This window comes from Tsukamurella sp. TY48, from assembly GCF_019656655.1.
GTDB lineage: Bacteria > Actinomycetota > Actinomycetes > Mycobacteriales > Mycobacteriaceae > Tsukamurella > Tsukamurella strandjordii.
This window is the reverse complement of sequence record NZ_BPMV01000001.1, coordinates 2,043,343-2,099,836: the sequence shown is the minus strand read 5'-3', so window position 1 is coordinate 2,099,836 and position 56,494 is coordinate 2,043,343. Positions and strand designations below refer to the sequence as shown.

At 69.0% G+C, this 56,494-nt stretch carries 53 protein-coding genes, 2 tRNA genes, 1 other RNA gene and 1 pseudogene (2 of these 57 running past the window's edge); 20 read left to right on the top strand and 37 right to left on the bottom strand.

The annotated features are described in order from the left end of the window. A protein-coding gene (locus TTY48_RS10200; protein WP_220657381.1) for a YbaB/EbfC family nucleoid-associated protein crosses the window boundary here: on the bottom strand, positions 1–207 show its 5' portion. The gene continues 102 nt to the left of window position 1, outside the view; 207 of the gene's 309 nt are visible here — the first part of the coding sequence; the start codon lies at positions 205–207; its stop codon lies beyond the left edge, outside the window. Positions 208–300: 93 nt separating this feature from the next. On the opposite strand from TTY48_RS10200, the gene TTY48_RS10195 reads away from it, so the two are divergent. After that, positions 301–1,068: an Rv3717 family N-acetylmuramoyl-L-alanine amidase gene (locus TTY48_RS10195; protein ID WP_220657380.1), complete on the top strand. Its 768-nt coding sequence runs from the start codon at positions 301–303 to the stop codon at positions 1,066–1,068. Here TTY48_RS10195 and TTY48_RS10190 read toward each other — a convergent pair. Continuing rightward, the gene (locus tag TTY48_RS10190; protein WP_220657379.1) at positions 1,065–2,003 is read right to left on the bottom strand and encodes a pseudouridine synthase; all 939 of its coding nucleotides are present in this window, start codon (positions 2,001–2,003) and stop codon (positions 1,065–1,067) included. The two genes, TTY48_RS10195 and TTY48_RS10190, sit on opposite strands and share 4 nt — an antisense overlap. Next, positions 2,003–2,449, bottom strand: coding sequence for an SRPBCC family protein (locus TTY48_RS10185; protein ID WP_220657378.1), 447 nt, complete (start codon positions 2,447–2,449; stop codon positions 2,003–2,005). Before TTY48_RS10185 ends, TTY48_RS10190 begins: the two co-directional genes overlap by 1 nt. A 137-nt stretch (positions 2,450–2,586) precedes the next feature. On the opposite strand from TTY48_RS10185, the gene TTY48_RS10180 reads away from it, so the two are divergent. Continuing rightward, entirely contained in the window at positions 2,587–3,990 is a 1,404-nt protein-coding gene (locus TTY48_RS10180) for an FAD-binding oxidoreductase (protein WP_374758706.1), read from the top strand. A gap of 3 nt (positions 3,991–3,993) precedes the next feature. Beyond that, positions 3,994–5,301, top strand: coding sequence for a class I SAM-dependent methyltransferase (locus TTY48_RS10175; RefSeq protein WP_220657377.1), 1,308 nt, complete (start codon positions 3,994–3,996; stop codon positions 5,299–5,301). Here the strand turns inward: TTY48_RS10175 and TTY48_RS10170 are convergent. The 8 genes from TTY48_RS10170 to ffs all read right to left on the bottom strand — a co-directional run bounded on the left by TTY48_RS10170 (position 5,298) and on the right by ffs (position 14,169). After that, positions 5,298–5,762, bottom strand: a complete 465-nt coding sequence (locus TTY48_RS10170) for a hypothetical protein (RefSeq protein WP_220657376.1) — start codon at positions 5,760–5,762, stop codon at positions 5,298–5,300. The genes TTY48_RS10175 and TTY48_RS10170 overlap by 4 nt on opposite strands. Further along, positions 5,762–8,002: a DNA polymerase III subunit gamma and tau gene (locus TTY48_RS10165; protein ID WP_220657375.1), complete on the bottom strand. Its 2,241-nt coding sequence runs from the start codon at positions 8,000–8,002 to the stop codon at positions 5,762–5,764. Before TTY48_RS10165 ends, TTY48_RS10170 begins: the two co-directional genes overlap by 1 nt. Positions 8,003–8,031: 29 nt before the next feature. Further along, positions 8,032–8,571: a hypothetical protein gene (locus TTY48_RS10160; RefSeq protein WP_220657374.1), complete on the bottom strand. Its 540-nt coding sequence runs from the start codon at positions 8,569–8,571 to the stop codon at positions 8,032–8,034. A 117-nt stretch (positions 8,572–8,688) separates the two neighbouring features. Beyond that, entirely contained in the window at positions 8,689–10,161 is a 1,473-nt protein-coding gene (phoA, locus tag TTY48_RS10155; RefSeq protein ID WP_220657373.1) for an alkaline phosphatase, read from the bottom strand. Positions 10,162–10,230: 69 nt separating this feature from the next. Further along, positions 10,231–11,466 carry a threonine/serine exporter ThrE family protein gene (locus TTY48_RS10150; RefSeq protein WP_220657372.1) on the bottom strand — a complete coding sequence of 412 codons (1,236 nt, stop codon included), beginning with the start codon at positions 11,464–11,466 and terminating at the stop codon, positions 10,231–10,233. Next, on the bottom strand, positions 11,456–12,736 hold the full coding sequence (locus TTY48_RS10145; protein WP_220657371.1) for a glycosyltransferase 87 family protein: 1,281 nt from the start codon (positions 12,734–12,736) through the stop codon (positions 11,456–11,458). Before TTY48_RS10145 ends, TTY48_RS10150 begins: the two co-directional genes overlap by 11 nt. A gap of 26 nt (positions 12,737–12,762) precedes the next feature. Then, on the bottom strand, positions 12,763–14,043 hold the full coding sequence (locus TTY48_RS10140; RefSeq protein WP_374758687.1) for an aminotransferase class I/II-fold pyridoxal phosphate-dependent enzyme: 1,281 nt from the start codon (positions 14,041–14,043) through the stop codon (positions 12,763–12,765). A gap of 31 nt (positions 14,044–14,074) precedes the next feature. Continuing rightward, an RNA gene (ffs, locus tag TTY48_RS10135) (signal recognition particle sRNA small type) lies at positions 14,075–14,169 on the bottom strand. A gap of 61 nt (positions 14,170–14,230) precedes the next feature. Here ffs and TTY48_RS10130 point away from each other — a divergent pair. Further along, positions 14,231–14,316: transfer RNA gene (locus TTY48_RS10130), tRNA-Ser, on the top strand. A gap of 460 nt (positions 14,317–14,776) precedes the next feature. Here the strand turns inward: TTY48_RS10130 and TTY48_RS10125 are convergent. After that, positions 14,777–15,547: a hypothetical protein gene (locus TTY48_RS10125; RefSeq protein WP_220657370.1), complete on the bottom strand. Its 771-nt coding sequence runs from the start codon at positions 15,545–15,547 to the stop codon at positions 14,777–14,779. A 77-nt stretch (positions 15,548–15,624) separates the two neighbouring features. Continuing rightward, positions 15,625–16,284, bottom strand: coding sequence for an SUMF1/EgtB/PvdO family nonheme iron enzyme (locus TTY48_RS10120; protein ID WP_220657369.1), 660 nt, complete (start codon positions 16,282–16,284; stop codon positions 15,625–15,627). A gap of 90 nt (positions 16,285–16,374) precedes the next feature. Here TTY48_RS10120 and TTY48_RS10115 point away from each other — a divergent pair, with 90 nt between their 5' ends. The 4 genes from TTY48_RS10115 (at position 16,375) to TTY48_RS10100 (ending at position 19,959) form a co-directional block, all read left to right on the top strand. Beyond that, positions 16,375–17,220, top strand: coding sequence for an alpha/beta fold hydrolase (locus TTY48_RS10115; RefSeq protein ID WP_220657368.1), 846 nt, complete (start codon positions 16,375–16,377; stop codon positions 17,218–17,220). 132 nt (positions 17,221–17,352) lie between these two features. Further along, positions 17,353–17,814, top strand: a complete 462-nt coding sequence (locus TTY48_RS10110) for an ImmA/IrrE family metallo-endopeptidase (RefSeq protein WP_220657367.1) — start codon at positions 17,353–17,355, stop codon at positions 17,812–17,814. Between the two features lie 7 nt (positions 17,815–17,821). Then, the gene (locus TTY48_RS10105) at positions 17,822–18,982 is read left to right on the top strand and encodes an MAB_1171c family putative transporter (RefSeq protein WP_220657366.1); all 1,161 of its coding nucleotides are present in this window, start codon (positions 17,822–17,824) and stop codon (positions 18,980–18,982) included. A 131-nt stretch (positions 18,983–19,113) separates the two neighbouring features. After that, positions 19,114–19,959, top strand: a complete 846-nt coding sequence (locus TTY48_RS10100) for an alpha/beta fold hydrolase (RefSeq protein ID WP_220657365.1) — start codon at positions 19,114–19,116, stop codon at positions 19,957–19,959. Positions 19,960–19,985: 26 nt separating this feature from the next. Here the strand turns inward: TTY48_RS10100 and TTY48_RS10095 are convergent, their stop codons facing one another. Both TTY48_RS10095 and TTY48_RS10090 read right to left on the bottom strand, forming a co-directional pair. After that, complete coding sequence (locus TTY48_RS10095; protein WP_220657364.1) at positions 19,986–20,444, bottom strand: XRE family transcriptional regulator; 459 nt, start codon at positions 20,442–20,444, stop codon at positions 19,986–19,988. A gap of 127 nt (positions 20,445–20,571) precedes the next feature. After that, the gene (locus TTY48_RS10090) at positions 20,572–21,429 is read right to left on the bottom strand and encodes a sulfite exporter TauE/SafE family protein (protein WP_255585611.1); all 858 of its coding nucleotides are present in this window, start codon (positions 21,427–21,429) and stop codon (positions 20,572–20,574) included. A gap of 92 nt (positions 21,430–21,521) precedes the next feature. On the opposite strand from TTY48_RS10090, the gene TTY48_RS10085 reads away from it, so the two are divergent. Then, positions 21,522–22,439: a LysR substrate-binding domain-containing protein gene (locus TTY48_RS10085; RefSeq protein WP_220657363.1), complete on the top strand. Its 918-nt coding sequence runs from the start codon at positions 21,522–21,524 to the stop codon at positions 22,437–22,439. A gap of 114 nt (positions 22,440–22,553) precedes the next feature. Continuing rightward, the gene (locus TTY48_RS10080) at positions 22,554–24,161 is read left to right on the top strand and encodes a PE-PPE domain-containing protein (RefSeq protein WP_220657362.1); all 1,608 of its coding nucleotides are present in this window, start codon (positions 22,554–22,556) and stop codon (positions 24,159–24,161) included. A gap of 7 nt (positions 24,162–24,168) precedes the next feature. Here TTY48_RS10080 and TTY48_RS10075 read toward each other — a convergent pair whose 3' ends face one another. The 8 genes from TTY48_RS10075 to TTY48_RS10040 form a co-directional block, all read right to left on the bottom strand. Further along, the gene (locus tag TTY48_RS10075; RefSeq protein ID WP_220657361.1) at positions 24,169–24,810 is read right to left on the bottom strand and encodes an SRPBCC family protein; all 642 of its coding nucleotides are present in this window, start codon (positions 24,808–24,810) and stop codon (positions 24,169–24,171) included. After that, positions 24,807–25,145 (bottom strand): helix-turn-helix transcriptional regulator, encoded by a 339-nt coding sequence (locus TTY48_RS10070; RefSeq protein ID WP_220657360.1) that lies wholly within the window; start codon positions 25,143–25,145, stop codon positions 24,807–24,809. The genes TTY48_RS10075 and TTY48_RS10070 overlap by 4 nt, the downstream gene beginning before the upstream one ends. Positions 25,146–25,404: 259 nt before the next feature. After that, positions 25,405–25,980: an SMI1/KNR4 family protein gene (locus tag TTY48_RS10065; RefSeq protein ID WP_220657359.1), complete on the bottom strand. Its 576-nt coding sequence runs from the start codon at positions 25,978–25,980 to the stop codon at positions 25,405–25,407. 14 nt (positions 25,981–25,994) lie between these two features. Continuing rightward, on the bottom strand, positions 25,995–28,499 hold the full coding sequence (locus TTY48_RS21465) for a DNA/RNA non-specific endonuclease (RefSeq protein ID WP_220657358.1): 2,505 nt from the start codon (positions 28,497–28,499) through the stop codon (positions 25,995–25,997). Positions 28,500–29,324: 825 nt separating this feature from the next. Then, a complete protein-coding gene (locus TTY48_RS10055; protein ID WP_220657357.1) occupies positions 29,325–30,863 on the bottom strand; it encodes an esterase-like activity of phytase family protein in 1,539 nt (512 codons plus the stop codon). Between the two features lie 31 nt (positions 30,864–30,894). Then, positions 30,895–31,986 carry a DNA polymerase domain-containing protein gene (locus TTY48_RS10050; RefSeq protein ID WP_220657356.1) on the bottom strand — a complete coding sequence of 364 codons (1,092 nt, stop codon included), beginning with the start codon at positions 31,984–31,986 and terminating at the stop codon, positions 30,895–30,897. Beyond that, on the bottom strand, positions 31,987–33,015 hold the full coding sequence (locus TTY48_RS10045; protein ID WP_220657355.1) for an ATP-dependent DNA ligase: 1,029 nt from the start codon (positions 33,013–33,015) through the stop codon (positions 31,987–31,989). Between the two features lie 56 nt (positions 33,016–33,071). After that, on the bottom strand, positions 33,072–33,608 hold the full coding sequence (locus TTY48_RS10040) for a DinB family protein (protein ID WP_220657354.1): 537 nt from the start codon (positions 33,606–33,608) through the stop codon (positions 33,072–33,074). A gap of 62 nt (positions 33,609–33,670) precedes the next feature. Here TTY48_RS10040 and TTY48_RS10035 point away from each other — a divergent pair, with 62 nt between their 5' ends. Next, positions 33,671–34,621, top strand: a complete 951-nt coding sequence (locus tag TTY48_RS10035; RefSeq protein WP_220657353.1) for a YafY family protein — start codon at positions 33,671–33,673, stop codon at positions 34,619–34,621. Between the two features lie 9 nt (positions 34,622–34,630). After that, positions 34,631–35,488, top strand: a complete 858-nt coding sequence (gene gluQRS, locus TTY48_RS10030) for a tRNA glutamyl-Q(34) synthetase GluQRS (RefSeq protein WP_220657352.1) — start codon at positions 34,631–34,633, stop codon at positions 35,486–35,488. A gap of 192 nt (positions 35,489–35,680) precedes the next feature. Here the strand turns inward: gluQRS and TTY48_RS10025 are convergent, their stop codons facing one another. The 4 genes and pseudogenes from TTY48_RS10025 to TTY48_RS10010 form a co-directional block, all read right to left on the bottom strand. After that, on the bottom strand, positions 35,681–36,646 hold the full coding sequence (locus tag TTY48_RS10025) for a GlxA family transcriptional regulator (RefSeq protein ID WP_220657351.1): 966 nt from the start codon (positions 36,644–36,646) through the stop codon (positions 35,681–35,683). Between the two features lie 47 nt (positions 36,647–36,693). Further along, entirely contained in the window at positions 36,694–37,461 is a 768-nt protein-coding gene (locus TTY48_RS10020; RefSeq protein ID WP_220657350.1) for a hypothetical protein, read from the bottom strand. Positions 37,462–37,550: 89 nt separating this feature from the next. Next, positions 37,551–38,852 (bottom strand): tRNA guanosine(34) transglycosylase Tgt, encoded by a 1,302-nt coding sequence (gene tgt / locus TTY48_RS10015; protein ID WP_220658534.1) that lies wholly within the window; start codon positions 38,850–38,852, stop codon positions 37,551–37,553. A gap of 564 nt (positions 38,853–39,416) precedes the next feature. Beyond that, positions 39,417–41,633 (bottom strand): annotated as a pseudogene (locus TTY48_RS10010) (MMPL family transporter); the annotation flags it as partial. Between the two features lie 304 nt (positions 41,634–41,937). On the opposite strand from TTY48_RS10010, the gene TTY48_RS10005 reads away from it, so the two are divergent. Beyond that, positions 41,938–42,276: a hypothetical protein gene (locus TTY48_RS10005; protein WP_255585610.1), complete on the top strand. Its 339-nt coding sequence runs from the start codon at positions 41,938–41,940 to the stop codon at positions 42,274–42,276. Here TTY48_RS10005 and TTY48_RS10000 read toward each other — a convergent pair. After that, complete coding sequence (locus tag TTY48_RS10000) at positions 42,263–43,114, bottom strand: arylamine N-acetyltransferase (RefSeq protein ID WP_220657348.1); 852 nt, start codon at positions 43,112–43,114, stop codon at positions 42,263–42,265. The two genes, TTY48_RS10005 and TTY48_RS10000, sit on opposite strands and share 14 nt — an antisense overlap. 84 nt (positions 43,115–43,198) lie before the next feature. Here TTY48_RS10000 and TTY48_RS09995 point away from each other — a divergent pair, with 84 nt between their 5' ends. After that, positions 43,199–43,837, top strand: a complete 639-nt coding sequence (locus tag TTY48_RS09995) for a DUF2306 domain-containing protein (protein WP_220657347.1) — start codon at positions 43,199–43,201, stop codon at positions 43,835–43,837. Positions 43,838–43,915: 78 nt separating this feature from the next. On the opposite strand, the gene TTY48_RS09990 is transcribed toward TTY48_RS09995, so the two are convergent. From TTY48_RS09990 to TTY48_RS09980, 3 genes are all read right to left on the bottom strand, one after another. Beyond that, positions 43,916–44,003 (bottom strand) — tRNA-Ser (locus TTY48_RS09990). Between the two features lie 46 nt (positions 44,004–44,049). Then, complete coding sequence (locus TTY48_RS09985; RefSeq protein WP_220658533.1) at positions 44,050–44,484, bottom strand: nucleoside deaminase; 435 nt, start codon at positions 44,482–44,484, stop codon at positions 44,050–44,052. Positions 44,485–44,515: 31 nt separating this feature from the next. Further along, complete coding sequence (locus TTY48_RS09980; protein WP_220657346.1) at positions 44,516–45,034, bottom strand: tRNA adenosine deaminase-associated protein; 519 nt, start codon at positions 45,032–45,034, stop codon at positions 44,516–44,518. 84 nt (positions 45,035–45,118) lie between these two features. Here TTY48_RS09980 and TTY48_RS09975 point away from each other — a divergent pair, with 84 nt between their 5' ends. Further along, a complete protein-coding gene (locus TTY48_RS09975) occupies positions 45,119–46,084 on the top strand; it encodes a prephenate dehydrogenase (RefSeq protein WP_220658532.1) in 966 nt (321 codons plus the stop codon). Here TTY48_RS09975 and TTY48_RS09970 read toward each other — a convergent pair. From TTY48_RS09970 to TTY48_RS09960, 3 genes are all read right to left on the bottom strand, one after another. After that, the gene (locus TTY48_RS09970) at positions 46,081–46,632 is read right to left on the bottom strand and encodes a putative glycolipid-binding domain-containing protein (RefSeq protein WP_220658531.1); all 552 of its coding nucleotides are present in this window, start codon (positions 46,630–46,632) and stop codon (positions 46,081–46,083) included. The genes TTY48_RS09975 and TTY48_RS09970 overlap by 4 nt on opposite strands. A gap of 114 nt (positions 46,633–46,746) precedes the next feature. Further along, positions 46,747–47,139, bottom strand: a complete 393-nt coding sequence (locus tag TTY48_RS09965) for a RidA family protein (RefSeq protein ID WP_220657345.1) — start codon at positions 47,137–47,139, stop codon at positions 46,747–46,749. A gap of 2 nt (positions 47,140–47,141) precedes the next feature. After that, positions 47,142–47,588 (bottom strand): DUF6918 family protein, encoded by a 447-nt coding sequence (locus TTY48_RS09960; RefSeq protein ID WP_220657344.1) that lies wholly within the window; start codon positions 47,586–47,588, stop codon positions 47,142–47,144. Between the two features lie 193 nt (positions 47,589–47,781). Between TTY48_RS09960 and TTY48_RS09955 the strand changes: the two genes are divergently transcribed. From TTY48_RS09955 to TTY48_RS09935, 5 genes are all read left to right on the top strand, one after another. Further along, a complete protein-coding gene (locus tag TTY48_RS09955) occupies positions 47,782–49,818 on the top strand; it encodes a CocE/NonD family hydrolase (protein WP_255585609.1) in 2,037 nt (678 codons plus the stop codon). A 69-nt stretch (positions 49,819–49,887) separates the two neighbouring features. Then, the gene (locus TTY48_RS09950; RefSeq protein ID WP_220657343.1) at positions 49,888–51,117 is read left to right on the top strand and encodes a GAF domain-containing protein; all 1,230 of its coding nucleotides are present in this window, start codon (positions 49,888–49,890) and stop codon (positions 51,115–51,117) included. A gap of 101 nt (positions 51,118–51,218) precedes the next feature. Continuing rightward, positions 51,219–52,742 (top strand): aldehyde dehydrogenase family protein, encoded by a 1,524-nt coding sequence (locus TTY48_RS09945; protein WP_220657342.1) that lies wholly within the window; start codon positions 51,219–51,221, stop codon positions 52,740–52,742. Positions 52,743–52,929: 187 nt separating this feature from the next. Further along, complete coding sequence (locus tag TTY48_RS09940; protein WP_220657341.1) at positions 52,930–53,322, top strand: hypothetical protein; 393 nt, start codon at positions 52,930–52,932, stop codon at positions 53,320–53,322. A gap of 54 nt (positions 53,323–53,376) precedes the next feature. Beyond that, a complete protein-coding gene (locus TTY48_RS09935) occupies positions 53,377–54,087 on the top strand; it encodes a phosphatase PAP2 family protein (protein ID WP_220657340.1) in 711 nt (236 codons plus the stop codon). 11 nt (positions 54,088–54,098) lie between these two features. Here the strand turns inward: TTY48_RS09935 and TTY48_RS09930 are convergent, their stop codons facing one another. The 3 genes in view from TTY48_RS09930 to TTY48_RS09920 are tightly spaced (at most 47 nt apart) and all read right to left on the bottom strand, a layout consistent with a single transcriptional unit that may run on beyond the window. Continuing rightward, the gene (locus TTY48_RS09930) at positions 54,099–55,247 is read right to left on the bottom strand and encodes a YncE family protein (protein ID WP_220657339.1); all 1,149 of its coding nucleotides are present in this window, start codon (positions 55,245–55,247) and stop codon (positions 54,099–54,101) included. Next, positions 55,217–56,338: a YncE family protein gene (locus tag TTY48_RS09925; protein ID WP_220657338.1), complete on the bottom strand. Its 1,122-nt coding sequence runs from the start codon at positions 56,336–56,338 to the stop codon at positions 55,217–55,219. Before TTY48_RS09925 ends, TTY48_RS09930 begins: the two co-directional genes overlap by 31 nt. 47 nt (positions 56,339–56,385) lie before the next feature. Next, on the bottom strand, positions 56,386–56,494 hold the end of the coding sequence (locus TTY48_RS09920; protein ID WP_220657337.1) for a lipoxygenase family protein. It continues 1,946 nt past the right edge of the window; the window shows 109 of its 2,055 coding nt (coding positions 1,947–2,055); the start codon falls outside the window, past its right edge; it ends in the stop codon at positions 56,386–56,388.

Here is a 56,494-nt window from a genome sequence, read left to right as displayed (position 1 = left end):
GGTCTCCACGTCCTCCGGGTCGACGACCTTGGGGTCGATGACCACGGAGGTCACCTGACCGTCGCCGGTGCCGGTGACCTTCACGAGGCCGCCGCCGGCCTGTCCCTCGACCGTGGTGGCCGTGAGTTCCTGCTGCGCGGCCATGAGCTGCTGCTGCATCGCGCCGACCTGGGCCATCAGGTCTTCCATCGAGCCTCCGGGCTGCATTGCCGTCTCCCTCCGCCGGTCCACCGACCCGCTATGTCCGATTCGTGTTACTTGTGTTACCACTGCGCCGCATGAGGCGGTACAGTCCGAGCTGTGAAGACCCGTATCGCCCTGCTGGCAGCGAGCCTCGTTCCGGCCCTGATCCTCACCGGTTGCTCCAGCCTATCGCCCTCCGAGCCCGCCCTGGTGAACAACGCGGCGCCGCTCGACGCGGGCTCGCTCGCGGGCAAGAAGATCTTCATCGATCCCGGCCACAACGGCAGCAACGACGCCTCGATCGGCAAGCAGGTGCCGAACGGCCGCGGAGGCACCAAGGAGTGCCAGACCACCGGCACCACCGGCGTGAACGGGCTGGCCGAGCACACCTTCAACTACGCCGTGGCCTACCAGGTGTACCAACTCCTCAAGGCCGCCGGCGCCCAGGTGCTCATGTCCCGCAACGACGACACCTCGGTGGGACCGTGCGTGGACGCGCGCGCCGCCGCCGCGAACCAGTTCGGCGCCGACGCCGCGGTCTCGATCCACGCCGACGGCTCCGCCGCCGGTAACCGAGGGTTTCACGTGAATCTTTCCTCGCCGCCGCTCAACACCGCCCAGCAGAGTTCCTCGGGGTACGCCCAGGTCATGCGGGACGCGCTGGTCGGCGGAGGCTTCACTCCGGCCACCTACCTCGGCTCCGGTGGGCTGTACCCGCGGTCCGACCTCGCCGGACTGAACCTGGCGACCGTACCGTCGATCATGGTCGAATCGGGCAACCTCAAGGACCCCACGGAGGCGGCGATGCTCGCCTCGGCCGACGGTCAGCAACGCCTCGCCCGCGCCATCGCGGGCGGCGTCGCCACCTACCTCGGCTCGCGCTAGGGCGTCAGCTCCCGCGCGCTCACGAACTCCCGCTCGGTTCCGTCGATCGGATCGACGAAGGCCAGCCGCCGGGCCAGGAGGCGCAGCGGATCGGTGAAATCGCCGTCGACCACCTCGCGCTGCTCCGGGTAGAGCGGATCACCCAGGATCGGCACCCCCAGGCGCGCCATGTGCAGCCGCAGCTGATGCGTCTTGCCGGTCTCCGGCCGCAGCCGGTACCGCCCTACGGAGCCGAGTTCCGCCTCCAGCTCGACGTGCGAGCGCGCGTTGACCGGACCGTCGACCTCGTAGGCCCGCATGATGCCGGGCGTCTTCTCGATCCGGGATTCGACGGTGACCGGCAGGCCGAGATCCGGCCGGACCGGGGCCAGCGCCGCGTACTCCTTACGCGCCAACCCCTGGGCGAAGAGCTGCTGGTAGGGGCCCCGCACCGCGGGGTCGCGGGTGAACAGCAGGACACCCGCGGTGAGCCGGTCCAGACGGTGCGCGGGCGAGAGCCGCGGTTCGTCGAGTTCGCGGCGCAGCCGCACCAGCGCGCTCTGCACCACCCGGGCACCGCGCGGCATGGTCGCCAGGAAATGCGGCTTGTCCACCACCACGATGCGGTCGTCGGCGTAGAGCACCGGCATCGGGAAGGGCACCGGCACCTCGTGGGGCAACTCCCGGTACAGCCACACCGCCTGCCGCGCGGCCACCGGCGATCCGGGACCGAGCGGCGCACCGTCGGAGCTGACGACGGAGCCGGTCGCGTACTCCCCCGCCAGGTAATCGCCCGTGCCGGGGAACCGCGCCTCGAGGACGTCCCCGAGCGCCTGCCCGGCCTCCTCCTCGGCGATCACCAGCCGGGTGGCATCGACGCCGTCGCGCAGTGGGAGCGGCGGCACCGGGGTGCCCCGATGCCGGCGCCGCCCGCTGCTACCGCGGCGTGCGGTCACTAGCCCTTCTCGAGCTGGACCCTGAGGTTGGTGAGCAGCTCGCCGTAGATGCGGGCCAGACCCTTGGGCGCGAAGGTCTTCTCGAAGAAGCCGCCGATGCCGCCGGCGCCCTGCCAGGTGGTGGTGATGGTGACCGTGGTCTGATCGCCCGCGCTGTCGGCGGCGACCACCCGGTAGGTGGTGACCATCGAGGAGTTCGCATCCTTCTCGGTCACGGTGTCGCCATCGACGGTGACGGTGGCGTGCACGTTCCGCGAGCGCTTCTCGGTGGCCTGCAGGACCCACTCGGCGACGGTGCCGGTGCCCTGGCCGCCCTCCAGCACGCGGTAGTCACGGTAGTTCGGCGGCAGGATCTCGCCGCGATGGGTGTAGTCGGTGACGGCCGCGAGGACGCGCTCGGGCGTGGCGGCGATCGTGATGGACTTGGTGGCGGTTACCTGGGCCAACGTAGCTCGTTCCTCTGCTCTCGGGTTCGACGTTGAGCCTAGCGAATGGGTGGCCGGACGCGCGCACAGCGGCCGACGGGTATAGCGTCCAAGAGGTGAGTGCTCGCATCAGAACGCAGGCCCGCACTACAGCGCCGATCGCGATCGGGGGCGAGGCCGCGTACCGCGAGGGCCTCGAACGCCTCCTGGCCAGCTATCGAGCGATCGACGTGAATTCCCGAGTGCGACTGGCGAAGAAGACGTCGAACCTGTTCCGCGCCCGTGCCGCGTCCGATGCGCCAGGCCTCGACGTGAGCGGACTCGGCTCGGTGATTTCCATCGATCCCGAGGCGCGCACCGCGGATGTCGGCGGGGTTTGCACCTACGAAGACTTCGTCGCCGCCACACTGCCTTTCGGCCTCGCTCCCACGGTGGTGCCGCAACTCAAGACGATCACCCTCGGCGGGGCGGTGACCGGCATGGGCATCGAGTCGAGCTCCTTCCACGCCGGCCTGCCGCACGAGGTGGTGCGCTCGATGGACATCCTCACGGGGTCCGGCGAGATCGTGACCGCCACCCCGGACGGCCCGAACTCCGATCTGTACTTCGGCTTCCCCAACTCCTACGGCACGCTCGGCTACGCCACCCGGCTCACCGTGGAGCTGGACGAGGTGGAGCGGTTCGTGGAACTGCGGCACGTGCGCTTCCACGATCTGACGGACCTGCAGACCACGATGAACGCCATCGTGGACGCCGGCGAGCTCGACGGGGAGCGGGTCGATTACCTCGACGGCGTTGTCTTCACCCGCGATGAGGCCTACCTCACGCTGGGCCGCAAGTCCGACGAGGACGGTCCGGTGAGCGACTACACCGGGATGGACGTCTACTACCGCTCGCTGCAGCACGCCGAGGGGATCACCCGCGACCGGCTCACCACGCACGACTACCTGTGGCGCTGGGACACCGATTGGTTCTGGTGCTCGCGGGCCTTCGGGGCGCAGAACCCGAAGGTGCGGCGCTACTGGCCGAAGCACCTGCTGCGCAGCAGCTTCTACTGGAAGCTGGTGGCGCTCGACCGGCGCTACGACATCGGCGACCGGCTCGCCGCCCGCAAGGGCGAGCCGCCCGGCGAGCGGGTGGTGCAGGACGTGGAGGTGCGGATCGAGGAGCTGACCGACTTCCTCGATTGGTTCCTGCGGGAGATCCCGATCGAACCGATCTGGCTGTGCCCGTTGCGCCTACGTGATCCCGCGCCCGTCGGCGCCGACCCGCAGCGGCCGTGGCCGCTGTACCCGCTGGAACCCCACCGCACCTACGTGAACATCGGGTTCTGGTCCGCAGTCCCCAAGCAGCCCGGCCAGATCGACGGTCGCGCGAACCGGCTCATCGAGGAGAAGGTCTCGGAACTGGGCGGCCACAAGTCGCTCTACTCGGAGGCCTTCTACGGGCGTGAGGAGTTCGACGCGCTCTACGGCGGCCCGGTCTTGGAACAATTGAAGACTCGTTACGACCCCGCGGGCAGGCTGCTGGGGCTGTACGACAAGACAGTCAGGAGGCAGTGAAACATGTCGCGCCACACCAATACCGAGCATCTTCCCAAGCTGAGCCTCGCCGAGGTCATCGAGAAGGTGGCCGGTGGGAATCTGGCCATCCGGGTCAAGGCCTACGACGGCTCGTCGGCCGGGCCGGACGATGCGCAGTACGGCCTGGAACTCCTCACGCCCCGCGGCACCACCTATCTCGCCACCGCCCCCGGCGATATGGGCCTCGCCCGCGCCTACATCGCGGGCGATCTGGAGCTGACGGGCGCTCCCGCCGGTGATCCGTACCCCGCGCTGCGCGCCCTCTCGGACGACCTGAAGTTCGCCAAGCCCACGCCGAGGCTGCTCGCGCAGATCGCGCGCTCCGTGGGACCCGAGCGGCTGATCCCCATCGCGCCGCCGCCGCAGGAGGCGCTGCCGCGGTGGCGTCGCATCGCGGAGGGACTGCGGCACAGCAAGACCCGCGATGCAGAGGCGATCCATCACCACTACGACGTGTCCAACCGGTTCTACGAGCTGGTACTCGGACCGTCGATGACCTACACCTGCGCGTGCTACCCCACCGCTGATGCCACCCTCGAGGAGGCACAGGAGAACAAGTACCGCCTGGTCTTCGAGAAGCTGCGGCTGAAGGCCGGCGACCGGCTGCTGGACGTGGGCTGCGGCTGGGGCGGCATGGTGCGCTACGCCGCCCGGCGCGGTGTGCACACCATCGGCGCCACGCTCTCGAAGGAGCAGGCGCAGTGGGCGCAGGCCGCGATCGAGGCGGAGGGCCTGGGCGAGTTCGCCGAGGTGCGCTACAGCGACTACCGCGATGTACCGGAGAGCGACTTCGACGCGATCAGCTCCATCGGCCTCACCGAGCACATCGGCGTGCAGAACTACCCGGCGTACTTCAGCTCGCTGCGGGAGAAGCTCAAGACCGGCGGACTCCTGTTGAACCACACCATCACCCGGCACGACAACAAGCTGTCCGGCAAGGGTGGCCAGTTCATCGACCGGTACGTCTTCCCCGACGGTGAGCTGACCGGCTCGGGGAAGGTGATCGCCGCGATCCAGGACATCGGCGGGATGGAGGTGCGGCACGAGGAGAACCTGCGCGAGCACTACGCCCTCACCCTGGCGGCCTGGTGCCAGAACCTGGTGGACAACTGGGACGAGGCCGTGGCAGAGGTGGGCCTGGGTACCGCCCGCGTCTGGGGCCTCTACATGGCCGGCTCACGGCTCGGGTTCGAACGGAACGTGGTGCAGCTGCACCAGATCCTGGCGGTCAAGCTGGACGCCAAGGGCGGCGCGGGCGATCTTCCCCTGCGCCCGTGGTGGAAGGCCTAGTTCCCGCCGAGGTACTTCACCACGAGCACGCCCCGCTCCGGATAGAGGTAGGCGCGCACGGTGCCGGGTTCGACCGCCACGAAGGCGTTGAGCCCGGCACTGGTGATTCCGGGGTCGCCGCTGCGGTTGATCTCCGCGGGCACGTCCGGGGTCTCGTGCCCCACCGGGTTCCCCGCGGCGGCGCGCAGACCGCTGGCGACCTCGTCGTCGCGCAGGGTGATCGAGGCGTCGAGCCAGTACGAGTTGGGGCCGGGTATCCGCTCGTTGGTGTAACTGCCACTCACCCAGCGGACCACGTAGTTCTCGCCGATGTTCTTGATGCGCTTGCTGATCGGTTCCTTGTCCTTACGCACCACGGTGGGCTCGGCCTGCGGCGCCGGGCTCGGCGAACCGCACGACAGCACCGATCCCGCCATCATCGCTGTCGCGACCACGCCGGCTGCCCGCACCGTGAGCCGCATCAGATGGGCCGCGCTCCGAGTTCGCTGCGGAGCAGTTCGAGCGCGATCTCCTCCGGATCGCGCCGCGGAGCGGAGGAACCGCCGGCCACGGCGTCCTCGCGGGCCGCCTCGGCCATCATCTCCTCCTCGGAGACCTCGGCGACGGGTTCCGGCTCAGGTTCCGGCTCGGGCGGGAGCGGGATGTCGTCGTGGTGCGACGGTGCGCGGTTCTCCCGGCCCGCCGGCCGGGCGTCGGGCTGCTGCGCCTGCTGATCGCCCTGGCGGCTGCGCCGCTCGAAGGTGGGCGCCTTGCGGGCCTGCTCGGCGGGTGGACGCTGACGATTCGCGGTCTGCGGGGCCGCGGCCTGGGGTGCACCCGCACCGTCGCCCACCTCGACGTTCCACTGCGTGCCGAAGACCTCGCGCACGGCCTCCCGCAGGTTGCCCACGTGCTGCTGATCGCTGAACCGCGCGAGCAGCGCGGGGATCGCGAGCGCCAGATGCAAGGTATCGCCGGCGAGGCCGACCACCTGCATGTTCGTCATCAGCGTGGCGGTCACCTTGCTGCGGTCGCCCACGGCGCGGAGCACCTTGGGCCACGCGGTGCGCACCTCGTCGATGCTCGGGCCCGACGGTGCCCCAGCCGGTTCCGGAGCAGCAGGTTCCGGAGCAACGGGTTCGGCGGCAGCGGACTCGGAGGCTGCGGGTTCCGGGGTGGGCTCGGGCGCTGGGGGCTCCGGCGTCGGCTCCGGTTCCGGACGGTGCAGCACGGGTACGGCCTCGGTGGGCGGTTCCGGTGCGGGCTCCGGCCGCGCGGCGGGCTCCGGCTGGACTGCGGGCTCCGGTTGCGCCACGGGCTCGGTGACCCGCTCGGGCTGCGGAGCCGCGGGCGCGGACTGCTGCACGGGCGGTGCCGGCGGATCCTGCGGAGCGGGAGCGGGAGCGGGAGCGGGTGCGGCTGCGGGCTGCGAGGGCGCGGCGGGCTCGGCCGCGCGCTGGCTGGGACGCACGAAGCGCTGTTCACCCGCGGGCGCCGCGGCGGGTGCGGACGCCTCGGCGGGCGCCGGGGCCGCGGACGGGACGGGCGCTCCCGCGGCGGACGGCGCCCCGGCGGGACGGCGTTCCAGGGCCTCGACCCGCTGCAGGAGCGCGGCCTGCGATTCGTCGGCCGCGGGCAGCAGCATCCGCGCGCACATCACCTCGAGCAGCAGGCGCGGCGAGGTGGCGCCGCGCATCTCCGCGAGCGAGGCGTGCGTGACCTCCGCGCACCGGGTGAGCGTGGCCAGGCCCAGCTGCGCGGCCTCGGACCGCATCGTCTCCAGCACGTCGACGGGCACGTCGATCAGACCGCGATCGGCCGCATCGGGCACCGTGTGCAGCAGGATCAGGTCGCGGAAGCGCTCCAGCAGGTCGGTGGCGAACCGTCGGGGATCGTGACCGGCCTCCATCACCCGCTCGACCGCCCCGAACAGGGCCGCACCGTCGCCGGTGCCGAGCGCCTCGACGGCGGCGTCGATGAGCGCCGCATCGGTGACGCCGAGCAGGCCGAGCGCGCGCTGGTAGGTGACGCCCTCGGATCCGGCGCCGGCCAGCAGCTGGTCCATGATCGACAGCGAGTCACGCGGGGAACCGCCACCGGCGCGGATCACCAGCGGATACACGGCGGGCTCGACGGCCACGTTCTCCGCGCCGGTGATCTTCTCCAGCAGCGGCCGCATCACGTTCGGCGCGAGCAGCCGGAACGGGTAGTGGTGCGTACGGGACCGGATGGTGGTGAGCACCTTCTCGGGCTCGGTGGTGGCGAAGATGAAGATGAGGTGCTCCGGCGGCTCCTCCACGATCTTGAGCAGCGCGTTGAAGCCCTGCGGCGTGACCATGTGCGCCTCGTCCACGATGAAGACGCGGTAGCGCGATTCCGCCGGGGCGTAGAAGGCGCGGTCGCGCAGCTCGCGGGCATCGTCGACACCGCCGTGGCTGGCGGCGTCCATCTCGGTGACGTCCAGGTTGCCGGGGCCGCCGGGGGCCAGGGCCACGCACGAATTGCACACCCCGCACGGGGTGGACGTGGGGCCCTGCTCGCAGTTCAGCGACCGGGCCAGGATGCGCGCCGACGAGGTCTTACCGCAGCCGCGCGGACCGGAGAACAGGTAGGCGTGGTTGATGCGTCCCGAATCGAGCGCGGTGCTCAGGGGATCGGTGACGTGCTCCTGCCCCACGACCTCGGCGAACGTCGCGGGACGGTACTTGCGGTAGAGAGCCACGGTGTCAGGCTACCGGTGCCGTCCGACGGTTACTGCGGGCCGTTCGGCTGCTGCGGGAACGACCCCGTGTCCGACGGTGCGGGGGCGGGCTGCTGCACGGGGATCTGCCCGGTCTGGAAAGCCGCCGGGGCCGCCGCGGGCACCGACGCCGGAGCGGACCGGCTCGACGACAGCCGGTCGGCCAGGGCCAGCGCCAGCAGCATGCACAGCGAGACGAACAGCACGAGCACGAAGGCCGGGTGCACCTGCACCGCCACCAGTCCGCCGATCATCAGGATCGCCCAGCCGCAGCAGCTCGCCACCCGGGCGCCGAGGGAGCCCTTGGCGACGAACACGGCGAGCCCGACCAGCGAGACCAACAGCACCACCAGCAGGACGGCGACGACGGCGAAGACCGCGACCGCGTCGTCGTAGTAGTAATCGGCGTAGCGACGGGGCTGCACGGGCTCCTCGGTCGCCGAGGTCATCCAGTAGATCACCAGGCCGAGCAGGGCCAGGATCGCGATCAGCGCCTGGATCAACGCGAGGGCGCGGTACAGGCGCGGCACCGGGGCCGGGTACGGATACATGGTCTTCCCCTCGTTTGCGTGTGCACCGTCCACGCTAGCGCCCCGTCGGTCCCGGTGCCGGGCCGACGACGAAGCCGCACCCGCGGCGTGCACGGGTGCGGCTTCGAGGTGGGTCGGCTACTTCTTGGTGCGGTCCAGGCCGAGGACGTCCGTGATGTAGAAGAACGGGTCGGTCTGGTCGGTCACGCCCACCACGTTGGCGGCGCCGGGGCCGTAGGCGGCGATGCGCACCTGGCCGCCGGTGTGCTGCTCCTCGCCCGGATCGAGCGAGGTGCCGTAGTTCACCGTGAGGGTCGAGCCGTCCTTGGTGTTCAGGGTGCGGGTCAGGCCGGGGGTCACCGAGCCGGTCTCGATGATCTGGCTGGTGTGCGCGTGGTCGCCGGTCACGATGACGAGGGTGTCCTTGTCCTGCTTGGCGAATTCGAGCGCGGTGCTCACGGCATCGGAGAGCTGCACCGTCTCACCGATCTGGCCGCAGGGGTCGGCGTCGTGGTTGGCCTTGTCGACCGAACCGGACTCCACCTGCAGGAAGAAGCCCTTGTCGTTCTTGAGCAGGTCGATGGCCTTCTTGGTCAGCGACTGCAGCTTCGGGGTGGCACCGAAGGCCGGGTTGGGCGAGCAGGTGACGGCCGGCTCCTTGCCGCCCTCCTTGGTGGCGGTGGCCTTGTCCCACAGGCGGGGCAGGTTGCCCTCGGCGAACACGCCGAGCAGGGGCTTGTCCTGGTTCGCGTCCTTGATGCCGTCGAGCTCCTCACCCGACCGGACGATCTGGTAGCCGCGCTCCTTGGCCTGCACCTCGAGCGTCTTGCCGTTGTACTCACCGGCATCCGCGGTCTGCTGGAAGGTCTTCCAGCCGCCGCCGAGGGTCACATCGGCGCGGGCCGCGAGGAGCTGCTCGGTGATCGAGCCGGGGCCGCCGTTGGCCAGGGAGTCCGAGCCGCACTTCTCCTTGGTCTCGACGGGGCCGTAGCACTTGCGCTGGGCGACGTGCGCGACCTGCACGGCAGGGGTGGCGTCCTGCAGCTCGGTGGTGGTCACGTTGCCGGTCTTGCGGCCGTTGGCCTTGGCGATCTCCAGGATCGAGCGCTGGGCCTTGCCGTTGACGTCCACGCCGACGGCGCCGTTGTAGGTCTTGGTGCCGGTGGACCACGCGGTGCCGGAGGCAGCCGAATCCGTGGTGTAGTCGGGCTTCTTGGTGTCCTTGTTCAGCGCGTAGGTGGTGTAGTCACCGGACAGCGGCAGCTCGTCGATGCCGGGGATCTGGCCGCCGGCGCCCCACTGGTAGTCGCGAGCGAGGGTGAGTTCCTGGTTGGCGGTGCCGTCGCCGATCACCAGGATGACGTTCTTGGCCTTCGACTTCTGGATCGAATCCGCGATCGCCTTGGTCTGATCGCCGTCGAGGCGGCGGGCCCCACCGTTGGTGGTGATGTCACCGGCGGCCTCGCGCTTGATGTCGACGCCGGCGGCCGTATCGCCCGACGTGCCGGGACCGTCGCTCTTGTTCCCGCACGCCGCGGCCACGATCGCGACCGCCGCCACCGTGCTCGCGGCCAGCGCCGTGCGCACCTTCTTACCCTCGAATGTCGTCATTCATGCATAGGAACATATGTATTTGAACAGTCGCCGTTGCCGGGATGAACTCTCCGGAACGCGCACCGATCAGCGCTGGCCCCGGCGTTTTCCGGTGAATGCCTGCGCCAGCGCCGAACCGAACAAAAGCCCCAAAGCGAGCGCGCAGATGACGGCGGCCACGTCGACCGCGGTGCGTGCGCCCTGCGCCGGATCGAGACCCACCGAGGTCACCGACAGCAGCCCCAGGCTGCCGGGCACCAGCACCCAGAAGGCGGGCAGGAAGACCACGAGCCGCGGCAGATCGGGGCGGATGGACTCGGCGATGGAGGCGCCGAGGCTCCCGGCGACGGCACCGAGGAAGCCGCCGAGCACCGCACCCGAGAGCTCCTGCCCGGCGAGCTGGGCGCCGAAGGCCGCGGCCACCACGCAGACGATCGGGGGCAGCAGCCGCATCGACGCGCCCTCGTTGAGACACACCCCGATGCAGATGAGCAGCAGGCCCACCGGCGGCCCCCACCAGCCGAGTTCGTTGACGCGCAGGTTGATCATCAGTTCGGGCGCCACGTTCAGCATCGTGGTGGCGCTGAAGACGCCCATGGAGAAGAGCATCAGCTGGACGATGCCGAAGGTGAGCCGCGCCGTGCCCGCGACCATCGCGCCCGCGGCCAGTTCCGACATGCCGGTCACCATCAGCGCACCGGGCAGCAGCACCGCCAGCGGCGCCAGCAGGGTGCGCAGCGGACCGTCGAGCCAGCCGGCCTGGGCCGCGGCGAAGACGCCGGTGGCAACGGTGAAGGCCGCGATCGTGGGCAGCAGGGTGGACGCGAACTGCACCCGCCCGGACAGTTTCACCAGGAGCATCACCACCACGCCGCCGATCGCCGCCGCGGCGATGTTCGCCCACCCGGGCTGCAGCAGCATCGCGATGCCGATGGCGATCACCGACCATGAGGCGTCCTGCACCCAGCGGGAGTAGCGGTGCGGCAGCGAGCGCAGCGAGCCGAGCCGGCCGAAGGCCTCGTCGGGCGCGGTGGTGCCGGCCACCAGGCCCCGTCGCACGTCGTCGACCACGGCGGACTGTTCCAACCGCAGCGGACCGTCGATCGATTCGAAGGTGGCCGGGTCGCCGGGGGCCAGGCCCACGGTGAGTCCGGTGGGTGTGGCCCCCACCTGGGTCATCGGGTGGCCCAGCGCGGTGGCGACGGCGCGCAGTTCGTCCTCCACCTCGTGCACGGGTTGCCCGCCCGCGATCATGGCGGCGCCCAGGTAGGCGAGGAGCCGGCGATGCTCGGCCCCGGGATCGGACGCGTCGTCAGGCCGCACGGCCGGACCGGTCCACCCGGGCGAGGTACCCCGCGCTGCCGATCAGGGTGGCCAGGAACAGCCACACGTAGACACCGCCGGCGAGGGCCTTGAGCACCGGATTATCGAAGGGCCGCAGGAAGATCCCGATGGCGTAGGTGTCGTGCACGGTCTCCACGCCGGTGGGCTGCAGGCCCGGGAAGTAGGTGACCCAGATGAAGGTGGCCGCCACCAGCGCGAGCGGCGCCACCAGGTAGGCCAGACGGTGCGGCCAGTCCGTCGCGAGCAGCGCCGGGGTGAGCAGCACGATGAGCAGCGGCACGAACCACACCCAGTGGTGGCCCCACGAGAACGGCGAGACGGCGCACGCGGTGAGACCGACGAGGGTGATCGCGAGCAGCACGTGACCGCGCCGGTACGCCCACGCGGCCACGGCGAGACCGGCGAGCGCGGCGGGCACGGCCGCGAGCAGCCAGTGCGCGGTCGACGGTTCGTCAGCATGGGAGAGGTAGGCGATCAGGCCGTTGATGGACTGGTTGCCCACCTGGTTGGGCTCGCCCACGCGGTTCGCGTCGAGGAACGTGCCCGACCAGTACTTCAGCGATTCCTGCGGGATCACCGCGAAGCCGATGGCCACGGTGCCGGCGAGGGTGGTCAGCGCATTGCGGGCCTCGCGCCACTGCCGGGTGACCACGAGGTAGGCGAGGAAGAACAGCGGCGTGAGCTTGATGCCCGCGGCGATGCCGATGCTGAATCCCTTGCCGCGCGACCCCTTCGGGCGTCCGAGGTCCCACAGCAGGATCAGCATGAGGAAGACGTTGATCTGCCCGAACCAGATGGTGGTGCGCACCGGTTCGAGCACCGTGGCCACCAGCGTCAGGCAGATCGCGGCGAACCACACGCGGCCGTCGCGGGCGAAGCCGAGCAGCCGGAAGGCGATCAGGATGCAGGCCAGCAGGGCAGCCATGATCGCGATGGTCCACACCCAGCGCAGCACCTCGGTCGACATCCACGACAGCGGCACGAAGATCACGCCCGCGAAGGGCGTGTAGGTGAAGGGCAGGATGTCGTTGAGCAGCGGACCGTCGTACAGGCCGTCGCCGCCGTGCGCCACGATCTCGCCGCCCCTGCGGTACACCTCGGCGTCGATCTGGTTGTGGAACAGGCCGAACATCGGCGTGGAGAACGGGATCCGCACGAACTGCTGCCACACGGCGACGCCCGCCGCGACGGCGAAGAGGGCCATGACCCACCACTGGCGCGGGAACCGCCGGCTGATGTCGTCCGCCACCGGCGCGATCCTCCTGCTCAAGATCCTTATTGCTGCATCAGTTTTTCAGCAGAAGCCAAGAGTACACAGGTGGCGACGCCGTCCATGGCCGTCTCCAGCTCCTCGATGCCGGGGAACGACGGCGCGAGGCGGATGTTGCGGTCGTGCGGGTCCTCCCCCAGCGGGAAGGTCGCACCCGCGGCGGTGAGGGCGATCCCGGCCTCCTTGGCGAGGGCGATCGTGCGCTTGGCGGTGCCGTCGAGCACGTCGAGGCTGATGAAGTAGCCGCCCTTGGGATCGCTCCAGGACGCAACCTTGGCCTCGCTGAGCCGCTCCTCCAGAATCTCCAGGACCCGGCTGAACTTCGGGGCCAGCAGGTCGCGGTGGCGGCGCATGTGGGCGCGCACCCCGTCGGCGTCGCCGAAGAAGCGGGCGTGCCGCAGCTGGTTCACCTTGTCGGGCCCGATCGAGGTGAGGCCCACATGCTTGCCGTACCAGGCGAGGTTCTCGGCGGACGCGCCCAGGAAGCTGACGCCGGCGCCGGCGAAGGTGATCTTCGAGGTGCTGGCCAGCACGTAGGGACGGTTCGCGTGGCCGGCCTGCGCGGCGAAGCCCAGGATGTCGGGGTCCGACGGTGCGTCGCCCTCCAGCGGGTGCACGGCGTAGGCGTTGTCCCAGAAGATGCGGAAGTCGGGTGCCGCGGTGGGCATGGTGGCCAGCTCGCGCGTGACCTCCTCGGAGTACACGGCGCCGGTGGGGTTGGAGAACTTCGGCACGGCCCACAGGCCCTTGATCGCCGGATCGTTGGCCACCAGCTCCTTGACCACCGTCATATCGGGGCCGTCGGGGTTGATCGGGACCACGATCATCTCGATGCCCAGTTCCTGGGTGATCGCGAAGTGCCGGTCGTAGCCCGGGGCGGGGCAGAGGAACTTCACCGTGGGCTCAGCGCTCCAGGGGCGCTCACCGTCCACGGTGCCGTGGATCCAGGCCAGGGTGATCAGGCGGTGCATGATCTCCAGGCTGGAGTTGTTCTGCGCGTACAGCTGGGCGGGGTCGATGCCGAGCAGGTCGCCGAAGATCGCGCGGATCTCCGGGAGGCCGGCGAGGCCGCCGTAGTTGCGGGTGTCGGTGCCGTCGGCGGCGCGGTAGTCGCCCTCGCCGGGCAGCGCGAGCAGCGCGTTCGACAGGTCGAGCTGATCGGGGGCGGGCTTGCCGCGGGTGAGATCGAGCTTCAGGCCGGCAGCCTTGAGCTTGTCGTACATCGCCGTGAGGTCGGTGTGCACGGCGGCGAGTTCCGCCTGGCTCATGGACACATAGGTGGACATTCGCGCCTCCGACGGAATCAGCCCCGAACATGAAAGGGGACTCCGCGCACCCGCCAGAGCCCGTTGACCCTTGCTGCGTTCCCGCCCTGGGGGAGTTCACAGGATGGACGCCGCGCGGAGTCCGTCCACCACTATACGGGTCCGGCCGATTTCGGGTGTACGGGGGCCGTCGTCTAGGATGGTCGACGGAGGATTCGCCTAGTGGCCTATGGCGCTCGCCTGGAACGCGGGTTGGGTTAATAGCCCTCAGGGGTTCAAATCCCCTATCCTCCGCCGCGAGAACGGTCCGCGACCAGCATGGTCGCGGACCGTTCTTCGTTGAGTGGCTCGGTGCGCGTACCGCCAGGACCATCGCCATGGCTCGCGCCGCCTGGTGCGACCTCAGTCTTTGGGTGGCGCGTACGCGGCGCGGAGCACCGAGAGGCCGATCATGTCGCTGTTGTGCCGCCGCAGCGCTTGGCTGTGCCCCCACTCGGCCGTCAGAGTGGCCGCGCCGGGTCAAACACCGAGAAGAGCGCCCTCCCCGTTGACTTCCACCCGTGCACGCCACGTCGCGTCCCGCTGGTCTAGCGTTTGTGGCGTCGGGCTGGCATCCGCGCTGTTGCGTCCCAGCAGCTAACACGGCAAGACAGAACTTCTGAGATCGACCAAGCGAATCGATTCAGCGTTAGGGCCGCCCCAGCAAGATCAACATGAGACGGTTCGCAGTCACCCGAAGGGGGCAGGGTTCGAGCTAAGCGTCGGCATAGCGGGAGAACGACGTGCCTACGGCGTCATCGATGTACTTCGAAGCCGTTCCGAACTCTCGGCTCACTTCTTCAGACGGAATTACGAACCAAACCTGTTGAGAGGTGCGGTCCACACACAGGAACCGAACCCACTCTCTATCTCCGAGACTCCACACAGGACACAAGCTGTGGATGTCGGGAAGCTCCGATCTCGGAACACTGTTGCCGTGCTCGTCTTGAAAATCGAAGGGGAACAGATCGGTGTCCGCGGCGGCAATCTTCCGTTCCATCTTCTCTAGGTGCAATCCACCGAGTGGTTTAAACACGTCGACGGGCGCAGGTCCGCCGAACGTCCAGTCATCGAAAAATCCGGCGTGAACCGTCGCAAGTTGCTTGAGGTCGGCCGGGTAACCATCCGGATAATCAACGATCCATGGAAGGGGACCGATTCTTAATGTCAGGTAGGGCTCTTGTTCATCGTGAGCCAGAAACGCATAGGCGAGGACAGGCTCTGGCTTGGCGTTTTCATGGTCGGGGCGCCTGAATTCTGCGATGAACAGGTCAACTGCGTACTCGTAGATGTAGCTCGTCATCAGCGGGAGTGTTTCGCGCAACGCTGCGTTGTCGGGATCGTCAAGGAAGGAGCGAACACCTTCGGGGCCGCCTAGCCGGGCGGCGTCGATCCAGGTCTGTGGAACGTTCGCAGGAACTTTGTTGAGGTCGTAGATCGGAGCCAGCGTTCGGCTGGTGAGCTGTTCCATGATGTCTGTGCGCACGTCTTCTGTCTTCCGTCCGAAAGATGCTGCGGTTATTAGTGATTCTATCCGCGGACCGGGCCTTTGCCTCGCCTTGCTTAGCTGGCGGCGATGGTGCGGAATCCGATGTGGGTGCTGGTGGTCAGTGGAGTTGCGTGGCCACGGGCGCTGGTGCGGTAGCGGGCGCAGTAGCCGGCGCTGCAGAGGTAGCTACCTCCCCGCAGCACGCGATCCGGCGCGGCGGGATCGCGAACGAAGGGGTCGGTGACTAACTGCCCGGATTCGGCGCGCTCGCGGTAGGTACCGGTAGCGAAAGTATCTGCGCACCATTCCCACACGTTGCCGACAGTGTTGTAGAGCCCAAAGTCATTGGGCGCGAATGAGCGCACCGGAACCGTCCCTATGGGGTACTCCGGCGGAATACCGGGGAAGGTACCGCGGAATATATTCAGCTTTCGCGGCTCGTCCGCATCGGTGGGTGGCTGGCCGCCCCATGGATAGGGCTGTCCGGTGAGAGTTCCTCGGGCTGCAGCTTCCCACTGCGCCTCACTGGGCAGCGCCCGTCCGGACCAGCGACAGTATGCGAGCGCATCAGCGTGCGAGATATGTACCACCGGGTGGTCATCGAGTTCGACGACACTGGAGCCGGGGCCGAACGGCTGATACCAGTTGGCATCTTCGGTGATGAGCCACCACCACAATTCCGGTGATGCGATCTTCGCGTTGCGGGCAGTCGTCCTGATCTGTAAGTGGAACACCGTCGATGTACCACCGCGGCGGGGTCGCGCTCGATCTCGAAAATCTCCCGAGAGTAGGCGAGACTAGAGCCTCTGGAGAGGAGTCCTACGGTGACGGATCCACGGTTCCGCAGCGACGCGGGAGCCCGCGCGGTGCACGACGAATACGCGCGGTTGATCGCGCAGTACCTGCCCGAGGTGGAGCGCACCGTCGTCGATGGGACGCATGTGCTCAGCGCCGGCCCCGCCGACGCTCCGCCCGTGATCCTGCTGCACGGTTCCGGCGGGACCTCGCTGAACTGGACCGCGGAGATCCCACGCCTCGCGGCCTCGCGCCGGGTGCACGCGATCGACCTGCCGGGCGAGCCGGGCGGCACCGTCGTCCCCCGGCTTCCGCTCGACCCCGGAGCGCACGCCGCGTGGCTGGCGGGGGTGACCGAGGCGCTGGCGGCGCAGCGAGCGACGGTGATCGGGGAATCGCTGGGCGGCTGGGTGGCACTCGACTACGCCTCGGCGCATCCGTCGCGGGTGTCCGCGCTGGGCCTGCTCGTACCGGGCGGGCTCGGTCCGCGCCGCATCGCCCCGCTGTTCGTGGCGGGTCTGCTGAGCCTGCTCGGCGAGCCCGGGCGGCGGCGGGCGATGAGCTACTTCACCGGCTGGCACCCATCGGGCGAACCCGGCCTGGAATCCGATCTGGCCGCGTTCAGCGGGCTCACCTTCCGCAATTTCGCACCGCGCACCGACGGCCTGCCCGAATTCGACGATGCGGTGCTCGCTGCCATCTCGGCACCGGTGACGGCGACCTTCGGCGCGCGGGACCGGATGCTCGACGGTCCCCGGGCCGCGGCCCGGGCGCGCACCGTGTTCGGCGACGACGCGGTGACCCTGGAGGCCGACGGCGCGCACCTGCTCCCGGACCGGCTCACCCGGGTGCTCGCCGCGGCGGAGGCCGACTGAGAGCCGTCCCGTTTGGGCGACATGCCCGAATAGTGTGGTCCCTCACAAAACAGTTGCTTCCGCTGCGCGCGGGCCCGGTTGTCACTACCCTCGGGTGGCATCCGCACCCATGCCCCCGCACCGGAGACAGTGATGCAGTGGACCGTGATCGACCTCGCCGACGCGATGCGGCTCGCACGCGGCCTGGGTGTGGGCTGGTCCACGGCACCGGAACTCGTGCAGCTCGTGGCAGAGCGCCGCGGACGGCCGATCGACATCGCCGCCACCGACCTCACCGGCACCGGAATCACCGGGACCGTGCTCGGCGGCCGCGATCGAGACACCATCGTGCACGCCACCGGCCTGCCCCCGTTCTTCACCGAACACGTGATCTTCCACGAGCTCAGCCACCTGCTGTGCGGCCACCTGGACCGTGCCGTCGAGCGTCCGATGCTGCTGCGCAGCGCGCACTCCGATCCTGCGCAGGAGCAGGAGGCCGAGCTGCTGGCGACGGCCTTCGCGCAGGTGCGTCGCGAGCGCGGCCGTACCGCGGACCGCGTGGCCGACGACGGCGGCCTCATCGCCACCCTCGCCCCGCACCTGCTGTCGCGATGAACCCGCCATGCCGCCGCCGCCCACCGTCGTCGCGCTGAACAACGCCCTCTTCACGGGGGCGGCGCTGGCCTGCGCACTCGCAGCCCTGCTGATCGCCGCCACCTGCTTCACCCCGGGGAGGGCCGCACAGGTGCGCCGCTGGCTGGCGCTGTCCTTCGCTCTCAAGGCACTCGGATTCGCCAGTGCCGCACCGTGGATCGTGCGCCGAGTGAACGCCGTCCTCGCCGATTCCGCGTCACTGCTGATCACCTACTCCATCTCGCCGCTGTGGTGCGCGTCGATGATCCTGGTGGCCCGAACGTGGCGGCACGGCTCGGTGTCCCGCGCCTTCGGGTTCACCCTGGGCGGTGCCGCGATCGCCTGCACCGTCACGATGATCGTGCTGTGGTGGCTCACGCCGCGAACGGATCTCGTGGGTTCCGTCAGCGCGAAGCTCGCGGAGCAACCGACCGGGGCGGCACTGGTGTTCACCTACGCGGGGTCGCTCGCGATCGGCCTGATCATCCTGCTCGGGGCCTGCCGGTTCCACACCGATCGACTGGGCGACGGCCTCACCCCCACGCTGCGCACCGCCCTGGCGATCATCTCCGCCGGCGTGGTCCTCGATCTCGTCTTCGCCGCCAACCAGGCGGCGAAGGCCATGTCGAGTGCGCACGGAACCCCGCCCGTGGCACTCGAATACCTCACGGCGCCCACGGCGATCCTCGCGGCGCTCCTACTGGCGGTGGGCTTCGCCTATCCCGAGGCGCGGCACCGATGGCTCGACGCCACGCGGAGTGCCCGAGCGCGCCGCACCTGCCGCGCCCTGACTCCGCTGTGGACGGATCTGAACACCACCCGGGGAGCGATTCCCTCGCCGTGGTTCGCGGCCGCGCACGCGGAGATCCGCGTGTATCGAATGATGGTGGACATCCACGACGGGCTGCTGCACCTGGCGCCGCTGCTGCCCGGCGTCGAGGAGCGATCACACCCACAGTCGAGCGCCGAGTTCGCTCGGGAGATCCGCGGGGCGGTGTTACAGATGCATAAATCAGACACGGGGATCGAGGGTGAGTGCGGGTTCGGCGGCATCACTCGCAGGCCCGATCTATCTCTTGACCAGCAGATTTCGTGGGTGAGCTCGGTGGCCCGGGAATACCGGGCGTTAACGGATCGTAAACAAACCTAAAAAGTGATTCGGGTCACTACCGATTTCTACTGTCAGTAGATACCTTGGTGTGCAGACGCTCCGCCGACGCCGCCGGACGTCGTCCTCCTCCCCCGCAACGGGGATGCCCGTACGACCCCGAGGTACTCGCCATGAACGAGAAATCCGTCGTCGAAACCCGAACTGCAACCTTCCGGCGGCCCACCGGCGTCCGGATTTCCTACCGCTACACCCCGGCCGCCGACCGCGCGGCCGATATGACCCCGGTCTTCCTGCTGCACGGGACCTTCCAGTCCGCAGGCGTTTGGCGTTCCATCGGAGTGACGGACGCCCTGCACGGCGAGCGCCCGCTGATCGAGGTCGACATGCTGGGCCACGGCGCCAGCGACAAGTCGCGCGATCCGAAGGACTACCTGATCGAGACGATGGCCCGCGATCTGCTCGGCATCGCCGATCTGCTCGGCTTCGACCGGTTCCACACGGTCGGCTTCTCGCTCGGCGCACGCACCTCGCTGCGGATTCCGTTCCTCGCACCCGGACGACTGGAATCTATGGTGTGCGTGGGTGGTTCGCACCGCCCGCAGCCCTCGATGGCCGACCGGGTGTTCTTCCCGGGCGCCCGCGCCGCGTTGGACAGTGGCTCGATGGACACCTTCATGGACCACTGGGACACGCAGCGCGAGCGCCCGCTGAGCGCTGCGGCGCGCGATCGTCTGCGCACCAACGAGCCCGGCGCTCTCGCAGCCTTCTTCGACTCCCAGGAGCTGGACGAGGGCCGCGAGATCGACGACTACGCACGGATCTTCACGCCCGCGCTGTTCCTCGCCGGCGAGCACGACACCGAGCGGTTGGCCGATTCCTGGCTGCTGGCCGGCACCATGCCCGGCGCCCGCCTGTCCGTGCTCGAGGACGCGGACCACGGTGCGTCGATCCGTGCCGCGGCACCGGAGATCCTGCGCCACTTCGACACTCTGGAGCAGCTGCCCGCAGCCGCCTGAGTCGATCCCGCCCGCAGCCCGGCCGACTACTCGTCGGCCGGGTTGTGTGCTGCGCCGCCCGCCGCCGGCAGGCCTTCCAGCTTCCTCGCATTGTCGATGATGGCCACGATGCTGGCCAGACTCGCCTCACCCAGGCCCTCGGCCCGCAGCGCGAGTGCGCGGATTCCTGCCTCCCGCATCACCAGTTCGGCTGCGAGTGCGGCCTCGTCGTCGGTGCTCGGCGCGGTCAGGTGATCGATCGGAACCTCGAAGTACGACGCCAGGGCCCGCAGCAGCTCGATCGACGGGTTGGCGCGGCCTCCGTTGCGCAGCGCCGAGAGGTACCCGCCCGACACCCGCAATCCGGGATTGCGGTCCCGGAGCTCCTGGGCGATCGCGTTGTTGGTGCGGGGGCGCCCCGCCTTCGCCTCGCGTTCGTACAGCGCGTTGAGGCGCTGAGCGAGCAGGTGGGCCTCCGCCCCCGCCGCCATCTCCCCGCTTGCCATGACGGGAATTCTACTACCAGTCGTTTTCGTCGACGAATCATTCGCGGGGAACACAGCGCGCTCCTTTCCCGTCACGGTCCGGACAGACCTCCGGCCCGAGCGGACCGAGTGGGGGTGTAGTACCAGGTCAGGCTTGTTCGGCGAGGCGTGCTGCCCGCGCCGACCGCCGCCAGCGGAGCACCTCGCGCACCGCGAGGAAGGCCATGAAGGTACCCAGAACCACGGCGAGCCCTCTCTCCGGAAGGGCGAGCGCGAGGCTCACGCCCACCAGTGCGCCGGGCAGCGCGGCGAGCGCGAGAGGCTTGCCGACGCGCAGGTCGGCGCTGCCGTGCCGGATGTGGGTGACCGCCCCGACGATGGCATTGGGCAGCATCACCAGCAGCGAGGTTCCGGCCGCGGTGTGCAGGTTGGCGCCGAACAGCACGGCCATCACCGGCACCACGAGCAGGCCGCCGCCGAGGCCCATCGCCGCCGAGTACGCACCCACCAGAAGGCCGGTCACCGTTGCCACGGAGACGATCACGGCGGTGCCGTGGAACAGGCCGGACGACGAGCCGACCTGGATGCCGAAGCCCTGCAACAGGAACTTGGTCGCCGACAGCGCGAGCACCAGGACGAACAGCGACCGGAGCACCACCTCCGGGACCTTCGAGACCCAGCGGGCGCCCACATAGGCGCCCACCACTCCGCCGATCATCAGACCGATACCGGGCACGAAGTCGACGTGACCGCCCCGCAGGGCGTAGACGATGGAGCCGACGAGCGCGGCGGAGACGTTGGCGAGGGTCGAGGTGCCGTGGATGACGTGCCGCGGGAGGGTCGAGTGCCGGTCCAGGGCGGGGACGGTGACCACACCGGTACCACCACCGAGGAGGCCTCCCGAGATCCCCCCGAGGAAACCGATCGATGCGGACCGGCGCGGACCGGGGATCTGCGGGCCGGTCACCGAGGAACCCACGGTCGCGGCGGCTGCTGCCTGGGTCATGACGCCCCTTTCATCGCTTGGCTAACTACTCCCAGGCTATTGCTCTGCGTTCGGTATGAAAACAGCATCTTTTGCAGCGCTACGATGCAAATATGCAGCAATCGACGTCCGCGCGGCAGCACGCCCTCGCTCCCGGGCTCACCGAGTTCCATGCCGTCATGCGGACCGGCAGCTTCGCCGGTGCGGCGGCAGACCTCCAGCTGACCCCCACCACCGTGAGTCGCTCGATCCACCGGCTCGAGCGCCGGCTGCGCCTGCGACTGTTCGCGCCCGAGGGTCGCGGCATCGTCGCCACCCCCGCCGCCGTCGAGCTCGCGCTCTACGCGGAGCGGGCCCTCGACGATCTGGCGCTGGGCCTGCAGCGCGCGGACCTGAAGGCCTCCCCCGTCCCGCTGATCCGGCTCGGCTTCATCCGGACACTCGGCGCCTCCTTCGTCCCGCGGATCGTGGCGGCCTATCGGCGCCCGCACCCGGACGTGCGGTTCGTCTTCGAGCAGGGTGTCACCGACGATCTGCTCGACGCCGTCGCCGCGCGGCGCATCGACGCCGCCCTCGTCTCACCACCCCCGCAGCGCGAAGGTCTCACGGTGACACCGCTGTTCGACCAGGCCCTCGTGGTGGTGCCGCCGCCCGACTCCCCGCTCGCCCGGCGGGACGAGGTGACGCTCGCGGAGCTCGCCGACGAGGGCTTCATCCTGGCCCAGGCCGGCCTGGGCACGCGCGCCGCGACCGACGCACTGTTCCTGGGCGCGGGCTTCGAGCCGCGCATCGTGCTGGAGACCGAAGACATGGCGATGGCCCGCGCGATGGCGCAGGAGGGCCTCGGACTGGCGCTGGTGCCCGGCCCGGCCCCCGGCGATCCCCCCTTCCCGCACGGGCACGTGCGGCTGACCGATGCGGCGGCCGTCCGATCGGTCGTGGTGGTGACCGCATCGGGGGACGAGAGGACGCCCGCCGCCGAGTTCGCGCGGTTCGTGGCGGGCCGCGGGCACCTCGATGATGAAGGCTGAGCAAGCGATCGATGAATATTGTGAGATCCGGTCATCATCGGCCGATGCAATGACGAACACTGTGCCAGGCTGATCGGCGAAGTCCGTCCCTTCCTGCCGAAAGCTGAGCGATCCATGCCGGAGTTCGTATCGACGTACCGCCCCCGCCGCCGCCTGGCCACCGGGCTGATCGCGCTGCTGAGCGCCATCGCGCTCACCGTCGGCTCCGCCCTCGCGGGTGCCGTGGTCTGGGCCGCGACCACCGTGCTCGTGGTCCCCGGCACGGGCACCAAGAATCCGGCACCGGTGCCGAACTACCAGGAGAACGCCGTCGGCTACTACGTGGCGCCGACCGGTGCCTGCGCACAGGGATGCTCCGCCACCCCGGTCCCGTACATCGCGGAGTTCTGGCCGATCCCGCTCAAGGGCTGGGGCGGCCTCAGCGGAGCCAAGTGGGACGATTCGGTGGCCAGCGGCGTCACCAGCCTCAAGGATGCGTACGGCGCCGCCGACAAGACCTCGCCGATCGTGATCTTCGGCTACTCCCAGGGCGGCACCGTGGTCAGCGAGGTCAAGCAGCAGTTCGCGGCGCAGCCGGGAGGCGTGCCCGAGAACGTCTCGTTCGTGCTGATCGGCAACGCCAGCCGCCCCAACGGCGGCCTGTTCTCGCGCCCGTCCTTCCTCGGCCACATCCCGATCCTCGACGTGACCTTCAAGCCGGGCACGCCCACCAACACCTCCACGACGGTGAACACCACCGACGTGGCCTTCCAGTACGACGGCGTGACCGACTTCCCGCGCTACCCCGTGAACCTGCTCGCCACTGCCAACGCGCTCGCCGGTTTCTGGTACGTGCACGGCAAGTACCTCACCCCCAAGGGCGACGATCCGGCCAACGCCACACCGATCGGCTACACCCCCGACCAGGTGCGCAAGGCCGTGACCGCGGCCACCGAGAACTGCACCGCGGCAACCTATTGCCAGGTGAGCGGCGACACCCGCTACGTGACGCTGCCCGCCACGATCCTGCCGATCATGCTGCCGCTGCTGGACCTGGCCGCCGCCACCGGCACCACCGGACTCGTGCGACCGCTCGTCGATCTCGTCTCGCCGGTGGCACGCGTCCTCATCGAGACCGGTTACTCCCGTGACGATTACGGCCGGCAGACGCCCTTCGGCCTGCTACCCCTGGTGAACCCGTTCGCGGTGACCGCCGGCCTCGCCGGCGGCGTGGTCGAGGGCGTCCGCGCCGCCGCCACCGGGACCGGCGATGCATCGCGCTACCTGGCCACCAAGCCCACCGAGCCCACCACCGTCGCACCGGTGACCGCGGCCGGCGAGCCGACGGTGACTGCACCGCAGCGGGTCTCGGCCGAGGTCACCTCGGGATCGGCGTCCACCTCGGCGGTGACCGCCACGACCGGCGCCGCCACCACCGCGGCGACCGCCCCGACGACGACCACGAGCTCCACCGGTACGGCATCGAGCGGGACCGGCACCGCGACCGGCACCGCGTCGGGCACCGCATCGAGCGGCACGAAGGACACCGGAGCCAAGGCCTCTGAGTCCCCGAGCACCGGGACCGCCGAGACCACGGGCACCGGCACGGCGGCTACCGAGCGGAGCACCTCGACGGGGTCGGCGAAGGACTCGGCCTCGTCCGGCTCCGCGAAGAGCGACACCGGCTCCGAGAAGTCCAGCTCCTCGGCCGAGGCTCCGGTCGAGGTGGCCGCCGCGGCCTAGGCCCTCGTCAGCTTCCCGAGAAGAACGCGGCGGTGCGCTCGCCCTGCGCGCGGGCCTGCTCCTGCGGGACTCCCGCGGCGGCCGTGGCCTCAGCCCATTTCTTGGCGGAGGCGGCCACGAAGGACTTCGCCGTCGCAGTAGCGAAGAAGGCCTCGGCGTCCTCGGGGCGGTCCTGGCCCGTGGTGAGGTAAGCGGCCAGGCCCAGCAGGCCCAGGTCCCAGCCGACGCCTGTGGCGCCGGGGCCGAACTGCTCGTAGAAGTCTCGTGCGTTGTCGCCGAAGTGGGTCAGCGTGAGCCGGGCACCGTCACCGTCGGGGGTCACCGTGACCTCGACCTTCGAGGCGCCGCCCATGATCTCCCAGCTCACCAGGTAGCGGTGCGGGGCCTCGCATTCGAGCACGGTGCCACCGGCGTTGCCCTCCACCTGGAACCGGCCGCCCAGCTCCAGATCGCCGTGCACGGGCGCGAACCAGCGGGGCAGGCGCTCGGCGTTGGTGACGGCGTCCCACAGGTCGGCGGGGTCGGTGGGGTAGGTCTGGCTCAGCGAGGCGGAGACGAAGACGTCGCCCTCGCCGGTGTCGCGGACCTCGGCCGTGCGGGAGACGGCGTCCGGCGCCGCCGCGGCGAGTTCGTCGATGTCGTAGGTCATGATTCCTCCTGCTTGCGCGTGCGTTTGCCGCGCGCGATCTCGGTACCCAGGGCCGCGAATTTCGGCTCCCAGAAGCGTCGAAAAGGGACCAGCCAGTCGTCCACCTCGCGCAGCGATTCGGACTGCACCGCGTACAGGCGGCGCGCCCCCTCGGGCCGCACCGTGACGAAGCCCGACTCCCGCAACTGGCGCAGATGCTGGGAGACGGCGGGCTGACTGATTCCGAAGCGCGCCCGCACCTCGTCGCTCAGCTCACCCGCCGACCGCTCGCCGTCGGCGAGGAGTTCGAGCAGGTGACGGCGGACCGGGTCGCCGAGGACGTCGAATGCGTGCACCCGCCGAGTATTTCAGCCTTCACTTATATAAGTCAAGAGTGAAATCATGGATCTTCAGGGTAGGCACGCCCGGAGGACGTTGCCGCGCGATGCACGACGCCTCGCGACTGGACGAGTGCACGACATTGTTGCGGACACATGCCGCGTTACATGCGCCCCCTGGGAGAACGAGTTAGTCGCCAGGCTCTCTCATGAACGATCGGAACCCGACGCCAAGTCCCCTAGGAGGGGGCACATATGAAAGTACGGTTTCCCTAGGTCACGACTCCGGATTGTATTCAACACGCGTAAACGGCGACCGCCCCTCCCCTTGAACTTCATCGAGCCACTCCGCATCGAATGCCGCAGACGGAAAGCGTCCACTCAGAAGCTCCACTAGATAGGCGACAATACCACCAGCCTCATAATCAATGGAAGCGTTGTCGGTGACGACTACGGGCCATGAATTTGGGTCCGGTGCTGTCGTGCGCCAAAACAAATTCTGTCCGGTTCCCGAAAACCCTAGCCACAAATAGGAATCGTCTCTATCTCCGTAAATTTCATCGAAAGAACCTGCTCCGTTGCCTGCGACATCAACGTAGTCTGGACGCTCCTCAGAAATGTCGTGAAGAAAGTTCACTGCTCCAGGCGATTTCCCACGTTCGTTGGCGATCCAGAGAGGCGGCGCAATATTTAGCTCTCCCCAGAATGACCCAGGACCGTATGTACCGATGAAATCCTTGTAGTCATCAGGCAGGGGACTGCCCAACTGCGCCTCCGCGGCCTGCCAGTCCTGAGGACTCGGTGGTTCTGCAGGAGGAGGGACGATCTCCAACAGTCTCGATATAGCTTCCATTGCGCACCTCTCCTTTAGGGAATGTTCGTAATCGTTCGAAGGATGCTTAGCCCGTCTCCCATAGCGCTGATTACTAGCTTGGTCGGCGGAGCTGAGATGCCGTTTCCGTAAACTGGCTTCACGGTGTATTCTATCACCTTGCCCAACTCAACAGCACGTCGCACTTCCGCCTCGATCTTCTGCATAGCATCGTTGGCTGTTTTCGTGACCGTGAATAGGTTGCGGGCATCTCGGCCCGTCCCTCCGAGAATGTTTGCTAGCGCATGACCGCGCTGCAGATTCCCCCCGGGCCAGGCCATCAAAGGGTTCCACCCGGGTGGCGCAATATTCCCTGCGGCTTTACTTCCCTGACCCAGCATGTCCTTGGTTATAGAAGCCTGTATACCGGTGAATGCCTGTCCATTCAATGGATTGAAGTTGAGTCGCCCACCATCAGCCCACGTCGTGATTCTCGCCCCCATAGAATCAATAATGTCGCGTGTGACGCGGGGGCGGCTAGGAGTCCTAATCGAACGTGGAGTCGGGAATCCGTTGACACCTCTACTGGGGACACCTGTTATAGCATTCTGTACGGCTTCCGCTGCTGCTTTCGCCGTGTTTCCGGCTGCTTTGACGGAGTCTTCTGCTGTTTTGGCTGCTGATAGCCCTGCTCTGACTTCTTCTCCGACTTTGCTGCCTGCGCGGGCGAGTTCGGCTGCTTCGCGGGCGCGGGCCACGTTCTTCAGTGACCCGAGGCCCTTAAGTCCGAGGAAGTTGGTGAGCACAAGCCCTATGCCGACGAAGTATTCACCCTTTGCGAACTCGTCGTAGGCGATGAGGCCCTTGCCGACCTGTTTCCAGGCTTCACCCACACTGGGGGCGCCTTCACCGCCGAGACCGACGAGGGTGAGTAGGCCTTTGCCGGTGTCTTTCAGGGCGTTGCCGACGCGCGCGGGCAGGCTCTTTGTTGGTGTCTTCGGGTTCGGCGTGATGACGGAGTTCCACTTATCATCGAGCGATTCATCGCGCGGCTGTGTAGCCAACTCGCTCGGCTCCGGCCGAGGACCGCGGCGGCGGCGGGAGTCCCGATCTGCCTTGTCGGCTGCCGCCTGCCGTGCCCGCTCAGCCAACGCCCGGTTGACTTCCTCGTCCGAGGCCGTCACCGACGACGGCGTACCCGAGCTGTCGGTCTGATTGACCGTGGTGGTGCCGTTGCCGTTATCGGCAGTGCTCACCTGGTTCGCGCCCTGCACTGGATACGGGTCACGCGCCTGCTGCCCAGGCTTCGGAGTACCGATGATGCTGGTCACACCGTTCTCCTGGATCATCTCCTGACCGTTCGGGAGCTGCGTGACGATGATCTCCTTACCGTCCGCGCCCTTCCCACCGTCTTCCTTCATGTATTGCAGCGGGATGTTCCGCAGCTCATCCAGGAAAGCGTTGTCTCTTTCGACGGTGATCGAGTCACTAAACTTCGTCTCCGTCTTGCCACGCTCATCCGCACCGCCGTCATTTGTTGTATCGGCAGCCAACTCCCCCGAATTGAGGTCAGCGTCGATGAACTCAACAGGGCGTGCCGCAGATCCAGCCGACCACTTCGTCGGCGCTTCCGTCACACCACCGCCGCTGGATAGACCGGGCACCTCACCGCCGCCACCAGCCGTGCTGCCGGGCCGTCGCCGACCTGTCAGCAACGCGCTGGCCTCTCCGACGAGGTACGCCCACGACGGGGCGCCATCGTCCTCGCCGCCACCGTCAGGGCCGTCGGCGCCGGGGTTGCCAGCGCCGGGGTTGCCGGGAGCGCCGGGAGTTCCGGCTGCGCCGGGTGTGGGGCACTGGGACTGGGTTTGGGTGACGGTTACCGTCGGCCGCGACGCCGAAGCCTGCCCGGACGATGTCTGCTGCTGCCTGGTCTGCTGCGGCTGCCCGGGCGCAGTAGTCCGAACTGGATTCAGCTGCTGTCCCTGCTGCCCTTGGGCGGGTTGTTCGTTGCCGGGGATGTTCGGTCTCGGCTGACCCGGGCTGCCGAAGTCAGGGGTTTGAGCTTGAATATTGTCCCCGTTACTACCGCCACTGCCGGCGGGGGAAGTAGCGATACCGTTGTTGTCCTGCTGCGGGCCTTGCTGCCCGGGCTGCTGACCGGGGGCGGCGGTCTGCTGCGCCGGCGGGGTGAACGTCAACTCTGGCCCCGGAGTAGGGCCACAGGTCGCCGGCCCTCCGCCGGGGCACGGCGCCGCCACCGCGCTACCCACTCCTGTGGTGGTGGCGAGGCCGTTCATCCCGACCGCGACCACAATCGCCGCCACTCCGGCGGCAGCGCGCACCTGCCCCGGAGCCGGAGCACCCACACCCGCAGCACAGAGCTTGCGTAGCCCGGCAATCAGGACCTGCCCGACGATCACCATCACCAACCAGAACGTCAAGAACACGGCCGGGACGGGAGTGAACCGGGGGGCCTCGATCGAGAACAGCACACCACCGAACGCACCAGCCAACCCGATGACGGTCAAGAACGCACCCTGGAGGCGCTGCTGGGCCACCGAACCCGAGCCTGGGCTGCTCGCGCCCAGTGGCTGACTACCGCGCGGCGTACTGCCGGGTCGGGAGGTGGGATTGCCTCGCGCATGCGCTGCGGCCATCAGAACATCAACTCGCTTCCACACACAGAAACCAGCCCGCAGAACCAGGCTGAAAGAGAGGGAGAGTGCCCCGCACTGGGACGAACCCGGCCAACCTCGCCCAGCACCACGGTCTTGTCAAGCACCCAAACTGTGACAACCGCGTCTGCGCAGGTAAACCGGCGTAAATTCGGGGGATATAGGGGCGGGGCTATATCCGAACGGCCCGATATGCCGGGATATAGCCCTCCGCTATATCCCTGCAAAACCACCCAAACCCGGCACGTTGGCAGGCGGTGTCCATGCCGCCGCTCATGTGGCCGACCATAAGAATGCGGCGAGGGTGAAACCGAGCCCGAGGGCGACCATCACCGCGAGAATGATCAATAAAGCCATGATGGCCTGATCGACCCGCAACCGATACAGCGCCCAGGTCTGCGAGGCCGCCCAGAACGAGCGGGCTGCGGTCGGGATGCGCCCTCTCCCGCCGGGGCTCCGAACCGGAACCGGCCACCACCAGACGCCGCAGCCACAGACGTATCCACCAGCTCAGTCTCAGCCGGGCTCGCGCTGGGCAGTTGAGCGCAACCAGGGCGCCGGAGGCCAGTTCGATCCGCTGATGGGTCATACAGCGACTCCCGCGGCTGCCCCGCAGCGTGCCAACGCCACGCATTCTGCTCCAACCCCGCCCGGGTCGCCAGATCCGCCCACGCCTGCCCGACCCACCGGGCGACGAACCGGGAGACGCTAGCTGACGTTGACGGTGATCGTCCTGGTCACGGTGGGCTCATCGACACGCGTGGTGTCCACCCGGAGTACCTCCAGGCTGTCCTGCAGACCGTTCGCCAGGGTCTTCTGCTTGAGCTGGAAGGGCGTCTTCGGACCGGCGATCCCGGCGAGGCCGAAATCGCTGTCGTTGGCGATGTACAGCGTCTTGCCGCCGTCCGTGGAGGTGAGGCCCTCCACCTTGTCGTGGCCGAAGAACTTGCCCTCGGGGTTGAGCTTGTCCAGCATCCGGGTCAGCTCCAGCGCGACCGACTTCTTGACCGGGGTGATGCCGGCGCCCTTGAGTGCGCTCTCGGCATCGGCGGTGCTGCTCACGCCCACGATCGTCTCGGGATTCTGATCGCCCAGCGGGGTGGCGCCGTCGAGGTTGATCTTGTAGATCGTCTTGTTGGCCTTGGGCGCCAGCTTGTTATCGCGCTCGTCCACCAGGAACTCGGTGTTGGAGATCGCGGTGATCTCCGAGACCGCCTTCTTCGTGTCCTTCGGATTGTCCAGCAGGTACACGAACTGCTGAGTGGCCTTGGTCTTGAGGTCGATCGTCACGATCCGAGTGGCCGGCACGTCTTTGGCGTTGCCGCTGAGCCCCGGAACGTTGAGGGCCGACTGCATGATCCCGACCAGCCGCGAACCGTCGGGCGTGAGGGTCAGGCCCTCCATGCCCTGGTTCGGCGTGCGGTTCTTGAGCACCTCGGGCAGCCCGCGACCGGGCGCGAGGCGCTCGAGCTCCTGGCCGTTGGAGTCGAAGTGGATGAGGAACGGGCCGTACTCGTCGGACACCCAGAAGGAACCGTCGGGCATGGCGACGAGCCCCTCGGAGTCGATGCCGTGATCGCTGGGCGGAATCTCGCGACCGTCGAGGTCGAGGATCTTCTCGCCGGTGGGCGCCGCGGTATCGGTGCGGCCGTTGAGCGGACGGCCGTCAGGGCCCTTGAGGGTGATCACGCTCTGCAGCTTCGCGACGCCCTCCTCCAGCTTGAACCGGCCGATCTGCGGATTGAACTCGGGCGTCACCGCGATCTTCTGATCCTTGTCCGGGCCGTCCACGTTGGGGCCGCGGTCGGTGAGGCCGAAGAACTCGTTCTGCGCGCCCGGCACGGGCACCCAGGAGGAGCCGTAGCCGCTGGCGTCCACGCTGACTCCGCCCACGGTGGCCAGCGGCGGAATGTTCGAGGAGAACAGCTGCACCGCCGGCGAGACGGTGGCCTTGAGTTCGACCGATCCCTTGAATCCGGCGTTCGGCTTGAACACCAGGGCACCGCCCTTCGCGGCCTCGACGGTGCCGTTCTGCGAGGGGGCGACCCCCACCACGGCGCCGCCCGCCCCCAGCTTCGCCAACTGCTCGGCACTGATGGTGAGCGGGGTGTTCACGGCGGTGCTCAGGTCGAGCTTGGCGGCATCGTCGTCGCCCTTGCCGGACGAGCATCCGGCGCTGACGACGACCAAGGTGGCGCCCATCAGGGCGGCTGCGAGCGGGGTGACGATCAGGCGGCGATCAGGCATGCACTGTGCTTACCAGATCCAAGTGAACCGTTCAGGAATCGATGCGATTGCCCTCGGCGTCCCAGTGCTCGGCCACCTTCTTGCTGGGCTGCACCCGCGGCGGCTCGCCCGGCATCTTGGGGTAGTCGGGCGGGAAGTTCAGCTCGACGGGGTGCTCGTCCCACTTGTCGAGCAGCGGCGTGAGATCGTGTGCCACATCATCCATCTCGGCCCACGGGTTCCCGTCGGCCAGCCGCTCCGGCACCGAGAACAGGGTGAAGACGTGCGGGTCCTTGAGCCCGGCGAGCTCGTCCCAGGTGAGGGGCGTGGAGACGGTGGCGCCCTGGACGGCGCGCAGCGACCAGGCCGAGGCGATCGTGCGGTCCCGGCAGTTCTGGTTGTAGTCGACGAAGATGCGCTCGCCGCGCTCCTCCTTCCACCAGGCCGTCGTGACACCCGCGTCGCGCTTCTCCAGCTCACGACCGAAGGCGATGGCGGCGTGCCGGACATCGGTGAACTCCCAGCGGGGCTCGATCCGCACGAAGACGTGCACCCCGCGGTTGCCCGACGTCTTGCAGAAGGCCCGCATGCCCAGGTCGGCGAACAGCTCCCGCGCGACACCGGCCACCCGGACCACATCGCCGAAGTCGGTACCGGGCTGCGGGTCCAGGTCGATGCGCAGCTCGTCGGGGCGATCGACGTCGCCGCTGCGCACCGGCCAGGGGTGGAAGGTGATGGTGCCCATCTGGGCGCACCAGACCGGGATCGCGACCTCGTGCGGGCACAGCTCGTCTGCGGTGCGCCCGGAGGGGAAGGTGATCGTCACGGTCTGCGCGTACGACGGGGCGCCCTTCATCATTCGCTTCTGATAGAAGCCGTCGGCGTCCTTGTCCATCGGGCCCTGCGCGAGCCGGCCGCCGGGATGCACTCCGCCGGGCCATCTTTCGAGAGCGGTGGGCCGATCGCCGATGGCGGACAGCAGCGGCTCGCCGACCGCGGCGAAGTACTGGGCCACCTGCAGTTTGGAGACCTCGGGGGTGAGATCGGTGGCCGGGTAGATGATGCGGTCCGGGCTGGAGACCCGGACGGCGCGCTCACCGTCCGGCCCCGGGACGATCACCTCGGCGGCGGGCGTCTTGGCCATCTACTCGCCCTCCTGGAGCACGTCGTCGAGGTCGTAGTTCACCGGCACGTCGAGCTGGTCGTACCCGCAGCTCTCGGGCGTGCGATCCGGGCGCCAGCGCTTGAACTTCGCGGTGTGCCGCAGGCGCATGCCCTCCATCTGGTCGTAGTCGAACTCCACTACCAGCTCGGGCCGCACGGGCACCCACTCCCCCGTCTTCTCCGGGGTGGCCCAGCGGTTGGGCTCGCCCTGTACGGAGTCGGCGGTGCGCATGGGCTCCAGAAGTTGCAGGTACTCCTCGCGTTTGGCGGCCGTGAACGCGCCGATGCCGCCGATCGGGAGCAGTTGATCGTCCTTGTACAGGCCGAGCAGCACGGAGCCGACCGCGTTCGGCTGCGACTTGTGCGGGCGGTAGCCGATCACCACGGCCTCGGCCGTGCGGGCGTGTTTGACCTTGATCATCTCGCGTTTGCCCGGCAGGTAGTGCCCGTCGATCCGCTTGGAGATCACGCCGTCGAGCCCGGCGCCCTCGAACTTCTCGAACCAGTCGGCAGCGGCGCCGGCATCGGTGGTGACGCGGCTGATCTTGCAGGTTCCGGTGCCGGCGTAGGAGGAGACGAGAACCTCGCGGCGGGCGCTGAAGGGTTTGCCCGTGAGGTCCACATCGGCCATGGCGATGGCATCGAAGCCGATGAAGATGGCCGGGGTCTCCTCGGAGAGTTTCGTGATGCGGGATTCGGCGGGATGGATGCGGGCCGAGAGCGACTCCCAGTCGAGCCGCTTGCGGCCCTCGCGGTGCACGGCGACGGCGATCTCCCCGTCGAGCACGCAGCGCTCGGGGAGTTCGGCCCGCGCGGCGGCGACGACCTCGGGGAAGTAGCGCCCGAGGTCCTTGCCGCTGCGCGAGCCGATGAACACCTCGTGGCCGTCGCGGAAGATCAGGGCCCGGAATCCGTCCCACTTGGGCTCGTGGGAGTACCCCTCGCCGGGCACCGCTTTCGCGGCCTTGGCGAGCATCGGATCGAGCGGCGGGTTCACGGGCAGGTCCACGCGTCCGATCGTAGGCCGCGGGACCGACAGTGGGACCGATCCGGGATGGAAGCCCGTTATCCCATGCTCTTCTGGCCGTCGATGCTCTCGCGGATGATGTCGGCATGACCGGAGTGGTGCGCGGTCTCGCCCGCGATGTGCAGGAACACCCGGCGCACCGTCCAGAAGACGCCGGCCGGCTGCCACGGCGCCTCGGGGAGTTCGTACGCGGTGTCCAGGTCGAGGGTGCGCACCAGCTCGTCGGTCGCGGCGGCCGCCTTCTCGTACTCGGCGAGGGCGGACTCGATGGTCTGGCCGTCGGTGAGGCGGAAGGTGTCGGCGAAGGCCGCCTCCTGCTCGGGGGTGATGTTCTCGAAGTCGATGTCGTCCATGGCGTGGCCGTTGCCCAGTGCGAACCGCTGCCACCCCTTCTCCACCTCGGTCACGTGCTTGATGAGCCCGCCCACGGTGAGCGCGCTGACGGTGCTGCGGGTGTTGGCCTGCTCATCGGACAGGCCCTGGGCGGTGAAGCGGAGGAAGTGCCGGCGCTCGGCCAGGAAGCTGAGGATGTCGGCGCGTTCTCCGGTGGCTGTGTGCTGCTGTGTCTCGGTCATGAAACGAGCCTAGAATTCCTTGGTGACAGTTTCTGTCCTCAATTGAGAGAATCCTCGAAGACATGGCGAACACGAGCTCCCGAACCCTGCGACTGCTGTCCCTGCTGCAGACGCACCGGTACTGGCCGGGCACGGAACTGGCCGACCGGCTCGACGTCTCCGTGCGCACGCTGCGGCGCGATATCGAGCGGTTGCGCGAGCTGGGCTATCCGGTGAACGCCTCACGCGGCGTGGACGGCGGGTACCAGCTGGCGGCGGGCGCCGCGCTGCCCCCGCTGGTCCTCGACGATGAGGAGGCCGTGGCCATCGCCGTCGGCCTCCAGACGGCGGCCCAGGGCGGGCTGACGGGCATCGCCGAGACCTCGGTGCGCGCGTTGGGCAAGGTGGCGGCGGTGATGCCGCCGCGGCTGCGCAAGCGGGTGGAGGCCTTCGGTGCCGTCACGCAGCCGGCGGGCTGGTCGGGCGGGCCCACGGTGGACCCGCGGATCCTGACGGATCTCGCCGAGGCCTGCCGCGCGGAGGAGCGGATCGAGTTCGGCTACACCGCCGCCGACGGTGCCGCGACCGAGCGCCTGGCCGAACCGCTGCGGCTGGTATCGCTGGGGCGCCGCTGGTACCTGGTGGCCTACGACCTGCACCGGCACGACTGGCGCAGTTTCCGGCTGGACCGGATCACCCGGCCCACGCGCACCGGCGTGCGATTCCGGCCCCGGGAGCTCCCCGCCGAGGACGCCGCGGCGTACGTGCTCGCCTCGGTCGGGCAGCGCACGCCGGGCTACTCCATCGAGTTCCGGGTGCAGGCGCCCCGCGCGGCCGTGCAGGCCGCGATCGGGCGGTACGCGCAGCTGACGCAGGACGGCGCGGAGACGGTGGTGCGGATGCAGGCCGACACGCTGGACTGGGCGGCCATGGCCATCGCAGTGCTGGCGGCGCCGGCCACCGTCGTGCAGCCGCCCGAGCTGGTGGAGCACGTGGCCGGTTGGGCCCGCACCCTCGGCGCGGTGCGCTCGTAAGCTGGGGCGGTGACAGCCGGACGATACGCACCGAGCCCCTCGGGCGCTCTGCACGTGGGCAACCTGCGGACGGCGCTGCTCGCGTGGCTGTTCGCGCGGTCGACCGGGCGTGAATTCCTCCTGCGGGTCGAGGATCTCGACACCGGCCGCACGGCCGCCGGTGCCGAGGCGAGCCAGTTGGCCGATCTCGCTGCGCTGGGGCTGGATTGGGACGGCGCGGTGGTCCGGCAGTCCGATCGGACCGCGTCGTACGCCGCCGCTCTGGAGCAGTTGGACGTGTACGAGTGTTACTGCACCCGGCGCGAGATCCTCTCCGCACCCTCTGCCCCGCACACGCCGGACGGTGCGTACCCCGGCACCTGTCGCGACCTCACCGAGCCCGAACGCGCGGCACGCCGGTCCGAGCGTCCGGCGGCACTGCGCCTGCGCTCGACGGTGCGCTCGTTCACGGTGCACGACGAGCTGCACGGCGAATACACCGGCATGGTCGACGATTTCGTGCTGCGCCGCGGCGACGGCACCTACGCCTACAACCTCGCCGTGGTGGTCGACGATGCGGCGCAGGGCATCGATCAGGTGGTCCGCGGCGATGATCTGCTCTCGTCCGCGCCCCGGCAGGCCTACCTCACCGAGCTCCTGGGCGGCGTCGCGCCGCGGTACGCGCACGTCCCGATGGTCCTGGGCCCCACCGGGGTCCGGCTCGCCAAGCGCGACGGTGCCGTCACCCTCGCCGAACGCGGCGGACCGTCGACGGTGCTGCCGGAGCTGGCGTCCAGCCTGGGACTGGCCGGATCGACCCCGGTGGAGATGCTCGACGGTTTCGATCCGCAGTCACTCCCCCGCGAGCCCTGGACGCTTCCGCTCTGAGACAGCGCCCGATGCCCGGCGCGCACGATGCCGCCGTGGCGCACCGCGTTGCCCGCCGAGATACCGGCCAACGCATCGCCGATCCACGCGAGGAGCCTTCTACCGCTGAGCTTTTCGTTCGCTTCCTTCGTCATGCACCCGACGCTACGGCGGCGGCGGGCGCTCGCACAGTGGCCTAGATGCCATCTATCGTCAAGATATGGCCTGATCGCGATCGGTGCGGAACCGATCCCGGTAGGCGGTGGGATTCAGGCCGGTCTGCCGCTTGAAGTGATAGCGCAGCGTTTCCTCGGCGTCGAACCCGGATCGGGTGGCAACGGCGGTGACCGGCTCGTCGGTGGTCTCGAGCAGGCTCATCGCCCGGTACACCCGCTGCCGGGTGAGCCACTCCAGCGGGGCGGACCCGGTGTGGCTGCGGAACTGCCGGTGCAGGGTCCGCCGGGAGACCCCGGCCCGCGCGGCCATATCGTCGACGCCCGCGACGGAGTCGACCGACCGCGCGAGCGATTCGAGGTAGTCCGCGAACCGCGCATCGACATCGGGGCGGAGCGCATCGATCGTCACGAACTGCGATTGGTCACCGTCGCGGTGCGGCGCGACCACCATGCGGCGCGCGACCTCGTTGGCCACCTCCGAGCCGTGGTCGTCGCGGATCAGCTTCAGGCACAGGTCGAGTCCGGCGGCGGAGCCCGCACCCGTGGTCACGTCACCATCGCGCACGTAGAGGTCGGAGGGTGTGACGTGGATGCGCGGGAATCGGTGCTGCAGCAGGCTGGCGTACCGCCAGTGCGTGGTGGCGCGCCGCCCGTCGAGCAGGCCCGCCTCGGCGAGAGCGAAGGCTCCGCTGCAGATGGAGACCATGCGGGCACCGTTCGCAGCAGCGGCGCGCAGGTGTTCGGTCCACTCGGGATTGGAGTTGCGGCGCGGATCGGTCACGGCGGTCACGATCACGGTGTCGGCGGTCGCGATGTCGGCGAGCCCGTAGCCCGGGTGCAGGATCGCACCACCCACGGTGTGCACCCCACCCGCCGGGCCACAGGCCCGCACGTCGTAGTCGAGGGTCAGGTCGCCCCACGAGAAGCCCAGCGCCTCCACGGCGATGCCGTACTCGAACAGCGTCATGCCGTCGCAGACCGGGAGGGCGACCACATGAGCCATGGCACGATCCTACCCTTGCGGCGTCTATCGGTCATCGTGTTCCGCAGCTAGTCCGGCTCGTACTCGTATTCCTCGCGGACCCGTTCGATGTCTGCGGCGTGAGCATCGAGTCCGGCTTCGATGATCGGATCGCCCTCGAACCGTTGTCGAGCGGACTGCAAGAGATGCTCCAAGTCATCGGACCACTGTTGCCAGCCAAACCCCTGGGCCGCGAAACCCTCCGAGTGCGGACGCCACGCCATCCCGTGCGCCGCCATGAAGCGGTGTACGGCCGCGATCTCGCGAACCCGATCGGCCAGCTCGTTCAACGAGCAGCCGTAAATTCCCGTCGCGATGGGGTCCGGTCCGAAGACGGAGTCGAACTCACCGTCAAGGCTTCCCATTGCCGATTCCGCGGCATCGACGATCGCCTGCCACACCGTCCGAGCCACGAGCACGAAGACGAGTGGGTCGCCGTCAACCGCGATGACCGGAGGGGCTTTCGGGTCGCTTTCCCTGAACCGAAGCCACACCGACGTATTGCGTTCCAGCAGTTCCATGATGCCATCGAGAGATTCGGTGGTTACCCCGAGAGCCGCGTAGTGCCTGTCCACTGTGATCCGCCCGTCGGCGAGGTCCCTGAAGTACGAAAAGAGAAGATCCGTGTTGCGATCGGGCTCGAACGAGATCGCTCCCGCTCGGTCATGTTTGCCGTACATCGGAAGGGCGAACGGTAGGTACGTCGCGTCATGGCGGCGGCGTAGGGGAACGAGGACTGCGTCGCTGTCACGCAATCCGATTCCAGTCAGGCCGCACGTCGCGTCGAATATCCCCATCGTGGTCCCGCCTCCTGCATCACTCGCTAGTGACGACTCCGGTCGCGTACCCACTCGTTTCGTGAGTACGCGACCGGTTCCTCGGCTGACTAGTCGGACTTGGCGAGGTGCTGCTGGGTGCCCTTGTAGTAGCGCCCCAGGAACTCCTCCTTGAACTCCCAGTAGGTGCCGTCGATCATCGACTGCCGGATCTTGGCCACGAGCGAGACGATGAACTGCTCGTTGTGGATGGTGGCCAGCGTGGCCGCCAGCCCCTCCTTGGCCTTGAACAGGTGGTGGATGTAGGCGCGGGAGAACTGCGAGGTGTAGTTCTGCGTCTCCGGGTCCAGCGGCTGGAAGTCGGTCTTGAACCGCGAGTTGGTCACGTTGTAGCGACCGTCCACGGAGTAGATCGCACCGTTGCGCGCCACCCGCGAGGGCGAGACGCAGTCGAAGGTGTCGATGCCCTGCTCCACCGCGGCGAAGATGTCGTCCGGCTCGGAGATGCCCAGCAGGTGCTTCGGCTTGTCCTCCTCCAGCTCCTGGTTCACCCAGCGCACGATGGTCGACAGGTTCGCCTTCTCCAGCGCACCGCCGATGCCGTAGCCGCCGAAGCCCAGGCCGCCGCCCTCACGGTCCTCCTCGCTCAGTGCCCGCAGATCGCGAGCGGCCTTGCGCCGCAGGTCCTCGTACTGCGCGCCCTGCACCACGCCCCACAGCGAGATCGCGTCGTGGCGCTGCGCGGTGAGCCAGTTGTGCTCGGACAGTGAGCGTCGCGCCCACAGCCGGGTCCGCTCCAGCGACTCCACCTGGTACGCCCGGGTGTTGTGCAGGGTGGTCAGCTCGTCGAAGGCGAAGATGATGTCGGCGCCCAGCTGGTGCTGGATCTGCATCGACCGCTCCGGCGTGAACCGGTGCTCCGTGCCGTCGAGGTGGCTGAGGAAGGTGACCCCGTCGTCGTCGACGCGGGAGAGCCGGTCCTTGCCCTCGGCGATGGCGTCGTCGCCCTGCAGCTCCTGGTCGCCGTTCATGTCGATGACCTTCTTGAAGCCCGAGCCCAGCGACATCACCTGGAAGCCACCGGAATCGGTGAAGGTGGGGCCGTCCCAGTTCATGAACTTGCCGAGGCCGCCGGCCTGTTCCACGATCTCCGGACCGGGCTGCAGGTACAGGTGGTACGCGTTCGCGAGCACCGCCTGCGCCCCCAGATCGGCCACCGCGTCCGGCATCACCGTCTTCACGGTCGCCTTGGTGCCCACCGGGATGAACGCCGGCGTCAGGATCTCGCCGTGCGGGGTGAGCAGCCGGCCGGCGCGGCCCAGCGGACCGTCGGGGCCCTCAAGGCGCGCGTCGATGTCGAACCGCGTGGGATCGCTGATGTGCTCGTTCTGCAGCCGGGTGCGGCTGGTCATCGAGCGGTAGTCCGAGCGCAGCGCGCTGAGCTCGGCGGCGATCGCCTTGTTCTGCTCGCGCAGCTGCGCGAGCTCGTCGCGGGTCCGGTCGGAGCGGGTGCGCTCCGCCTGCCGGATCGGGCCGGTCGTGGTCTCCGCGTCGGTCGGCTGGGCGGGACGCGCCACCGGGTACTCGCCGGTGTCGGGCACCGAAGCGACTGCGGCCGCTGCGGTCTCGTCGTCCTTCGGAGTCTCGGCCGCGGCCGGGATCGGCGCGGTGGGCGCCGCGGCGGGCGTCGGCTGCACCGGCACCTTCTGCGTGGGCACCTGCTGGAGGGGCAGGCCCACCGGAGCGGTCGGCGTCGCGCCGTTGACGTAGCCGTTCACACCGCCGGTCACCTTCACCCGCTCGGTGGCGGGAGCGTCCGCACGGGCGGCCACGGGCACCTCGGTGGTGACGTGCTCGCCCAGGGCGTCCGGGAGCGGCGCCGTCTCGGTGGAGCTCTTCGCCAGCACCGCGGACAGGGACTCGCCCTCGATGTCGACGTTCGGCAGGATCCGGTCCAGCCACTTCGGCAGCCACCAGGCCGCATCGCCGAGCAGCATCATCACCGACGGGATGATCACCATGCGCACCACGAAGGCGTCGAACAGGACGGCCGCGGCCAGGCCGAAGCCGATCTCCTTGATGAACACCGCATCGTTGAGGATGAACGAGGCGAACACCGAGATCATGATGATCGCGGCCGCGGTCACCACGCGGGCGCCGTACTGCACGCCGGTGATCACCGAGGCGGTCGCATCGCCCGTGTGCACGTACTCCTCACGCATGCGGGACACCAGGAACACCTGGTAATCCATCGCAAGGCCGAAGACGATGCCGATCAGGAAGATCGGCAGGAACGAGACCAGCGGCTGCGTGTTGTCGATCAGGCCGAGCGCACCGTCGGTGAAGATCGCCGAGGTCACGCCGAACGTGGCCACCACCGACAGCAGGAAGCCGAGAACCGCGGTGAGCGGCACCAGGATCGAGCGGAAGGCCACCAGCAGCAGCAGGAAGGCCAGGCCCACCACGATGGCGAGGTAGATCGGCAGCGCTTCCTTGGACAGCTTGTCCGAGATGTCCATTTCGATCGCGGTGTTACCCGCGACGCCGAGGTCCATCTTGAAGGTCTGCTTCAGGCCGGCATCGCCGTTGGGCAGGTTCCGCAGGTCCTTGACCAGGTCCTTGGTCAGCTGATCCGTCGGCCCGCCCTTGGGGGTCACGATGATCGTGGCGGCCCTGTTATCGGGGGCGAGCTGCGCGATCTGCGCGTTCGCGACCTTCGGCTTCATATCCGGATCGTTGTTCAGCTTGTCCACGATCTGCGCGTACGCGCGCAGCCGCTGATCCGGCTGGGCCTGCGAGCCGTCGACCGCCACCATCAGCTGACCGTTGGAGCCCTTGCCCCAGGCGTCGGAGGTGAGGTCGTAGGCCTTGCGCTCGGAGGTGGTCTTCTCGCTCATCCCCGAACCCGGGAGCGCGGTCTGCATGTCCTTCATCGGGATCGCGAGGATGCCCAGCACCGCGACGCCGGCGAGCAGCGTGACCACGGGAACCTTCTTCACCACATGCGCCCAGCGCAGGCCGTTGGCCGTGCGGCCCTCGCCCTCGTCGGTGTCCTGCGGGTGCAGCCCCTTGACCCGGCCGGCGAAGACCTTGCTGCCGAACAGGCCCAGCAGCGCCGGGAGCAGGGTGAGCGCCACGATCACGGCGATGAACACGCCCCAGGCGGCGGCCACACCCATCTGACCGAGGAAGTCCATGCCGATGAAGGCCAGCGCGGCCAGCGCGATGATCACCGTCAGTCCGGCGAAGATCACCGCCGAGCCGGCGGTGCCCACCGCGACGCCGGCGGCCTCGGCCCGCTGTTCCTTGGTGGTCGCGTTCATCCGCCGCAGCTCGTGCCGGAAGCGGGAGACGATGAACAGGGCGTAGTCGATGGTGACGGCCAGGCCGATCATCGAGGTGAGCACCGTGGGGAAGGTGCCGAGCTCGATGAAGCGGGTGGCGATCATGACGCCGGCCAGGGCCACGGGGACCGCGATGATCGCGTTGATCAGCGGCAGGCCCCAGGCCACCAGCGAGGCGAAGGTGATGATCAGGACGATCGCGGCCACCAGCATGCCGATCAGCTCGCTGGTGATGCCCATGTCTTCCATGCCCTTGGCGGCGGAACCGTCGGCCTCCACCTGCAGCGAGCCCTGCGAGGCGTCCTCTCCCGCGATGCGGGCGTCCTTGATCTTCTGCGCGGTGTCCTTGGGCAGGTCGGTGACCTTGTCGACGAAATCGACCTTGAGCTTGGCGGTCTTCCCGTCGGGGCTCACCGTGGAGGTGACCGCGGCGTCGGCCTTCTGCTGCTCCGGCGACTTGGTGGAGGCGATGTCCTTCTGCTGCGCCGTCATCGCCTCGAGCGTCTGGCGCTGGGCGGGGGTCAGGACGCCGTCGTCGAGCTTGCCGGTGGGGTTGTGCAGCAGGTTGCCGTCCTTGACCAGCGGCACCTCGACGTCGTTGGCGTCCTTCTTGGACAGGCCCTTGATCTGCTCGATCGTCTTGTCGATACCGGCGGCGTTCTTCGGATCGGTGAGCTTGCCCTCCTTCGCGTGGAAGACGAAGGTGGCCGAGGCGGTGGTGAACGGATCGTCGCCGCCCTCGCCGCCGAACTGCTCGTTGACGATGTTCGTGGCCTTCTCCGACGGCAGGCCGGGAAGGTTGAAGTTGTCGACGGTGGGCTTGCTCAACGTGGCCGCACCGATGCCCATGGCGATCAGCAGGAGCACCCAGACGGCGATGACCTTGAAGCGGTTCAGGTAGGCGAACTTGCCCAACCGGTAGAGAAGCAGTGCCATGAGAGGTACTCCCGGTTCGTCGGACGGCGCGTGGGACTGCCGCGGCCGCGGCTGCGGTTCTGGTGTCAGTGTACCGATGGTTTCACCCTGCAATAAAGTCGCTGACCGGGTCTTTTGTGAGTTCAATCACGGATTCGCCGGTATGGTGGGCCACATGAGCACTTTGCGCAGGTCTGCAACACCAGTCACAGCAGTCGCAATCGCAACATTCGGCGGGATGCTGCTCGCCGGCTGCGGCTCGTCCTCCACCGACAGCAGCCCCACCATCACGGCCGCACCCGCCGCATCGTCGAGCGCCGCCGCCGTGACCCGCGGCGACATGTGCGGCCAGACCCGCGGTCCCGACGGTCCGCTCTACGTGCACGCCCTCGGCGCCGCCAAGGTCGACTGCGTCGAGGCGATGACCATCGCCGACAAGTTCAGCCCCCAGATCGCCACCGGTAAGCCCGCCACCGTCGACGGCTGGAACTGCTCCTTCCCGAGCTCCCCCGGGATGCTCGCCCGGTGCGACAGCACCAAGGGCCCGCAGGCCATCGGCTTCTTCAGCTCGCACTGATCCGGTCGGCCACCACCTCGTCGAGCTCGGCCGCCACATCGTCGGGCAGGTCGATGGCGAACCGCTCGGCCAGAATCGCCCGACGGTCCGCCGCCGGGTACGGCACCGACTCCCGGAAACCGTCCGGGCGGGTGGTGATGATGCTGTCGCCCGTGAGCACGAGCCTGCGGTCGGGGTGGTTCATCACCGCCATCAGGCGGCCGCGGAAGGGCGAGAAGGGCGAGGTCGCCACGTAATAGTTGGTCATCCGCAGGTCGGTCCAGGTGCGATCGGCGAGCGGGAACCGGTACTGCGGGCGCCATTCACCGCTGCTCGGATCGAGGAAGTCGAGCTGCCATTCCTCGGCGAAGCCGCGCGTCGACCGCCGCACGCGGTAGGTCCAGCCGCCGGCGTCCTGCTCCAGGCCGTCCACCAGCCGCAGCGGCGCGAGCGGCACCGCCCCGAATCCGACCTCCACCAGCCACCGCGCACCGTCGACCTGCACCACCAGGAGCGCATGCGTCGAGGGCGACCGATCGCCCTGCAACAGCACCCGCCCCGCGACCGCGGAGAAGGTGAACCCGTGCCGCTGCAGGACGGCCGCGAGCAGCGGGACGTGGCCGGTGCAGCCGTAGCCGCGGCGGCCGTCGATCATCCGGCGCTGCAGCGCGTCGATCGTGAGCTCGCCGGGGATGCCGCGGACGGCGTCGATGTTCTCCCAGGGCAGGGTGGTCGCGTGCGCTGCGACGAGGCGCGTGAGCCCCTCGGGATCGGTCGCGACCGGGGCGGCGAGACCGACCCGGCGCAGGTACCGGTCCAGATCGAGTTCGTCGGCGCCCCAGGCCTCGTCGTGATTCATGCCTCCATCTCACTCTTACGGGTGAGAGCGCGCCACTCCTCCGGGTGATCCGCACACCGGTCCGCCGAACCTACCGTCCGAGGCATGAAGAAACTGCTGGTCGGATCGCTCATCGTCGCGGCATTCCTCGCCTACGCCCTGCCCGTGTACCTCACCGGCGGCAGCCGCGTGCCGCTCGACGGTCAGCCGTCCTGGTACTACCCGCTGCTGGTCGGCCACATCATGCTCGGCGCGATCGCCATGCTCGCCGGGCTGGTGCAGCTCGGCCGGCGCTGGTTCGCGCGCTATCACCGGATCGCCGGCCGGATCTACGTGGCCTGCGCCGTTCCCGTGGGGTTGGCGTCGATCACCGTAGGCGCGATGACCCCGTTCGGTCCGGCCAATGCGGTCTCCAACGTGACCCTCGGCGCGCTCATGCTGTTGTTCACCGTGCTCGGCGTGCGCTCGATCCTGGCGCGGGACGTGACCCATCACCGGCGCTGGATGCTGCGCAGCGCCGCGCTGATGTACTCGGTGATCATCAATCGCGTGCTGGCGCCGATCATCTTCCTGACGCTCGACGGCCTCGGACTCGAACCGCACGTGGTGGACGGGCTGGGCGTGGCGCTCACCGCGTGGCTCAGCTGGCTGATCGCGCTCGGCGTCTGCGAGTGGTGGCTGCGCCGCACACCCCGGCGCGAAACCGGCACTCGATCGGGTCGAACCGCCGTAGCCGCCGCCTGAACGAATTCATCGCCGGTTTCGGAAACCGCGGAGACGAAGAAACCCTCCCCGATTCACATCGGAGAGGGTTTCTCTCGGCGGTGGCGGGGGGATTTGAACCCCCGGTACGGGGTTACCGCACACAACATTTCGAGTGTTGCACCTTCGGCCGCTCGGACACGCCACCGTCGGAGTACTTTACCGGAAGTCGCCCCTGGCACTAAATCCGCAGTTCAGGAACGGTGCGGGGCGAAGAACTCGGTGAGCAGGGCGCCGCATTCGTCAGCGCGGATCCCGCCGCGCACGGTGACCCGGTGCGTCACGCGCGGGTCGCGCACCACGTCCCACACCGAGCCGACGGCGCCGGTCTTGGGCTCGTAGGCACCGAACACCAGGTGCTCGATCCGCGCCGAGACCAGGGCACCGGCGCACATGGCGCAGGGCTCCAAGGTCACCGCCAGCGTGCAGCCGCCGAGCCGCCAGCCGTCGCCGAACCGGGTGGCCGCCTCGCGGATCGCGAGCACCTCGGCGTGCGCGGTGGGGTCGCCCAGCTGTTCCCGACGGTTCCCGGCCTGCGCGAGCACGACACCGTCGGGATCGAGGACCACGGCACCCACCGGCACATCGTCGGGACCGGAGAGTCCGGCCGCCTCCAGGGCGAGGCCCATCGCGGACCGCTCGACGTCGAGATGCGGCACGTCAGCTCAGGGCGTCGAGGATCTTCGCCAGCTCGCCCTCGAACTGCAGGCGCTCGGCGATCACCTGCACCTGCTCGTCGGCGTACAGATCCGGATCGGCCAGCAGCACGCTGAGCTCCTGCTCGCCGAAACCGAGATCGCCGAGGATGCTCAGATCGCCCTCGGGCCAGGGGTCCGTCTCGTCGACCTCGTCGGGGTCGAGATCGGGCACGTCCACGTCGAGCCGCTCCAGCGTCTGCTCCGCCAGATCGTCGAAGACGGCGGCGGTGGCGTCGGAGAGCAGCAACCGGGTGCCCGACGGTCCGGGGCGCACGATCACGAAGTACTCGTCGTCCACGTTGAGCAGTCCGAACGCCGCGCCCGCCGCCCGCAACGACCTGAGTTCCTCCTCGGCGGTGCCCACGTTCGCCAGCGCGGCGGGGGCGAGCAGCGAGACGGTCCAGCTCGTCTCGTCGCGCACCACCGCCACGGCGTAACCGTCGATGTTCTTGTAGTGCTCCGGCGAGGTCTGTGCGGCCATGGGAGAACCGTAACCGGATTTACGCCTGAACAGAATGTCTCGAACGCCTTCTTCACGGCCTGTGGAACCCTGGACCCCGTGTCCGTGCAGCGTGCTCCCCATTCCGATGTCCCCGTGTGCGTCCTCGGCCTCGGCCTGATCGGCGGCTCGATCCTGCGGGCCCTGCACCGCGCGGGCCGTCCGGCGTACGGCTGGAACCGCTCGGCGGCCGCCGCCGACGACGCCTCGGCCGCCGGTTTCGACGCCTCCTCCGATCTCGCGGCCACGCTGCGGCGTGCCGACGCGGGCCACATCGTGGTGATCGCCGTGCCCGTGCCCGCGCTCGATCCGGTGCTCGCCGCGATCGCCGAGCACGCCCCGAACGCCTGGCTCACCGATGCGGTGAGCGTGAAGGGCGATGTGGCGCGCCGGGTGGCCGATGCGGGACTCACCGAGCGCTACGCGGGCGGGCACCCGATGGCGGGCACCGCGTTCTCGGGCTGGGAGGCCACCGACGCCGCATTGTTCGACGGTGCCACCTGGGTGGTCACGGCCGACGACGCCACCCCGGCACGGGCCTGGCGGCTGGCGGCCTCGGTGGGTCTGGATTGCGGCGCCGTGGTGGTGCCCGCGGGATCCACCGAGCACGATGCCGCGGTCGCCCGGATCTCGCATTCGGTGCACGTGGTGGCCGAAGCGGTGGCGATCACCGCGGAGCTCGATCCGGCGGCGAAGCAGTTGGCACTCACGTTGGCGGCCAGCAGCTTCCGCGATGTGACGCGGGTGGCGGGCACGGCGCCGTCGCTGGTGAACGCGATGTGCGAGGCGAACCGGGACGCCCTGCTGGACGCGCTCGACGACACCATCGCCGAGCTGATCTCCGCGCGCACCGAGCTGGCCGACAGCGGCACCGTCCGCGATATCACCGAGCGCGGCTACGCGGCGCGCAAGGCCTACGAGAACGCCCGCCGCACCCCGTTCGTCCCCGTGCTCGACGGGGCGGGATGGCAGCGGGCGCTGCGGGAGGCCGGCCATGCGGGAGGCGTGGTCACGGCGCTACCCGGTAGTTAGTCGACGCGGCGGGCGAGACCGGGGTAGTCGAGCACGAAGCCGTCCTCGTCGACCGCCAGCTTGGAGCTGGAGACCGGCGAGATCACGGTGATGCCGTCGGCGGCGGCCGCGTAGTTGATCACGGTCTCCTTCACCTGCAGGCTGGGCAGCTCGACGTACACCACGGGCACGTCGACCTCCTCGATGTGGCTCTGCAGGTCGTAGCGGCGAATGGTGAGCGCGTTGAAGAAGGCCGACTTGAGCACGTCCACGCTGAGCGCGCCCGAGAAGAAACCGCGCTCGGCGCCCTGCGCGCCCTGCACGAGCCAGTGGCTCTCACCGTCGCGGGCGATGGTCACCTGGGCCTCACCGGACGCGGTCAGCGCATGCACGGACAGCCGCTTGGTGACGCCCTCGTCGTCGGTCACCAGGTCGTACGAGGCGTTGAACGCGGGACCGTCGGCGGACGGCGCGGCGATGATCCGGCCGTACGCCTTGATCCGGTCGCCCGTCACCTGGACGCGCACGGACTCGAGGAGGTTCCCGTCGTCCGAGCGGAAGGTGAGCATCCGAGGCCAGCTGCCCCCGGTGATCACGGTGGCACCGGGGTCTGCGGAAGTAGCGTTGGTCACGGGATACACGGTAACCCCTAGCACGATGTGCCCCGGGACACACCGCGCCCGCTACAGGGCGGCCACGGCCTCCAGCTCGACCACCTGGTCGTCGTAGCGCAACCGGCTCACACCGATGATCGATACCGGCGGCACGGTCTCGAAGAGGCCGCTGAGGGCGTCCTCGGCCACCTGCAGATCAACCTGCAGGTGCTCGGAGACGAAGACGGTGAGCCGGGCCACGTCGGCCAGGCCGGCGCCGCGCTCGCCGAGGATGGTCGCGAGGTTCTCGACCGCGCCCTTGATCTGGCCCTGCACATCGCCGGGGGCCACGGTGGTGCCGCCGACATCCCGCGCGGCGACGCCCGCCACGTGCAGGGTGGCGCCCGCGGGCACGGTGGCGCTGTAGGCGTGCGAGACCGCGGTGGTCAGCGTGTCGGAGCCGTTGAGCTGTACGTTCGCCATGATCAGGCCGCGTTCTTCTGCACGACCGCGCCCACGCGGGGCAGGGCGGCGACCACGTTCTCCTTGGCCTTGCCGCGCAGGCTGCCGTAGGCCTTGCGCAGGGCGGGCTGGCTGGTGGATTCGGCGCGCCGATCGGTGACGGCGAGCAGGGCGTCGCCCACCTCGTCGCCGCGGGAGGCGAGGTACTGGCCGAAGTCGCCGGGGCCCTGGGCCTGGAAGTCGGCCCAGAACGGGTCGAGTGCGGACGCGAACTCGGGCAGCAGCTTGGTGAGCGCGGACTCGATCACCGACGGCGAGACCTTCTTCACGGCGCCGTAGGCCGCCTTGATCGCGGTGCCGGAGAGGCCGCTCTTGTCCTTGACCTCGGCGTCGACCACGGAGGCGAAGTCGGCCACCACGGCGGGCTGCCGGGCGGGGTCGAGAAGCGAGGTGGTCAGCGACGTGGACACGGTGGGGACCTCCGGAACGAGACGATTCGACAGGCGCCGGGCGGCGCCGTGATCGAGCTTATAGGCCGTCCGCGGCGCCCGCAGACGCCCCGGCGAGCGGCGACGAAAGGCAACGAATCGGCCACAAACCGGGTTCGGTTTTGTGAGGTGCGTCACCTGTGCTCTAGGTTGAGGCTTGAAGGAAGGGGTTGCAATGACGAGCAGCCGATCCGGCAGGGCGAATGCCCGGCAGGTGCCCGCGCGGGGCCCGGTGCGGTTCCCGCTGTGGGACCGGGGACGCGCGCTCCCCGTCCCCAACCGGGAGCATCACGCCCGCGTCGACCACGTGCTCCCGCTCGGCGATCCCACCGGCGGCGCCGATGCCCGCGCCTGGCGCGAGGCCGTCGACGGCCGGCTCACCTATCCCCGCGTGCACATCGACCGCAACGTCGACATCACGATGTCCGACGGTGTGCGGCTGCGCGCCACCGTGGTGCGGCCCGCGGAGCGCGACGGCCGCCCGGTGCCGACGCCCTACCCCGCGATCCTCAATCTGAACCCGTACAACCGCACCGTGGTCGATGCGATCGACGAGAGCACCCACGCCGCCTTCCTCGGCCCGGCGCTGACCAGGGCCGCCAAGCCGCTCACCGCGGGCACGGTGGACCTGTCGGGCGGCCTGCTGGAGGGCTTCGGCATCAACCGGCGCCTGGTGCGCAGCGGCTACGCCCAGGTGATCGTGGACGTGCGCGGCACCGGCACCTCGCACGGGGTCTGGCAGATCCTCGGGCCGCGCGAGCAGCAGGACTCGGTCGAGGTGATGGACTGGGCGCGCCAACAGCCCTGGTGCAACGGCAAGCTGGGCATGGGCGGCTGGTCGTACTCCGCGATCAACTCCTTGCAGGCCGCGGGCCACAACCCCGAGGGGCTCGGCGCGATCTTCGCGATCGAGGGCAGCGAGGACATCGTCCGCGACATCTACATCACGGGCGGCCTGCCGTCGGTGTTCATTCCGCTGTGGCTGGGCGCGGTGAACGCGCTGAAGTGGCTGTACAACCCGCGCACGCTGCTGCGGGACACTGTGAACGGCAACGTGATCCGCTGGCTGATGAGCCGCATCGGCTCGCCCGCCACCGAGCTCGGGTCGGTGGTGCGCGGTGTGGTCACCGGCCGCGATCCGCGAGTGAACGACAACCCGTACTTCACCGAGCGGCACGCGAAGGTCGATGCGATCACGGCCCCCACCTTCCTGTTCGGCGGCTGGCACGACCTGTTCGGGCGCAGCACCCCGCGGATCTACTCGCGTCTGAATCTGCCTGCGGGACAGAAGCAGATGGTGATCACCGACGGCTATCACTTCGATATGGGCTCCGGTTTCGGCGGTACCCAGGCGCCGCCGCGCATCGATGTGCTGGAACGGGCCTGGTACGACCGGTGGCTCAAGGGCATCGACAACGGTGTCGACCGCTACGGTCCGGTCACCCTGGAGCAGCAGGGCGGCGGCTGGACCGCGGGCGAGTCCTTCCCGCGCGCGGGCGCCCGCACCCAGCGGCTGTACGCGACGCCGGCACCGTCGGGCACGGCGGAGCACGCGCGCTACGACGGTGGCCTGGCCACCTACCCGGCGCGGCGGCGCGATCTGGCGTCCACGCGGATCGACCTGCGCGGCTTGGCCTCCCCGGATCTGACGCACGTGCTCGCGGGCCTGACGAAGGCGCTGCCCTTCACCGACGATGCGAGCCTGCAGGAGCGCGGCGCGATCTCCTTCACCTCTCCGCCGGCGGCCGCGCCGGTGCAGCTGAGCGGCGCGATCAACGTGCATCTCGTGACGCGCTGCGAGGGCGAGGAGGCGATCTGGACCGTCACGGTGAACGATGTGGCACCGGACGGCACCTCGACGGTGCTCACCGGCGGGGCGCTCATGGCCTCGAACCGGGCGATCGACGAGGCGCGCAGCGAGTACGACGCCGATGGCGAGTTGCTCGCGCCCTTCCATCCCCTCACCTGGTCGGCGAAGCAGAAGGTGGTACCGGGCGAGACGATCGAGCTGGACGTGGACGTGGTGGCCACCGATGCGCTGATCGAGGAGGGCCACCGCCTGCGGGTGGACGTCTACGCCGGCAGCGTGCCGCGGTACCTGGCCACCCTGCCCGACCTCGCGCGCACCCGGCTGGGCCGGCAGGACGTGCTGCTGCGCCCCGATCGGCCGAGCTACGTGAGCCTGCAACTGGTGGGCGATCCGGGCTGGTGACCCCGCGGGCCTTTGCGCCCCGCAAACCGGCTCCGCGGCGCCCGATTCGGGGCTATCTTCGGTGACAGGATGGTTGCTGCTACTCGGACCGCCGCGCGGAACTCCACCGCGCGGCTGCACAGGATGTTCGTCGACGGTGCGGTCGACGAGTCGGTGCTGCGCGGGTCGGCACTGCGCCGGCTGATCGCCGAGAGCTGGCAGCGCAGCAAGGCCGTGGGCGTGAACCCGGACGGCGAGGCACCGTCGGGCCGGGAGACCCTGGACGGACTGCGCGCCCGCAATCCCCTCAGCACGGTGATGCCGGTGATTCGGCGGCTGCTGGTCGACGACTCCCCCGGCACGATGGTGGCGGTGGCCAATCATGAGGGCACGCTGCTGTGGGTCGAGGGCGACGGTGCCTCCATGCGCCGGGCGGCGGCGATGAACTTCGCCCCGGGCGCGGTGTGGAGCGAGACCGCGGCGGGCACCAACGCGCCGGGCACGGCGCTCGCGCTGGACAGCGAGGTGCAGATCTCGGGCTCGGAGCATTTCGCGCGGCTGGCGCACGGCTGGAACTGCACGGCGGTGCCGATCCACGATCCGTTCACGCGCGCGCCGATCGGCGTGCTGGACGTGACGGGCGGCCCGCAGGTGGCCACACCGCAGGCGTTGTCGCTGGTGCGGGCGGCGGCGATGGCCGTGGAGGGGCAGCTCGCGGTGATGCGGTTGACCGCCGCGGCACCCGCGCCGTCGGCCCGGTTGCGACTCCTGGGCGGGCACCCGTCCCTGCAGCTCGACGGCCGGAACGTGCCGCTCACCGGCCGGCACGCCGACATCCTGGCTCTGCTGCTGCGGCACCGCGAGGGCCTGACCGCCGATCACCTGGCCCTGTTGCTCGACGAGCGCGATCTGGACGTGGTCACGGTGCGCGCGGAGATCTCGCGGCTGCGGAAGTCGATCGGCGCGGAGTTCCTGGGCTCGCGGCCGTACCGGCTGCTCAAGCCGATCGAATCGGACGCCGACGGGGTGGCCGTCGCGGTGCGCGAGGGCCGGGTGCTGGACGCACTGTCGGCGTATCCGGGGCCGCTGCTGCCGCAGTCGGTGGCGCCGGGCGTCGCGCGGCTGCGCACGGAGCTGTCCGAGTCGCTGCGGGCGGCGGTGCTGGCCACCCGCGATCTGGGTCTGCTGCGCCGCTGGCTCGACCTGCCGGAGGGCCGTGACGACCGGGCCGCCTGGGAGGCGCTGCACCGCGGGTCGACGGGGATCGCCCGGGCCGAGGCAGACGGCCGGCTCGCGGGCCTCGACTTCGATCTCGCCTGAGGATCTCGCCTGAGCGATTGCGCGGCTGCAACGTCGTTGCAACGCTCGGAGGCCTAGCGTGGGTTGTGACTTGAGTCACCCAACTCACCTGGAGGCACGTCATGACCGTTTACGCACGTCCCGGGGCTCCCGGCTCCCTCATGAGCTACCAGTCGCGGTACGACAACCTGATCGGCGGCCAGTGGGTCGCGCCCGTGAAGGGGCAGTACTTCGAGAACCCGTCGCCCGTCACGGGGCAGGTCTTCTGCGAGGTGGCCCGCTCGACCGCGGAGGACATCGAGCTGGCGCTCGACGCGGCGCACGCCGCCGCCCCGGCGTGGGGGAAGACCTCCGCCACCGCCCGCGCCAACATCCTGCTGCAGATCGCCGACCGGATGGAGCAGAACCTGGAGGCGATCGCCGTCGCCGAATCGTGGGAGAACGGCAAGCCGGTCCGCGAGACCCTCAACGCCGATATCCCGCTGGCGATCGATCACTTCCGCTACTTCGCCTCGGTGCTGCGGGCCCAGGAGGGCAGCATCTCGGAGATCGACGAGAACACCGTGGCATACCACTTCCATGAGCCGCTGGGCGTTGTGGGACAGATCATTCCGTGGAACTTCCCGATCCTGATGGCCGTGTGGAAGCTGGCGCCCGCGCTGGCCGCAGGCAACGCGATCGTGCTCAAGCCGGCGGAGCAGACCCCGGTCTCGGTGCTGTACCTGTTCTCGCTGATCGGCGACCTGCTGCCCCCGGGCGTGGTGAACATCGTCAACGGTTTCGGCCTGGAGGCGGGCAAGCCCCTGGCCTCGTCGAAGCGGATCCGCAAGATCGCCTTCACCGGCGAGACCACCACGGGCAAGCTGATCGCGAGCTACGCCGCGGAGAACCTGATCCCGGCCACCCTGGAGCTGGGTGGCAAGAGCCCGAACGTCTTCTTCAAGGACGTGCTGGCGGCGAACGACGACTACCAGGACAAGGCCCTGGAGGGCTTCACCATGTTCGCGCTGAACCAGGGCGAGGTGTGCACCTGCCCGTCGCGCGCGCTGCTGGAGGCACCGATCTTCGACGAGTTCCTGGAGCTGGGTTCGATCCGCACCAAGTCGATCCGCCAGGGCGATCCGCTCGACACCGAGACGATGATCGGCGCGCAGGCGTCGAAGGAGCAGCACGAGAAGATCCTGTCGTACATCGACATCGGCAAGAACGAGGGCGCCACGCTGGTCACCGGTGGTGAGGCGGCCGATCTCGGCGGCGACCTGTCCGGCGGGTACTACATCCAGCCCACCATCTTCTCGGGCACGAACGACATGCGGATCTTCCAGGAGGAGATCTTCGGTCCGGTGTTGGCCGTGACCTCTTTCGACGGCTACGACAACGCGATGGAGATCGCCAACGACACCCGCTACGGCCTCGGTGCCGGCGTGTGGTCGCGCAACGGCGACATCGCCTACCGCGCTGGTCGCGACATCCAGGCGGGCCGCGTGTGGACCAACACCTATCACCAGTACCCGGCGCACGCCGCCTTCGGTGGCTACAAGGATTCGGGTATCGGCCGGGAGAACCACAAGATGATGCTCGATCACTACCAGCAGACCAAGAACCTGCTGGTCTCCTACGCGCCCACCGCGCAGGGCTTCTTCTGAGCCGACGAGTGACCGGCACCAGGTGAGGGTGTCCACGGCGCCGTCCCCGATTCATCGGGGGCGGCGCCGTCGTCTGGGTCGGGCCGTCATCTTCGGTGCGATTTTGCGGTGAAACCGGGCACCCGCACCGCAGTTCCGCACCGAATCTCTCTCGCCATCGCTGCCGTCCGGGCCTACGGTGCAGTTCATGAGCTTCGATGTCGCACCCGATCGCCGGGTTCGCATGATGAGTGACTACAGCGGACCGCCGCTGTGGTCGCTCTACGGCGGTGTCGACGGCGAGGCGCTCGGTATCCCAGCCCCATTGAGCGCCGAGCTCGATGCATGGCAGGACCTCTTCGACACGGGATTCCACTTCGACACGGGCTGGAGATCGGACGACCTCGCGCGGGAATACGAGGCAGAGGGACGGCGGCTGCTGCCGCTGGTCGCTGCGGCGCTGCCCGGATTCCTGGTCGAACTGGACCTGTGGCCGGTGCGCGAGGAGAAGGTGAGCGCCGGCGGCTGGTTCGTCGGTTGGACCCCGCCGCCTCCGCGAACCGACGGCCAGTGGACGGCGTACCGCCCCGGTCCGGGCTGAGCTTTACCCGCTCATGGGTTGCGCGGTGCGACGCGTCGCAGGCAATCTGGCGGGATGCCGTTCTCCTGGAAGTCCCTCCGCTGCGACGTGACGTCGCTGGTCGTCGCCGTGGCGTTGGTCGCGGCCACCGTGGTGTGGGGACTGCTGCTGAACCGTCGACCGATCTCCGAGGCGGACGGCCAGGTGCTGCACGAGATGGTGCTGCACCGCAGCGAGGCGACCACCACTCTGATGCGGGCGATCACGGACTTCTTCTCCCCCACGGTCACCCTCGTGCTCGCCGCGCTGATCGCCGGACTCCTCGCCTGGCGGCGCTCACCGGCGGCGGCGGTCTTCGTGCTGGGGTCGACGGCGGCTGCCGCGGCGATCGCCTACGTCCTCAAGGCGGCGTTCGCGCGTCAGCGGCCGCCGGTGATCGATCACCTCGTCGACGAGCACGACTTCGGCTTCCCGTCGGGCCACGTGACGGGGACGACGGCGCTGCTGGTGGCCACCACGATCGCGCTCACCGTCGGTTGGTCGACGCGGCGCGCGCTGCTGGCCCTGGTGGTGCCGGCGGTCTTCGTCGGTGCCGTCGCGGCGAGCCGGTTGTACCTCGGCGTGCACTGGTTCTCCGATACGGCAGCGGGTGTGGCCATCGGTCTCGCGGGTATCGCGGCTGCGCTCGCCGTGCTCCCGCCGGCATCCTGGGCCGGAATCGACCACCGGATCGCCGCGGTGATCCGCCGCGGCCCCGTTCGGCGACCGGTGTCGGCGCGCCGCTGATACCGGACGGCTCAGTCCGGGTACGCGCCCGCCACGAACGCGCCCTTGACGGTGAACTCGCCGCGGGTCTCGAGGGTGCGGGTGTCGATCTTCACCAACCGGGTGTTGAGCCCGAGATACTTGGCGGACCAGGCCTGGTGCTTGGCCTTGTACTGCCAGTCCCACACCGTCGGCGCCCAGAACGGTAGCGGCGGACCGTCTTCGACCACGCTGATGTAGCCCGTGTTCCCGTCCCGGGAGAAGCCCACGTACACGGCGGCGCCGGGAGTGGACATCCTCCGCTTCTCCTTGCCGGTCTGCGCGTCGAGGATGCGGATGTCATTGGTGCTGTAGTTGCACACCCACAGTTCGCGGCCGTCGGGACTCAGGGTGGCTGAGATCGGTCCGGCGGCGAAGGGTTCGATGGGCACCGTCGCGCGGACGGTCCAACTCGCCGAGTCGATGATCGCCACATTCGAGTAGAAGTTGATCGCGTACTGGGTGCCGCCGTCGGCACTGCTCGCTCCCCAGCCCGGAACCAGGCCACCGAGCAGGAGCGGTGCGCCCGCCACGGCACCGGTCTGTGCGTCGTACCGGGTCGCAGTACCCATCGCCGCGTAGGCGTAGATGTACTTCTCATCGTTCGAGACCTCGATGTGCGCGATCCCCGGCGGCAGCCAGATCGGAACGGTTCGAACGAGTTCGAGGGTCTGCGTATCGAAGACCTGCACAACGGAGGCCGCGGTCGGCACGTACAGGCGCCTGCCATCACGCGACATGGTGATCGTCGCGTAGGCGGCGAGGAGCGTCGGGAGCTTCTTGATGATCCGGCCCGTGGCGGCGTCGATGACCGTCACGCTCATCTCGATCGGTCCGAAGTTGCCGACGAAGATCTTCGACCCGTCGTACGAGGCCTTGGCCACCATGGGGTGGTCCTCGGCGCCCACACGTACTTCGCGCTTCTGCGTCATCGTGGCCGCGTCCACCTCGAGGACGGTGTCGGCGCCGTAGTTGGGGATCCAGATCGATCCCCCGGGCCCCGTCGAACTTCCCGGGATCGAGGGATTGGCCGCTGCCGGCGCGGCGCCACCGACGCCGGCACCGACCCCGGCAACGAGGATCGTCGCGGCGAGCAGCGCGGTGGCCGCCCTCATCGCGCCGGCTTCAGCGGCGGTACCCACGCGGGGATGCCCGGTCCACGGCCGGTCGGGATCCTGCCCAGCACGTCATCGCTCCGCGGATCGATGACCACGAGGGAGCCCTCACCGAGAGTGCCGAACAGCACCAGCTTGGCGAACACGGCGGCCTCGCCGATGGGGGTGGGATGGCCCAGTGAGGTGGGGCCGAGATCGGAGATGTAGCCGCGGGTTCCGTCGTCGCTGAAGATGATCGACGGGGTGTAGCCCACGGTGGGGATCTCGCGGATCACCGCGTCGGTCCGGGTGTCGATCACCAGCACGTTGGGGCGGCCGAACATCGTGACGTACAACTTGCGACCGTCCGGCGAGAGCGTCGAGGTGAACGCTCCGGGGTTGGCCGGGCTGTACTTCCCGTCCTCGGAGGTGTTGATCGTCTTGACCAGGCGCCACGACTTCATGTCGATGACGCCGATCGAGTTGACCGTATCGACGTACGCCTTGGACCCGTCGTTGGTGAACGTGTACCAGAACGGGGCCACACCTCCGGTGAAGATCGGGGGCTTGACCACGGCGCCGGTCTTCGGGTCGATTCCCGCCAGGAACCCCGTTGAGAATCCCACGTACATCAGACCGTCCGGCCCGGCGATCGCACCGACCGGAACATCGGGGTAGTGGAAGCGCCGCACCACCTTCTCGGTTTTCGCGTCCATCACCTCCACGGTGAATCCCTGTTCGGGCAGGTAGATCTCCGTGCCGTCGGCGGAGGTGAAGGCGCCGAGCGGTGTCGAGAGCACCGGAACGGTCCGGTCGACTCCGGTTTCCCGGTTGATCACCGTGACCGTGGGCGGTATCTGGCCGAAGTTGTCCATGAAGATCTTCTTGCCACCCGGGGTGATGGCGGTGACGGCCGGCTTCGCGGCACCGTCCTTCATCGGTATGTAGCGCGTGACCCTGTTGGTGAACGTATCGATGACCGCGATGCGCTCGGAGTCGACTTCCGGGAGCCACAGCTCCCCGGGCGGTCCGGCCGGCGGCAGGCCCTCCTTCCCCGAGACCACCGGCGGCGCCGCAGGCGTCGCGGCCGGGGGCGCCAGGAGACTGACGGCCAGCGTCGTGACGACGAGACCCGCCATCAGTCGGATCCGTGCGGGCTGAGAACGATCCATGGGGCGGTGCCTCTCTAGATGTTGGTGCTCATCGGGATGTTGCTGGGCATCAGGTACGGGTACGGCCATTTCCGGCGGCTGTTGCGCGTTGTGATCACCGCTTCGGCCTTGGCGAGATTGCTC

Excerpts from the sequence above, each read along its gene's own strand:
- TTY48_RS10175 (WP_220657377.1), top strand. The coding sequence starts at position 3,994 with ATGTCGCGCCACACCAATACCGAGCATCTTCCCAAGCTGAGCCTCGCC.
- TTY48_RS10170 (WP_220657376.1), bottom strand. The coding sequence starts at position 5,762 with ATGCGGCTCACGGTGCGGGCAGCCGGCGTGGTCGCGACAGCGATGATG.
- TTY48_RS10160 (WP_220657374.1), bottom strand. The coding sequence starts at position 8,571 with ATGTATCCGTACCCGGCCCCGGTGCCGCGCCTGTACCGCGCCCTCGCG.
- phoA (WP_220657373.1), bottom strand. The coding sequence starts at position 10,161 with ATGACGACATTCGAGGGTAAGAAGGTGCGCACGGCGCTGGCCGCGAGC.
- TTY48_RS10140 (WP_374758687.1), bottom strand. The coding sequence starts at position 14,043 with ATGTCCACCTATGTGTCCATGAGCCAGGCGGAACTCGCCGCCGTGCAC.
- TTY48_RS10110 (WP_220657367.1), top strand. The coding sequence starts at position 17,353 with ATGCAGTGGACCGTGATCGACCTCGCCGACGCGATGCGGCTCGCACGC.
- TTY48_RS10105 (WP_220657366.1), top strand. The coding sequence starts at position 17,822 with ATGCCGCCGCCGCCCACCGTCGTCGCGCTGAACAACGCCCTCTTCACG.
- TTY48_RS10100 (WP_220657365.1), top strand. The coding sequence starts at position 19,114 with ATGAACGAGAAATCCGTCGTCGAAACCCGAACTGCAACCTTCCGGCGG.
- TTY48_RS10095 (WP_220657364.1), bottom strand. The coding sequence starts at position 20,444 with ATGGCAAGCGGGGAGATGGCGGCGGGGGCGGAGGCCCACCTGCTCGCT.
- TTY48_RS10090 (WP_255585611.1), bottom strand. The coding sequence starts at position 21,429 with ATGACCCAGGCAGCAGCCGCCGCGACCGTGGGTTCCTCGGTGACCGGC.
- TTY48_RS10085 (WP_220657363.1), top strand. The coding sequence starts at position 21,522 with ATGCAGCAATCGACGTCCGCGCGGCAGCACGCCCTCGCTCCCGGGCTC.
- TTY48_RS10080 (WP_220657362.1), top strand. The coding sequence starts at position 22,554 with ATGCCGGAGTTCGTATCGACGTACCGCCCCCGCCGCCGCCTGGCCACC.
- TTY48_RS10075 (WP_220657361.1), bottom strand. The coding sequence starts at position 24,810 with ATGACCTACGACATCGACGAACTCGCCGCGGCGGCGCCGGACGCCGTC.
- TTY48_RS10065 (WP_220657359.1), bottom strand. The coding sequence starts at position 25,980 with ATGGAAGCTATATCGAGACTGTTGGAGATCGTCCCTCCTCCTGCAGAA.
- TTY48_RS10055 (WP_220657357.1), bottom strand. The coding sequence starts at position 30,863 with ATGCCTGATCGCCGCCTGATCGTCACCCCGCTCGCAGCCGCCCTGATG.
- TTY48_RS10050 (WP_220657356.1), bottom strand. The coding sequence starts at position 31,986 with ATGGCCAAGACGCCCGCCGCCGAGGTGATCGTCCCGGGGCCGGACGGT.
- TTY48_RS10040 (WP_220657354.1), bottom strand. The coding sequence starts at position 33,608 with ATGACCGAGACACAGCAGCACACAGCCACCGGAGAACGCGCCGACATC.
- TTY48_RS10035 (WP_220657353.1), top strand. The coding sequence starts at position 33,671 with ATGGCGAACACGAGCTCCCGAACCCTGCGACTGCTGTCCCTGCTGCAG.
- TTY48_RS10025 (WP_220657351.1), bottom strand. The coding sequence starts at position 36,646 with ATGGCTCATGTGGTCGCCCTCCCGGTCTGCGACGGCATGACGCTGTTC.
- TTY48_RS10020 (WP_220657350.1), bottom strand. The coding sequence starts at position 37,461 with ATGGGGATATTCGACGCGACGTGCGGCCTGACTGGAATCGGATTGCGT.
- tgt (WP_220658534.1), bottom strand. The coding sequence starts at position 38,852 with ATGACCAGCCGCACCCGGCTGCAGAACGAGCACATCAGCGATCCCACG.
- TTY48_RS10005 (WP_255585610.1), top strand. The coding sequence starts at position 41,938 with ATGCTGCTCGCCGGCTGCGGCTCGTCCTCCACCGACAGCAGCCCCACC.
- TTY48_RS10000 (WP_220657348.1), bottom strand. The coding sequence starts at position 43,114 with ATGAATCACGACGAGGCCTGGGGCGCCGACGAACTCGATCTGGACCGG.
- TTY48_RS09995 (WP_220657347.1), top strand. The coding sequence starts at position 43,199 with ATGAAGAAACTGCTGGTCGGATCGCTCATCGTCGCGGCATTCCTCGCC.
- TTY48_RS09985 (WP_220658533.1), bottom strand. The coding sequence starts at position 44,484 with ATGGGCCTCGCCCTGGAGGCGGCCGGACTCTCCGGTCCCGACGATGTG.
- TTY48_RS09980 (WP_220657346.1), bottom strand. The coding sequence starts at position 45,034 with ATGGCCGCACAGACCTCGCCGGAGCACTACAAGAACATCGACGGTTAC.
- TTY48_RS09970 (WP_220658531.1), bottom strand. The coding sequence starts at position 46,632 with ATGCTCACCTTCCGCTCGGACGACGGGAACCTCCTCGAGTCCGTGCGC.
- TTY48_RS09965 (WP_220657345.1), bottom strand. The coding sequence starts at position 47,139 with ATGGCGAACGTACAGCTCAACGGCTCCGACACGCTGACCACCGCGGTC.
- TTY48_RS09955 (WP_255585609.1), top strand. The coding sequence starts at position 47,782 with ATGACGAGCAGCCGATCCGGCAGGGCGAATGCCCGGCAGGTGCCCGCG.
- TTY48_RS09950 (WP_220657343.1), top strand. The coding sequence starts at position 49,888 with ATGGTTGCTGCTACTCGGACCGCCGCGCGGAACTCCACCGCGCGGCTG.
- TTY48_RS09945 (WP_220657342.1), top strand. The coding sequence starts at position 51,219 with ATGACCGTTTACGCACGTCCCGGGGCTCCCGGCTCCCTCATGAGCTAC.
- TTY48_RS09940 (WP_220657341.1), top strand. The coding sequence starts at position 52,930 with ATGAGCTTCGATGTCGCACCCGATCGCCGGGTTCGCATGATGAGTGAC.
- TTY48_RS09935 (WP_220657340.1), top strand. The coding sequence starts at position 53,377 with ATGCCGTTCTCCTGGAAGTCCCTCCGCTGCGACGTGACGTCGCTGGTC.
- TTY48_RS09925 (WP_220657338.1), bottom strand. The coding sequence starts at position 56,338 with ATGGCGGGTCTCGTCGTCACGACGCTGGCCGTCAGTCTCCTGGCGCCC.